Consider the following 57,671-nt stretch of genomic DNA (forward strand, 5'->3'; position numbering starts at 1 on the left):
ACAAAGATAGGGACATCAAGAATGAGATACAAGCAATTTTTAAGGATCATAAGGGCAATTATGGTTACCGCAGGGTTCATCTAGAACTGCGCAATCGTGGTTATAGCATCAATCATAAGAAAGTGCAGCGTTTGATGCAGGTGTTAGGTCTGTCTGCACGCATCCGTAAGCGCAAGAAATACAAGTCCTACAAGGGGGAGGTGGGCAAGAAGGCTCCAAATCTGATTAACAAGCAATTTGAGGGGTCTAAACCCTTTGAGAAGTGTTATACCGATGTGACCGAGTTTGCTTTGCCAAATTGCTCTGAGAAACTCTATCTGTCGCCTGTTCTGGATGGTTATAACAGCGAAATTATCGGCTTTACCTTGTCCCATTCTCCCAACCTGATGCAGGTTAAATCCATGCTTGAAAAGGCTTTTCCTAAGGAAGCTTATCCCAATACTATTCTCCATAGCGACCAAGGTTGGCAATACCAACATGAGGTCTACCATCGTTTTCTTGACAGTAAAGGGATCTGTCCCTCCATGTCTCGCAAAGGAACTAGCACGGATAACGGTATGATGGAATCTTTCTTTGGTATCTTGAAAACAGAGATGTTTTACGGATTTGAGGAGAGTTTCAAATCACTGGATCACTTGGAACAAGCCATCACGGATTATATTTTTTACTACAACAACAAGCGTATTAAAGCAAAGCTAAAAGGACTCAGCCCTGTTCAGTACAGAACCAAATCCTTTCACTAATATTTTTTGTCCAACTTTTTGGGGTCAGTACACTTTACGTCTAGGTATTTTCTTTTCCTCTATTCTACGTGCCTCGATCCCAGAAAAGAGCCAAAAGGATCACAGCGCCCAGCACTGATGGAAAGATAGCTGTGTCCGCTAACATCGGTCCCCAGTGGCCAAAAAGCAATTGCCCAAGCCATGAACCAAACCAGCCCAAGAGGATTTTTCCGATACAGCCCATACGCTCCCCACGGCTAGTGATAGCCCCAGCGATGAGGCCGATAACAAAGCCAACAAACATACTACCAATCATATAGGATCCTTCTTTCTATGTTTCTAAGAATACTTTTCAAGAAGCAGGTGGGAGCTGTCAGATTAAAAGTATCCGTCAAAACGACTTCAAATCTTAGATTGCCCAGTCTCCATTGCGGAAGATTGGCACACGGCTGCCGTCTTCACGGATACCGTCAATATCCATCTGGTTAGAGCCAATCATAAAGTCCACATGGACATCCGAGCGGTTGAGACCTGCTGCTTCTAGCTCTTCTTCAGATAAATTCTCTCCGCTGACTACACTAGTCGCATAGGCTGCACCAATAGCCAAGTGGTTAGAAGCATTTTCATCAAAAAGAGTGTTAAAGAAAGTAATGCCTGACTGAGAAATCGGGCTTGGATCGGGTACAAGAGCTACTTCACCCAAGGCACGCGCACCAGCGTTTTCAAAGACAAGATCCTTCATAACTTGGTCGCCCTTTTCAGCAGTAATATCCACAATCTGGCCATCCTTGAAGGTCACCTTGATGCCCTCGATAATGTTGCCATTGTAGCTGAGAGGCTTGGTGCTGGTCACATAGCCATCAGCTCGACGGAAGTCTGGTGCTGAGAAGACCTCTTCTGTCGGCATGTTGGCGATGAAATACTCACCCTGAGCATTAAGACTGCCAGCAGACTCCCAGTGATGGTTCTTAGGCATGCCCAGTATCAAGTCTGTGCCTGGTGCTGTGTAGTGTAAGGCAGTGAATTGCTCCTCATTCAAGATCTTAGCTTTTGAACCAAGCTTTTCTTCATGGGCCTTCCAAGCTGCAACTGGATCATCCTCATAGACACGGCAGGTTTTAAAAATCTGATCCCAGAGCAAATCTACCGCTTCCTCATCGCTGGCTGCATTTGGGAAGACCTTCTTAGCCCACTCTGTACCGGCTGCTGCAGCGACTGTCCAGCTGACTTTATTGGATTGGGTTGCAATCCGCATCGGCTTCATGGCTATCCCCATAGCTTTAGCAGAAGCTGATAATTTCTCAGCGTCCACGCCGTTCAAAGCCCCCGGATCAGATGAACGCACGCCCAAGCGGCTGGCTTTCTTTTCAAGGAGATAGTTCATCTCAGCCACCTTATAGTCAGGGACATTGTCCAGACGGTCCATCGGCGCATGGAGGAACTTCTCCCGCGTACTCAAATCATCTGCCCACTGGACAATGACTTCGTGAGCCCCCAAAGCATAGGCCTCCTTGACAATCAAGTGTGCCAGCTCACGCTGCTCCACATCAATATTGAGCGCCACTGTGTGACCCGGCTGCACATTGATACCATTGGCAACCAATAGTTTAGCATATTTTTCTAAGTTTTCTTTAAAATTTGGCAGAACCATTCTGCTTCTCCTTTTCTTTTGTTATTTCTCTTTAAACAAGGACAGCAAGCTAACCGCTGCCACCGTACCGCAAATCAAGGCGGTCAGTTTCAAAATCGTATCTGGATCTAGGTCCAGCTGGTAATCAAAAATCTTTTGCGCTGGCTTATCCTGAGCGGAAATGGTCAATTTCATAAAAACCTCTTTCTATATTTTAGAAAAACTCATCAAACAGACTCAACTGGTTATCCTCAGGCATATTACCTAGAATGCCCATGTCGTCCATTTTTTCGACGAGGGTGCTAGAGAGGCCGCCGCGTTTGCGGAGCTCTGTCTTGGAGAGGAATTCGCCTTCTTCCCGCGCTCTAACCACTTGGCGGGCAACGTTGTCACCCAGACCGTCCATGGTAGAGAAAGGTGGGATAAGGGTGTCTCCTTCGATGAGAAACTCAGTTGCATGGCTCTTATAAAGATCCAGCTTCCCGAACTTGAAGCCCCGCTCCAGCATTTCATTGACGATTTCCAGAGTCGTATAAAGGTCGATTTCCACATTGGAGGCCTCGTTATTCTTGCGCTTGTCAGCGATTTCACTCATCCGGCGCTTGACGGCATCAAGTCCGCCACTCATGGTCTTGATGTCAAAGGCCTTGGCTCGGATAGAGAAGTAAGCACAGTAGTAATAAAGCGGATGATGCACCTTGAAGTAGGCCACCCGCAGGGCCATCATAACGTAGGCTGCCGCATGGGCCTTGGGGAACATGTACTTGATCTTTCCGCAGGACTCAATGTACCACTCTGGCACATTGTTTTCCTTCATAGCTGCGATGTAACCATTGCGCTCTTCTTCAGAAATCTTCAGCCAGAGGCCCTTCCGCACGCGCTCCATGATCGTAAAGGCCATCTTAGGATCCAAGCCCTTGTGCATGAGGTAAACCATGATGTCGTCCCGACAACCGATAACGGTGGACAGGTCGGCAATTCCTTGCTTAATCAAGTCCTGAGCATTGCCCAGCCAAACGTCCGTACCATGAGAGAGGCCAGACAACTGTAAGAGCTCGGCAAAAGTTGTCGGATGGGTCTCATCAACCATGCCCCGTACAAAATTGGTTCCAAACTCCGGAATTCCTAGCATACCAGTCGGCGTGCCGATTTGCTCCTGAGTCACACCCAAAATGTCTGTTCCAGAAAAGAGGGCCATGACACCAGCATCATCCATAGGAATGTCATTTGGATCAATGCCAGATAAGTCCTGAAGCTTCCGAATCATGGTCGGATCATCGTGTCCCAGAACGTCTAGCTTGAGGACATTTTCATCGATATCATGGAAGTTAAAGTGGGTGGTCTGCCACTCGGCTGTCACATCGTCAGCTGGATATTGGACCGGTGTAAAGTCATAAACATCCATATAGTTAGGGATAACAACGATTCCACCCGGGTGTTGTCCAGTCGTCCGCTTGACTCCAGCAGCTCCCTGCGCCAGACGCTCAACTTCTGCGTCTCGGTAGAACTTCCCGTAGTCGCGCTCGTAGCCCTTGACAAATCCATAGGCCGTCTTAGCCGCAACGGTACCAACGGTACCAGCCCGAAAGGCATACTCCGCACCAAAGATATCCCGCACGTCCAAGTGGGCGCTCGGCTGATCCTCTCCAGAAAAGTTCAAGTCAATATCGGGTACCTTGTCCCCGTCAAATCCAAGGAAGGTCTCAAATGGAATATCCTGACCGTTCTTGCTCAGCTTGTGGCCGCACTCTGGACAGTCCTTATCCGGCATATCAAAGCCTGAACCATAGGAGCCATCCGTGATGAACTCGCTGTATTGGCATTTGTCACAGACATAGTGGGGAGACAAAGGATTAACCTCGGTAATTCCAATCATGGTCGCGACAAAGCTGGATCCGACAGACCCCCGTGAGCCTACCAGATAGCCCCGTTCATTGGAGCGTTGGACCAGCATCTGCGATGCCAGATAAATCACGGCAAAACCATTCCCCAAGATGGAGGTCAGCTCTTTTTCGATCCGCAAGTCTACGATATCTGGTAGCGGATTGCCATAAATCTCAAAGGCTTTTTGATAGGTCAGCTCGGCAACTGTCTCCTCAGCCTTGTCAATGAAAGGCGTATAGAGGTCGCCCTTGACCACCTCTACCGGCTCAAAGGTCTCCGCCAGCTGATTTGGATTGGTGATGACCAACTTCTTAGCCAAGTCCTCCCCCAAGAAGGCAAATTCGTCCAGCATTTCATTGGTGGTTCGGAAGTGAGCCTTAGGAAGCGGAGCCGGCTGAGCATTTTCACCGTGGCCAATAGTCCGGTTAATCATGGCTCCCTGACCCAGACTCCGGACGATAATCTCGCGATAGATTTCTTCTTCCGGCTCAATATAGTGGACGTTCCCCGTCGCAAGGACAGGCTTGCCCAAGCGATCTCCGACCTCAATCAGATTGCGAATAATGGTCTGCAGTTCTTCCTGGTCCTTGATCTGCTCCTTGGCAATCAGCGGCTCATAGATAGCTGGCGGCATGACCTCGATAAAGTCATAATACTTGGCTACTTCGACAGCCGCATCCACCCCCTGAGAAACAACAGCATCATAGACTTCGCCTTCTGAGCAGGCTGAGCCCAGAATCAGGCCTTCACGATGGGCATCCAGAACAGTCCGTGGAATCCGCGGAACACCTTCGAAATACTTGGTATTGGACAGACTAACTAACTTGAAAATATTCTTGAGACCCGTCTGATTTTTCACATAAATAGTCGCATGCTTGACCCGAGCTTTCTTATAGGAATTCTCATCGACCAGATCCGTATTGAGATCCTTGAGATTGGTCACACCATGCTTTTCAGCCACATCCTTGATAAAGATAAAGAGGAGACGGCCCGTCGCTTCCGCGTCATAGTTGGCCATGTGGTGGTGCTCCAGAGCAATCTGGAAACGCTTGGTCAAAGGCCCCAGACCATGGCGCTTGTACTCTGGATAGAGGTTGCGGGCAAATTCTAATGTGTCAATGACCGGCTGAGTAATTTTCGGCAAATTATGACGCTCATAGTTGACATTCATAAAACCCACGTCAAAGGTGGCATTATGGGCAACGAGGACACTGTCCTGGCAAAATTCCTGAAATTCTTTCAGCACCTGCTCTAGCGGTTTGGCATTGCGGACATGCTCATCTGTAATCCCGGTCAGATCCGTCGTAAAGGCCGACAGAGGATGACCCGGATTGATAAACTCATCAAACTCAGCGATGATATTGCCCTTGTGCATCTTACTGGCTGCGACCTGAATCAAGTCATTGTAAACAGCTGAAAGTCCCGTCGTCTCCACGTCAAAGACTACATAGGTCGCATCGCTCAGCGCCATGTCCACTTCATTGTAGACGATGGGCACTCGGTCTTCTACAATATTGGCCTCCATACCGTAAATCAGCTGAATACCAGCTTTCTTGGCAGCCTTGTAGCCATGGGGAAAGCTCTGCACATTGCCATGGTCAGTAATGGCGACAGCCTTGTGGCCCCACTTGGCTGCCGTTGCAACGATTTCCTCGACCTCAGGAAGGGCGTCCATAGTAGACATATTGGTATGGGCGTGAAACTCGACTCGTTTCTGCCCCTCAGGCATCAAGTCCTTGCGCTCATAGTGGGTAACGGCCTGCACATCCTGCACATTCATGGTCAGGTCGCGGGTGAAGTTGTTCATCTCCACATTTCCCCGCACGCGCAGCCAAGCACCTTTCTTAATCATGTCAAACTTCTTGGCTTCTTCTTCGTTTTTCATCCATTTCTGCAAAGAGAAGCTGGAAGTATAGTCTGTCATCTTGAAATTGAGCAAGACCCGGCCGGTCCGAGTGACCTTCTGCTCTAGATCAAAGACCATTCCCTCGAAGACCAGACGGTTTTCCTCAGTCTGAACTTCGATCATAGGGGTAATCTCTGCCTTATCTAGATTTGGCTTTGCTGCAGCCTTGCGAGCTTGAAAATCGTAGGCTGGCTTTTCCTCTGGCGGTGGTACCATCTGCTGTAAGGATTCCATAGCCTTGAGCGCCTCTTCATTAGCCGCCTGAACAATCTTGGCATTCTCCGCTTGGAAATTCTCGGCTTGCTGCTGGGTCAGCTCATCGCTATGCTGGACCTGACAGGTCAGATGAGGAAAGCCGTACTTGACCAGCTGCTGGCTGAGGTTAGGCAGGTGGTTCTTACGAAAATGTTCTGTATCAATGGTCGAAGCCCCCTCAATCAGCAGCTTGTCCCCATCCAAATGAACCTGTAAATCCTGATAAAGACTCTTAAAACTATGACTGGCACAAGGTCCCTCCTCAAAGGCCAGCTGGTAATAAGCCTGCAAGAGCTCATCCGATACCTGAGGAGCCTGACAGTGAATTTCAAAAACGGCTTGATTGCCCGTCTTAGAAAACTCTTGAGCTAGGCGCTTCTGCAATTCCCGAAAAATCTCAATGGGCAGAATATTCGCAAAAGAAAAATGAAACTCCCAGACCCGACTGACCTTGTGGACCAGAACCTTCTCAATTTCTGCATTCAAAAAGGCCTCTGAATTTCTCATTTCCAGTGGCATATCCAGCTGATTCATTAAAATTTCAAACTTGTTTGACATGACATTTCCTCGTACAGTAGTGACCCTATTTTACCATAAATCAGCACTTTTTTCGACAGAAAAAGAGTCAGACAAACTTGCCTGCTCTTTGTTCATATTACAAGAAAGCCAAGAGTTTTACCTCAGCACCGCTTCTGCCAGCGCTTTTTGGATAGCAATGACACTTTTATCACTCCGGAAGGTCAGAGTTTCAGCTGGCTCCTCAGCGCTAGAAACCCAGATTTTCAGCTCAGCGTCTAGATCAAAGTGACCAGCCGTTTCCACTGAAAAGCGAGAAATGGAGCAATACGGATAAGACTTATAAGCCGTTTTCTTGCCTGTCACTCCCTGCTTATCCACCAAAATCAAGCGTCCGTCTGTAAAAACAATCAAATCACGAATGAGGCTAAAAGCCAGTTCCACATTTTCTGTTGGCGTCAGAATATTCTCCAATTCTCTTTCAACTTTGTCAATATCTTTCTGAGAAGCATTGCCTAATAAACCACTGAATAATCCCATCATTCGGTCCTCCAATCCGTTTTCCCTTACTATAGCATTTTCAAGGCCAATAAGCAAAAGAAAACTGCCAGACAAAACTGGCAGTTGATTTTATTTTGTCAAAATAGACAGAGTTTCCAGCAGATTATCAGCGTGGACTTCAATGGTATCGCCCGTAGCCTTAATCTTGACTTCGACAATGCTTTCTGCAGCTTTCTTACCAACTGTGACGCGGATTGGTAGTCCAATCAAATCGCTGTCACTGAACTTGACACCAGCGCGCTCATTGCGATCATCCACCAAGACTTCATAACCAGCATTTAGCAAGTTAGCCTCGATTTGATCAGTAAGTGCCAATGCTCCCTCATCCTTGACATTGACTGGAATCAGGTGCACATCAAATGGTGCCAGCTCTTTAGGGAAGTTGATGCCCCAAGCATAGCGGAATTCACCCTTAGGCGTTTTATTGACAAAGAGGCGGGCATGCTGCTCCATAACAGCAGACAGCAAGCGGCTGACACCGATACCGTAGCAGCCCATAATCATCGGCACTGCGCGACCGTTTTCATCCAAGACATTGGCATTCATGCTGTCAGAATAGCGAGTTCCCAGCTTGAAGATGTGCCCAATCTCAATCCCACGGGCAAACTTGAGGATACCTTGGCCGTCCGGCGACACTTCTCCTTCACGAACTTCGCGGATATCCACATACTCTGGGCTAAAGTCACGGCCTGGATTAACACCAGTCAGGTGGTAACCATCTTCATTGGCTCCTGCCACAGCATTAGAAAGGGCTTGGACTCTACGGTCTGCGATAATAGTCACATCTTCTGGCAGATTGACTGGACCTAACGAGCCAAATCCTGCGCCCAAGAGCTGACGGACTTGATCTTCACTCGCCACATCAAAGAAATCTGCACCCAGATGATTTTTTAATTTGACTTCATTGAGCTGGTCATTGCCGACAAGGAGGGCTACGACAGGCTTTTCATCAGCCATGTAAACCAAGGTCTTGATTGTTTCTTCTGTATCAACTTGTAGGAAAGCTGCTACCTCATCAATGGTCTTGCAGTCAGGAGTTGCCACACGCGCCAACTCTGCTTCAGCTACTACCTTTTGGCTTGGTTTATAAGCATTCGTCGCCATTTCAAGGTTAGCTGCATAGCTAGATTCGCTAGAGTAGGCAATGGTGTCCTCACCAGAAACCATCCATTTAAGCAATTCTGCCTTGATTTCTTCTTGCACTTCTGCCGGAATCTCCTCAAATGAGGCAACTGACTTGTCCAAAACAACCCAACGGTCAAGGTCTGTACGAGCAGGCGTGATTGCCATAAATTCCTGACTGTCCTTACCACCCATAGCGCCACCGTCACCAATAATGGCTTTGAAATCTAGCTCACTGCGAGTGAAGATTTTCTCATAAGCAGATTTGTATTCATCATAAGTTACATCCAAACTATCATAGTTGGCATGGAAACTATAACCGTCTTTCATGATAAACTCACGAGTACGAAGAAGTCCATTACGTGGACGCTTTTCATCACGGTACTTAGGTTGGATTTGATAAAGGTTGAGTGGCAATTGCTTGTAAGACTTAACAGAATCACGGACAATGGAAGTGAAAGTCTCTTCGTGTGTCGGACCCAGGATGAAGTCTGATTTTTCGCGATTTTTCAGCTTGTAGAGGTCTTCACCGTAGGTTTCATAACGACCAGATTCACGCCAGAGGTCTGCACTGAGCAGGGCAGGCGCTAGCATTTCAACCGCACCAATCTTATCAAACTCTTCCCGCATGATTTTTTTAGCTTTTTCAATGACACGGTTAGCCAGTGGCAGATAAGAGTAAACTCCCGCAGAAACTTGGCGAACATAGCCAGCCCGCAACATAAGGGCATGGCTGATAACCTGAGCATCGCTTGGCATTTCGCGCAGCGTTGGGATTAGCATTTTACTTTGTTTCATAAAAACAAAACTCCTTCATAGAATATTTTTCAATCTTTTAAAATGTTAGAAGAACAATTTCATAATATCATTCCAAGTCACAGCAATCATGAGGACAACCATGACAGCTACCCCTGCAAGGGTAACATAGCTTTCTGTTTCCCGTTTCAAGGGTTTGCGACGGATAGCCTCAAGGATATTGAGGACAATTTTTCCACCGTCCAAGGCTGGAATCGGAATTAGATTAAAGATCCCGATATTAAGGGACAGCATGGCTAAGAGACTCAGAATAGCCGGCAGACCTTGCTGAGCCGCCTGACTGCTGACATTATAAATAGCAACTGGGCCACCTAATTTATTTAAATTAAAATTAAAAATCAAATCTTTCAAAGCCGTCAAAATCCGACCTGTAGTCGTCCAAGTAGCGGTAAAGCCTCCGATCACCTTGTCCCAAAAACCAGTCTTGATAGCAGGCGATACGCCCAATAGATAGCGTTCCCCCTCTTTTTTGGGTTCAATGTCCACTTTCTGGATTTTGCCACCACTCTTATAAGTGATGGTCAGTTTTGGTGCATCTGCCTTATCTTTCGTCGCTTCTGACACTGCATCGGTCAGGTCACCCCAGTTTGCAATCTCATAATTGTTGACTTTCAGGATCTGGTCATCGCTTTTCACCCCTGCCTTGGCAACGGCGCCACCTTCCAGCACTTGAAAATGATTGCTATTTTCATCTTGGACACCGCCTTGGAGAAAGGCCAAGAACATGAAAACTAGAATACTCAAAATGAAATTGTTCATGGGGCCTGCAAAATTGGTGATGAGGCGTCCCCAAATAGTCGCATTTTGATACTGAACATCCAGCGGAGCAATCCGAACTTCCGTTCCGTCTTCCTCCACAATGGTCGCATCGTGGTCAACAAAATAAGTCTTGGTCTCATCCAAGACCAGCCCTGTAATCTCCAGCTTTTCTTCAAAATCAAAGCCGGTCACATTCACGGGCAGAGCTGTCTGATCGATTTTCTTGCCGGACAGATTAATTCGCACGACTTTTCCGTCTTCATTCAGAGTTAGACTTGCTGGCGTACCTGTTTTTATTTCTGTCGAATCCTCGCCCCAGCCAGCCATGCGGACATAGCCACCTAACGGCAGAATCCGAATCGTGTAGGCTGTTCCGTCCTTGCCAATATGAGCAAAGATTTTCGGCCCCATCCCAATAGCAAACTCTCGAACTAGAATTCCTGATTTTTTGGCAAAGTAGAAATGTCCAAATTCATGAACCACCACAATAATGCCAAAAATAATGATAAAGGTTATAATCTGCATTCTGTAATTTATTTTATCCTTCCTATGTTTATCAGAGTTATTCCGTTTACTTTTAACCTATCATCGGAAAATGTGAAACGGATAGACCGTAAGCGGTAGTGGCGTAAAGCAACGTGCACTTAGAATCAACTGAACGATTATAACACAGCAGTTCAACACCGCTCCAAGAGCAAGCAACAGGCAGACACCATGAAAGCAAAGAAGGAGCAGAAAGCAGCTAAGCTTTTGAGCTGAGCCAAACTTCCTGCCCCCGCTTAGCCGAAAGCTCTCGCACCTTAAGATCTATCAGCCTTGCGTATTGGTGCTATTTGCACTAGCATCTGTTTCCCAAATTCTCTTGCTCGCTATTTTAGAACAAGCCAAAGAAGTGCATGATTGGAAAGACAAAGAGCAAACTGTCAAAGCGGTCCAAAACACCACCGTGCCCAGGAATAAACTTGCCTGAATCTTTCACGCCAAAATGACGCTTGATGGCACTTTCTACCAAATCCCCAAATTGACCAGCGATACTGAAAATAACGGTCAACAGCAGGATGGTCAAAAAGCTATGAGGGGTAGCAACCTGCGGGCGAACAATCATAAAAATCGCAGAAACCACCACTGCTGAAGCGATACCGCCCAAACTGCCTTCGACTGTTTTATTTGGCGACACCTTTGGCAGCAATTTCCGGCGACCGTAGCGGGTACCGACCAAATAAGCTCCACTGTCTGTCGCCCAAACGATAAAGAGGGCCAGTAAAACCTTATCCACATTCACCAAACGGGCATCGATCAAAGCATTAAAACCTAGCCCGACATAAAAGCTAGAAGCAATCGGATAAGCCGCATCTTCAAAGCTATAGGAAGAACCCAAAACAGTTGCTCCCAACAAGACAAAGACAATCAAGCCATAAGCTACGACATTACCATCCACGGGTAAAAATTTCAGGTAGTTCTCAAGTGGCAGGGTTAAAACAAAGGCTGCCAACATGGCCAGTCCCCCCTCCAGCGTCGCTGTCGGAAGTCCCTTCATCTGAAGCAGCTCATGCACTGCCAGCATGGCCAAAAGCCCAACACCAATCTGGAAGGCAACTCCTCCCATCATCACCAGAGGAATAAAAATTGCTAAGGCAATTCCTCCAAAAATAAGACGTTTTTGTAAATCCTTACTCATCTTTTCTTACTCCCTTACACACCACCAAATCGTCGATTGCGGCGATTATACTCTACAATCGCATCCTTCAGGGCATTTTCATCAAAATCCGGCCAAAGGATATCTGTAAAATAAAGCTCACTGTAAGCTGTCTGCCAAGGAAGGAAATTACTGAGGCGCAGCTCACCACTCGTACGAATCACCAAGTCGGGATCCCGCAAACTTGCTGGCAGACTGCTGGTATAGAGATAATCTCCAATCATTTCCTCTGTAATATCCGCCGGTTGGACTTTAGCGTCCAAAACATCTTGGGCAAGCTTCTGAACCGCTTGATTGATTTCAGCTCGGCCGCCGTAGTTTAGGGCGAAATTCAAAATCAACCCCGTATTCAAGCGAGTCAGCTCCTCAGCCTTCTCCAAGGCCTCAAAGGTTGCTTTAGGAAGTCGCTTCGTGTCGCCAATCATTTGAATTTTTACATTGTTTCTGTGCAATTCTGGCACATAGCGGTCATAAAACTCAACCGGCAAATTCATAATGAAGGACACTTCTTTTTCTGGTCGCGCCCAGTTTTCCGTTGAAAAAGCGTAGACAGTCAAAACCTGCACGCCCATCTCCTTTGCTGCAATCGTTACCTCTTGCAAGGCTTCCATGCCTGCCTTGTGTCCAAAAATACGTGGCTGCATGCGCTTTTTGGCCCAACGACCATTGCCGTCCATGATAATCCCTATATGCTTGGGAACAGTTAAATCTTCATCTGACTTTTCTTTTTTCTTAAAACTAAACATATTTTTTATCCTATTTAAAGTTTTATCATTTCATTATATCATAAATCCTCTAAATGTGGGCAGGAGAGCTGATTTTTCGTCTGTCAGATCTGATAATGAAAAGATAGCAGTGCCCACGAACAAGTTTCAATAGTATTTTGCAAGTATAATGTTGTAAAATATAAGCTTACAAATGCCTATAAAAGAAAAAACAGCCATATGGCTGTTCTATGATCAGTATTATTCTTCAATTGCAGAGTCTTCCTCAGAAACAGCAACATCGCCCTCTACTCCTGCGGCAGCTGGAATACCTTCTGTCAGTGGCAGAACAGTCTTGATAGCTGTCAATTCAAATGTCAGGTAAACACCGTCTACATCCAAGACAACTGTCTTACGCTCTGAATCGACTTCGTCAATAGTCCCATAAAGACCACCAATTGTAATGACTTCATAGCCTTTTTGCAGTTTATTAAGGCTTTCCATACGTTTTTCAGCTTGCTTTTTCTGTGTCCGTACTTGGAAATACATCATTCCCACCATCACCACAACCATAACAATCAACATTGTTGGATTCATTTCTCTTCTCCTTTGGAATTCATATCGTAACTACTATAGCAGATTTTGGCCATTTTGACAAGGTAGGAAAATGATTTCCAAAAAAATCAGGATGACTTGCACCCTGATTTTATGTCTTTTTATTTAAGATTTTTAACAACTTCTGCTACATGCTCAACCGTAAAGCCGTATTCTTCCAGAACCTTGCCTGCTGGAGCAGATGCACCGAACTGGTCAATTCCGATAACTGCACCGTCCAGACCAACATACTTGTACCAAGGCTGGCTAGCTGCCATCTCGATCGCTACGCGGCGACGAACTGCATTTGGCAAAATTTCTTCCTTGTAGGCTGCATCTTGAGCGTCAAACAACTCTGTTGACGGCACGCTGACCACACGGATTTTAGCGCCTTCTGCTGCAAGTGCTTTAGCAGCTGCGACAGCCAAATTAACCTCAGAACCAGAAGCCAACAAGATAGTATCGAAATCTGCTCCTGTTTCGTAGACCACATAAGCTCCTTTAGCTACCTTGTCAAAGTCTGTGCCTTCTTCAACTGTCAGATTCTGACGAGTCAAGACCAAAGCAGTCGGAGTGGACTGGCTCTTAAGGGCCAGATACCAAGCTGCCTGAGTTTCACGCGCATCTGCTGGGCGAAGGACAGTCAGGTTTGGAATAGCACGCAGACCAGCCAAATGCTCAATCGGCTCGTGAGTCGGTCCATCTTCACCAACTGCAATTGAGTCGTGAGTGAAGACATACGTCACTGGCAAACCTTGCAGGGCAGACAAACGGACAGCTGCCTTAACATAGTCTGAGAAGACGAAGAAGGTACCACCGTAAACGCGAAGACCACCATGAAGTGCCATACCGTTGAGAATTGTTCCCATAGCAAACTCGCGCACACCAAATTGGATGTTGCGGTTAAGACGGTGAGCGTCGTCCTGCAGGCCATCTTCCTCGATATAGGTCATATTGGAATGAGCCAGGTCAGCAGAACCGCCGAGGAAAGTTGGAAGGACCTTAGCTGCTGCATTGAGGGCATCCTGACTAGAATTACGGGTCGCTTGAGAGAAGCCATTTTCAAGCACTGGGAAATCTTCTGGTTTGATTTCTACTGGATCCTGACCAGCAATGATAGCTGCTACTTCTTCAGCTAATTCTGGATGGGCTTGCTTGTAGTCCTCTACTAGCTGCTTCCATACATCATAAGCTGCTGCACCGCGCTCCGCTACATTTGTACGGTAGTCTGCATAGACTTCCTCAGGAATCTCAAATGGTGCATAGTCCCAACCCAAGGCTTGACGAGTAGCTGCCGCTTCTTCTGCTCCCAGAGGTGCACCGTGAACAGCATTCGTACCTTGCTTGTTTGGCGCGCCATGACCGATAATAGTCTTGACTTCAATCAAAGATGGTTTACCAGAAGCTTTAGCTGTATTGATAGCTGCATCAATCGCTGCAAGGTCTGTTCCGTCTTCCACCAAAGCAGTGTGCCAGCCGTAAGCGTCATAGCGAGCACGGACATTTTCTGTAAAGGAGTCCTTAGTCTCTCCATCCAAGTTGATATCATTTGAATCATAGAGAACAACCAGCTTATCCAGCTTTTGCAAACCAGCATAGGAAGCCGCTTCAGATGAAACCCCTTCCATCAAGTCGCCGTCGCCACAGATGACATAGGTATAATGGTCAAAAATCGGATAGCCATCACGGTTGTACTTAGCAGCTAAGAAACGCTCTGCCTGAGCAAATCCAGTAGCTGTGGAAATCCCTTGTCCCAACGGACCAGTCGTCGCATCGACACCAGCTGTGTGGCCAAACTCTGGGTGACCTGGTGTCTTAGAACCCCATTGGCGGAAGTTCTTGATTTCTTCTATGCTAACATCCTTAAAACCAGAAAGATGAAGTAATGCGTAGAGCAACATAGAGCCGTGTCCTGCAGACAGAACGAAGCGGTCGCGGTTAATCCAGTTTGGCTCTTCTGGATTGATACGCAGTTGCTTAGTAAACAAGTCATAAGCCATCGGCGCAGCACCCATGACTACACCAGGGTGACCTGACTTAGACTTTTCAATTGCGTCAATCCCTAAAAAGCGAATGGCATTAACTGATAATTGTGACATTGAGTTCTCCTTTCGAAAATAAGAGCGCTTACTCAGCAAGCGCAATCACCTTCTTTTTCTATTCTACACCTACTATTATAGTATAATTTTGTCTTTCTAGCAATAACGGAAGCGCTTTTCTCCCCAAACCATCAGTCTTCCAGCTTTTTGCCAGTCATGTCCTGATAATCCTTGACCATGATGGTCCAGAAATCTTCAATTTTATCCGTCAGAGCAAAGAGATCGCTGCGTCCGACGACATAAAAATCTTTTCTCATTTTCTTACTCATTTTCAATCCGCAGGAAAACACAAAACTAATAACAATATTATACCTATTAGAATTGACCCTGATTCAGAGACAAGGTAAATAAAAGAGTCTGGGACAAAAAGATTTCAATTTTTAAAAATCTTAATTATTAAGCCCTTCAAATCTATAATTAAATGCGAAAAGCGAACAAAGCAGAATTCTGATTACCAGAAAACTAGTTTTGTTCGCTTTTTATATTTGAGGTCGGACTTTTATCCCAGACTCTCTTCTAGCATTCAAATATTCTGCCTAATTCTTTATTGTAATCCCATACTTTTCATGGTTTTCTTCATACCATTCAATTAAAGCAAGCGCTGTTTGATAAGTGATATTCTTAATCTTGCTAGTGCCTTTAGCTAAAGTCAAGATGCTCATTTTGCTGACATTTGCATCGGTAGCAACACGGTAACTGGTCAAAGTACCATTGATTAGCAACTGAACGACTGCTTCTACCTTTTTATAATCAGACATTGATGTAATATCCAATCTTTTCATCCTTAAATCCTTTCCTAAAATTAATCTCTTCTAAACCATTATACACCTTTTCTACTATATTTATATATATAAATGCTTATTTTGCATAAAAAAGTAGAAAAATCCAGCTGAAAATCAACTGGATTTTATTTCAGAAAATTTTTAAGCTTTTTCAGTACCATCTGTTGCTGATTTTTCACGAATAACCAGAACACCATCTTCCAAATCGGCAGTCAAGTGCTTAGCATCTAGATTATCCAAGTGGAAGTCGGTCACCTTGTCACGAATTTGCTGCTCGATGACACGACGGAGCGGACGAACACCCATGACTTGGTCATAACCAGCATCGCGCAGGAATTCCTTAGCTGCATCAGATACAGCCAAATCAATTTCTTTCTTGCTGAGAGTTTGATTGACTTCAATTAGCATGAGATTAACAATTTCCATCAAATCTTCTTTCTTGAGATGAGAGAACTCAATAACCGCATTGAAACGATTGAGGAACTCTGGACGGAAGTAAGGTTTGAGTCGATCCATCAAATCAGGCTTTTCTGCATCCTCTTCCAAGCCTGCTTCATAACCAAAGCCAGCATTGGAAGTCGCAATGATGACCGTGTTCTTGAAGTTGACTGTATTCCCTTGACCATCTGTCAAACGACCGTCATCCAGAACTTGAAGGAGGAGGGTAATCACCTGTGGATCCGCCTTTTCAATCTCATCCAAGAGGATGATAGAGTAAGGATTGCGGCGCACACGCTCGGTCAAGGTATTGCTGTTATCATCATAGCCGACATAGCCTGCAGTGGTACCAATCAGCTTGGAAACGGCAGTCCGGTCGGAGTATTCTGACATATCCAGACGGATAATGGCTTCCTTGGTACCGAACATATCCAGAGCCAGTTGCTTAGCCAGCTCAGTCTTGCCGACACCTGTTGGACCAACAAAGAGGAAGCTTCCGATTGGACGGTTGCCTTCATCAAAGCCCGCACGGTTTCGGCGGATAGCCCTAGCCACAGCTGCTACAGCCTTGTCTTGACCAATAACCTTGGCTTTGAGACGGTCATTCATGCCCTTGAGGCGCTCAATGTCGCTGGCACCCATCTGAGATACCGGCACTCCCGTCATCCGCTCAACAGACTCTGCTACATCGTTGACCGTAGCAGTCACCTTCATATCCTCGGTGTGGTTTTGAATTTTCTTTTCCAGCTCTTCAATGCGGGTCTTGGCATTCAGAGCCGCTTCATAATCTTCTTTCTCAACAGCCGCTTCCTGCTTGTCTTTTTGCTCTGCGATTTCCCGCTCAACCGTGTGCACATCGGTCACTGGATGCTGGGCTGCTAAGTGGGCAGCAGTCACATCGACCAGGTCAATCGCCTTGTCTGGCAGACTCCGTTGTGGAATATACTGAACAGAATAATCTACAGCCGCTTTCAGCACTTCATCCGGCAGGATGACATTGTGGTGCTTTTCGTATAAGTCCCGAATGCCTCGAAGGATCTGATAGGTATCTTCGGCAGACGGTGCATTGACCTTGACTTCATTGAACCGGCGAGCCAGAGCTGCATTTTTGAGAATGGTATTACGGTACTCGTCCTGAGTAGTAGCCCCGATGACAGTCAGTTCACCACGCGAAAGAGCTGGTTTGAGAATATCCGCCAGTCCCTTAGAGCCACTGTCTCCTCCAGTGCTGCCTGCACCCAGAATTTGATGGATTTCGTCAAAGAAGAGAATAATGTTGCCGGCTTCCTTGACTTCATTGACTAAGTTTTGGATATTTTCTTCAAAGCTACCACGATATTGAGTACCAGCTTCCAGACCAGAAATATCAACAGATATAATTTCCTTGTTCTTGATGGCCGCTGGCACATCACCATTGACGATAGCCTGAGCCAATCCTTCTACGACAGCTGTCTTACCAACTCCGGCATCTCCTACCAATACAGGATTATTCTTAGTCCGGCGGGAAAGGATTTCAGCAGTTTCTTGGATTTCCTTATTGCGTCCAATGACTGGATCTAACTTACCATCACGAGCTTCCTGAGTCAGATTGCGACCTAGCTTAGCCAGGATACCATCCTGCTTAGGTCCTTGAGCAGCAGTCTGGCTAGTCTGCTCACCTGCTCCTTGACTGGGGAGCTTGCCAGTAGCACGGTACTGAGCAAACTCTTCTGGCGTTACCTCTCGACCATTGATTAAATAACGACGATTTTCACTGTTGTAGCCACCCATGCGCCCCATGAGTTGATTGAAAAGGTCGTCCATATTGTTAAAATTGTTGTAGTTGTTGTTCATAGCATTGCCTCACTTTTCTTCGTTTTTCGCTTTACATAATTTTTGTTTTTACCAAAATTTCAGATAAGAAATCTCTTCCTTATCCACTATAAATATTCATTTGGGAGATCTTCTCCAATCTATTATTTTACATAACTTATTCGATTTCCAAAAATCAAGGCTGTTCTAGTCTTTTATTTTATGGATGAATTCTATCTGCTCCAGAAGAATATGATTTTACATAATTTTGCCTCCTGTAAAAAATAAATGCCTTCTAGCTACATGTTCATCTGTTCATCTCCTGAGTAAATCTTTCGTAAACTTTTTTGTTTACATTTGTAATTATATCTATTTTCTGATTGCTTGTCAATAGGTTTGAATAAAAATTTTACATAATTTTTAGTAGTTCAAACAAAAAGATTCCACCAAACTAATTTAGAAACATTCCTTTACTTGATAATACTGATTAATAAAAATAAAGACCCCCAAAAACTAAAGTTAGGGGATCTTCAACATCTAAAGTTTACAAGATTCTACTAGACAATCGTCTACTGCTCTTATTCTACCGTTACAGATTTAGCGAGATTGCGTGGTTTATCTACATCCAAACCGCGGTGCAGAGTTGCAAAATAAGCAATCAGCTGGGTCGGTACTACCATCGAAATTGGCGACAAATAAGGGTGAACTTGACTCAAGACAATGTCATCTTCGTCCTTAGCCACATTTTCCTCAGCAATCGTCAAAACCTTGGCTCCACGCGCTACAACTTCAGAAACATTACCGCGAGTATGACTAGACAGGACTTCATCTGAGAGTAGGGCCAGCACTGGAGTCCCCTCTTCAATCAGGGAAATAGTACCATGCTTAAGCTCGCCTGCCGCAAAGCCTTCACACTGGATATAGGAAATTTCCTTGAGCTTGAGGCTGGCTTCCATCGCCACATAATAGTCCTGACCACGGCCGATGTAAAAGGCACTGCGAGTATCTACTAACAAATCACGCACCTTGCTGTCAATCAGCTCTTTCTCAGAAAGAATGGCCTCAATAGACTGGGCTACGATAGACAGCTCATGAACCAAATCAAAATTCTTGGCTTTTTCGTTGCCGTTGGCATCACCGACTGCCTTGGCCAAGAAAGCTAGGGCAGCGATTTGCGCGGTGTAGGCTTTGGTTGAAGCTACGGCGATTTCTGGTCCAGCATGGAGAAGCAAGGTGTGCTTCGCTTCCCGAGACAGGGTTGAACCTGGCACATTGGTCACTGTCAGGCTAGGAATGCCCAATTCATTGGCCTTGACTAAGACCTGACGACTGTCAGCAGTCTCACCAGATTGACTGATGAAGATGAAGAGTGGCTTCTTGCTGAGGAGTGGCATAGCATAGCCCCATTCAGAAGAAATACCTAATTCTACTGGCGTATCCGTCAGCTCTTCCAGCATTCGTTTAGAAGCGTAACCAGCATGATAAGAAGTTCCAGCAGCAATGATATAAATGCGATCAGCTTCTTGGACTGTCTTGATGATAGCAGGATCAATCAACATCTTATTATTTTCATCCGCATAGGTGCTAATCAGCTTACGCATCACGGTCGGCTGCTCATCAATTTCCTTTAGCATGTAGTAAGGATAAGTGCCTTTGCCGATATCAGACAGATCCAGCTCAGCTGTATAGCTGCCCCGTTCAAGAACATTACCTTCGTAGTCTTGCACTTCTACACTATTTGCACTCACGATAACCAGCTCTTTATCATGGATTTCCATATATTCGCTTGTCTCGCGAATCATGGCCATGGCATCTGAGCAGACCATGTTGTAGCCTTCGCCCAAGCCAATCAAAAGCGGAGATTTGTTTTTGGCAACGTAGATCGTAGAAGGATCTTGGGCATCGACCAAGGCAAAAGCGTAGGAACCTTCGATAATGTGAAGGGCCTTGCGGAAAGCGTCAAGAACAGAGAGTCCGTCTTCTTCCGCGAATTTCCCAATCAAATGGACTGTAATTTCTGTATCTGTCTGCCCTTTAAAATCATGGTCAGCAAGATAGTCATTTTTGATATCCAGATAATTTTCAATCACGCCGTTGTGAACCATCACAAAGCGACCCGTCTGAGAGGTGTGGGGATGGGCATTATTCTCACTTGGTTTCCCGTGGGTTGCCCAGCGCGTATGCCCAATACCTGTTGAACCTGCCACATCGATGCCAATCTTCGCACGAAGATCAGCAATCCGGCCAACGGACTTCACCAAGCTGGATTTTTTCCCTGTTGTAACAAAAATTCCAGCTGAGTCATAACCTCGGTACTCTAATTTTTCAAGCCCTTGCATCAAAATATCTGTTGCATTGCGGTTCCCCACAACTCCGACGATTCCACACATAGTTTTACTTCTAGCCTTTTGCTGGCAAAAAGCTAGCTCCTCCTTGATTCAAAATTGGTATAGTCTTTTTTATCTTTTCATTCACAGACAGACACAGTATACACACCTATTCAGATTTTGTCAACAAAAAATTGGTATAGTTTCTTTTGAAAATCCTGTGAACCTTAGCAGGACAAGGATTTTGAAACTACACCAATACTATCTTGACCTTACAAATTGACGACAGGTCGCTTTTGGTTTGACAACTGATTTCTAAAACACCGTTTTCCGTTTACAAATAAAAGGACACTAGGAAATACCGCTTCCCGACTTTCAAGAGTTCTTAAACTGCAAAAAACTGCCCTACCAGATAGGTCACGGCCATGGTCAAAAGACCAATGGCTAGATTGCGAATCATGGCATTTTTAATCGGAGCTTTACCTAGTTTAGCGCTGGTATAGCCCGTTCCCAAGAGAGCCAAAGCTACGATTAGCACCGTCGCCCAAATACGGATGTTAGCAGGAAGCAGGATAATCGTAACCATGGGAAAGAGCGCACCTACCGCAAAGGCTAAAAAGCTTGAGACGGCTGCATGCCAGGGATTGGTAAACTCCTCTACCTCGATGCCGTACTTTTCCTCCACCAAGGCCTTGAGCGGATCCTGCAAAAAGGCACGATTGGTCATGAGCTGAGCAGAAGTCTCGCACTCGCCATTTTGGACATAGGCGGCATAGAGAGACTGCCTAGCGATCTCTGGATTTTTCTCTAAAAGCTCCCGCTCTCTGACTACTGCAGCTTCCTCGGTATCCTTTTGAGTAGAAACAGAAACATACTCTCCACCAGCCATAGAAAAGGCACCCGCAAAGACTGCCGCTAAACCAGATAGAAAGATAATCCAGACATCGTCCGTCGCACTAGCCACCCCAATAACCACACCTGCTATGGAAATAATGCCGTCATTAGCTCCTAAAACCCCGGCCCGCAATATATTCAACCGACCACTAAAGTTCTTGTCAATTTTATGTTCTTCCATTCTAAAACTTCTCCCTTTTGATTATTTATAATCATTATAAATAAAACTTCTACCTATTACAAGGAAAAACAGAAAAATGAGAAAAGTTCTACTATTTAAGAGAAAGAATAGATTAATAAAAATATTTCTCAAAGATAAATCTTAAACTTCATTAATATAATGCAAGTATCATCTCCACAAGCCACCTAAGATCTGTTTTTCTAACAAATCTAAGTCTTCTTCCCTTATTTCGCCATTGTCCCCAATGATATATAATTGAGCAAAGTAAGCTATTAAAGGACCTGTAAAGATCCGAATCATTTGTTCAATTGAGATTTCTGGATTGACACGTGCATCGATCCCTAATTGAGTACGAAGCTCTATAATTTTATCCTGAAGAAGATTCCAAATAAGTGTCTGTTCTTGCTTCAATTTATTATTTGATAACATCTCCTGCAAAATTATTTTCAACAAGGCTTGATTTGTTTTGAGGTAAGCCATTCGATCATGGACTAAATAGTGAATTTTCTCCTCGGTTGTCTGTAAAATCAACAGCTGGTCTAAAAAACTTCCAAACAGACTAGGAAGGACAGGATGCAAAATAGCTGTTAAAAGGTCTTCCTTAGTTTTAAAATACTTGAACAGAGTCGCCTGACTGAGTCCAGCATACTCCGCAATTTGCAGAGTGGAAGTTCCATTGTAGCCCTTTGTTGATATGAGATCAACTGCTGCTTGCATGATTTTCTTTTTTCCCTTGGGGTAGGCAGCTCCCTCTAAGTAATCCTCAAAAGAGTCAAAAATATTTTCAGTCATTTCGTTCCCTCACGTCTTCCTCTTTTGTTCTTATCTATCACTTATTATACTTTACGATAACGACGCAATCCAACGATATTGAGAATTGTTAAAATGATCAGGAAAATCATTAAAACACCAAGATTTAACAAAATATCACCAAGATTGTGTCCGTAAAGAATAATCTGGCTTATTGCATCACCAGAATAGGTTAATGGCAAAAATTTCCCCACAGTTGGAGCCCATTCTCCCATGGATGACAATGGAATAATCCCTGAGAAAAAGAGTTGAGGCATAATCACGAGAGGAATAAATTGCATCATTTGGAATTCTGATTTTGCTAGAGTAGACAAGAGAATTCCGAATGACAGTGCTACAAGAGCCAGTACTACATTAACTATTATAACATTTAAAATACTTCCTACAACTTCTACATCTAGTAACCAAATTGCCGCTAAGACTACAACTGTCGTTTGAAAAATCGCAATAATACCGTAAGACAACATATAGCCATATACGATTTCAGATCGTTTCACTGGTGTTGCTAACAAACGTTCTAGTGTTCCACTGGTACGTTCTTTCAAAAGCGCCATACCTGAAATCAAAAATACAAAGAAGAAAACTACAAAACCTATCAAAACCGGAATCATACTGGTAAAGAAGCTTGTATTTTCATCTCCATACTGGTAAGATTCCTTGATTTCTGGTGTTTTTGCGTCCGAGTCCAATTGTGGAAGAGCTTGTTTGACACGAGATAGTAACTGATTGGTGCCTTCACTAGCGATACTTGTTCGTAACACCTGTCGTATCATAGATGTTTTGGAGGCATCTGTGTTTGCGTAGTCTACCTGATATTCACCGTCTTTATAAGAAATCACAGCATCGACTTTTTCATTCGCTAGTGCTTCTTTGGCTTGATCTAAATCTTGATAAGTCTCAACGTCCACATGATCGAGCTCATCCATTTTCGTTACCAAACCAGTTGGTAGATCTTGTGTCGCTAACTTGACATTCACGGTTATACTAGCTGAAAACATGAGGTTCATCAACCACATGATAAAAACAGGTGCTATAAACATCAGAGCTAGAGTTCGTTTGTCACGAAGTAATTCTTTGATAACTTTTTTAGCAATAGCAATGGTTCTCATCTTACTCTCCTTCTGCTTTTAAAAACACTTCTTCAATACTTGAAACGTTATAACTTGCTTTGAGATTCTTTGGTGTATCAAAAGCAATGATTTCTCCTCCTAAGAGTAAGCCTACCTTATCCGTCAACTCCGCTTCACCCATGACGTGAGTTGTCACCAAGATTCCTACTCCTTTGTCTCTTAGAGTGATTAACTCTTTCCAAATTTTCTTACGCAGAGAAGGATCAATCCCAACTGTTGGCTCATCTAAAATCAAGAGCTGAGGATTCCCCAGAAGTGCGATGGCCAGAGATAAACGTCGTTTCATTCCTCCAGAATAACCGGATACAGTTTTATTCAAATGCTCTGTCAAATCCACAACTTGAGCCACGTGGGCAATTTCAACTGTCAGATCTCTTTTGGATAGCCCTTTTAGCTGACCGAAAAATTCCAAATTTTCTTGGCCTGACAAAGCCTCATATAAGGCATCTGACTGAGCCATATAACCAATATCTCCTAAAATATGACGATTAGGCATGGTATGATCCAGAACCAAAGCTTCGCCTCCATCAGCTTTTTCCATTCCCAACATAGTCTTAATCATGGTTGATTTACCAGCACCAGACGGACCAATTAAGCCTATAATTTCTCCTGGCTGCAATTCAAAACTGACATGATTCAAAACCATTTGACGACCAAAAGACTTATCCAAATTTTGTAAATGTAGCAATTTTTCCATATGCTTCCTCCTAGGTGAATACATACTCACTTTTTAAATCACAAGAGCTATTTTAGTGAGTGTTTACTCACTTGTCAAGCAAAAAGGTTGAAATTCTTTAAAAAAATAAAAACACCAGATGGTATTATCTGATGCTTATTAAAAATATTTCTGATTTTAGGATTGCTTCTGAATCTCTTCTCGATACTCCGATATCGTCTTTCCTGTCCACTTTTTAAAGGCTCGTGAGAAGGAAGATACTTCCGAATAACCAAGCAAATAGGCTACATCATCCGTTGTCATGTCAGGATTTTTGAAATAACCAAAGGCTAGGATTTTTTGAACATTTTGCAATTCTTGATTAAATTTGGTTCCTTCTGCAGTCAGGTTCCGTTGCAAGGTACGACTGCTAATACCTAATGATGCTGCTATATCTTCGATGGTAAAGGAACCACTTGGAATAGCCTGGTAAAGTTTCTGCTGGACGATACCTGTGAAACTTTCACTGGTCATTGCTTCTGCTAAGCGTTCCTTGAGTTGAGGTTCTAGGTAGTCTAACATGACATTATTGGCCATGAGGAAAGGCTTCTCTAAGTCAGCTTTTTTAAAGACCAGTTCATTCCCTTCCATTACTTCCACTTGGCATCCAAAAATACTAGCGCCGGCTTCTTCATAAGTATAAGGAGTCCCGACATGCACTGGGACAATCGCTTCGCCTGTTCCCGTCCGAATCAAATCAACCTGCCCCACCTGATTGAACGCATTTCGCTTTTAGTTATCATCACTTTTGGTGAGATTATTATGGGACTAGCTGATTTCTTTACCCTTGAACATTTCTCCATTCATTCTATCCTTTACTTTATCATCATGATCAACCTCTTTATGAACTATTTCGGTCAGTTTGACCATGCTATTGATGAGGAAGGGGAGAATAAAGGAATCTTCTTGATTTACAGCCACTATCCGATTTTCATTGGTTTGATTATGGTCACTGTTTCTATGAGTTTCTTGGTCAATCCTGAAGCTCACCACCTCTTTGCGACTAGCTTCTTCTATGCTGGTATCGGGCTCTTCCAAGCTGCGGTCTTGTCAAATGGTCGCTTCAACAAGAGTTACCTCAAGTATGACAAAATCTATTATGGCTTACAAGCTACATTCTTCCTTATCGGACTGCTTCTTTCCCTTCTGTTCTCAGACAATCCAACCATCGTCATTGCTATCGCAACTCTAATGACCTTGGCGATGGAAATTCATTTTACTCATTTTTATATGACACAGACCAAGAAATTCTCAACACCTAATTGGGAATTGTTCTAACAAAAGACCTTGAGAAAATTTTCTCAAGGTCTTTTGTATTTAATAGCAATAGCATTTGTTGTCTAATGCAGACTTGATTGAAATCTCCTGCAAATGCAATAAACAAACTAATTATTTCACTACAATATTAACTAGTTTATTCGGCACGCTAATGACTTTCACGACTTCTTTATCGGCGATTTCAGATTTGATTTTCTCATCTGCCAGAGCGATTTCCTGCAGTTCCTCACGGCTCAGGTCCTTAGCTACGACTAGCTTAGCACGGACTTTACCCTTGATTTGAACGACGATTTCGACCTCTGCTTCAACCAGCTTGCTTTCGTCATAAGTTGGCCAAGCTACGTAGGAAATGCTCTCGCCAGTTTGAGCTACTGCCTGCCAGAGTTCTTCAGCCAAGTGCGGTGCAAAAGGCGCAAGCAATTGAATGAAACCTTTGGCGTATTCGACATAGAGTTTTTCTTCCTTGTTAGCTGCATTGACAAAGATCATGAGCTGGGCAATGGCTGTATTGAACTTGAGCTCCTCAATCTGCTCTGTGACAGCCTTGACTGTTTCGTGGTAAACCTTGTCCAAGGCTCCGCTATTTTCAGAGACAAGCTCTTTCGAGTTAATGAGACGATAGACCCGATCTAGGAACTTGCGGCTACCTTCCAGACCTTCTTCTGACCAAGCGATGGATGCATCCAGCGGCCCCATAAACATTTCATAGACACGAAGTGTATCGGCACCGTATTGTTCCACCACATCGTCTGGGTTGACCACATTCTTCAGAGATTTAGACATCTTAGCAGGCGCTTGCTCTAGTTCTTCCCCAGTTTCGATGTTAAAGAAGGAGCCATCGCGTTTTTCTACCTTGTCCGTCGCTACTAGAGCACCGCGGCTATCACGATAGCTAGTCCCCAGAATCATGCCTTGGTTAAAGAGCTTTTGGAAGGGCTCTTTGGTCGGCACCACTCCGATATCATAGAGGAATTTATGCCAGAAGCGAGCGTAGAGGAGGTGGAGCACGGCGTGCTCTGCGCCACCAATGTAAATATCAACTGGCAGCCAAGCCTTGAGCAGCTCTTCGTCTGCTAATTTCTCATTGTTGTGTGGGTCAATGTAACGTAGGTAATACCAGCTGGAACCAGCCCATTGAGGCATGGTGTTGGTTTCGCGGCGTCCTTTGACACCATCTGCCCGAGTCACTTCCAGCCAGTCAGTCAGATTGGCCAGAGGGCTTTCACCGGTACCAGAAGGACGGATATCCTTGGTTACAGGCAGGACAAGTGGAAGTTCATTTTCAGGGACAGCCGTTGAAGTACCATCTTCCCAATGAATGATTGGAATCGGCTCACCCCAGTAGCGCTGACGGCTAAAGAGCCAGTCGCGCAAGCGATAGGTGACTTTTTCATTTCCGACGCCTTCCGCTTCTAGCCAAGCAACCATCTTGTCAATCGCGGCAGCCTTGTCCAAGCCATCTAGGAAGCCAGAGTTAATATGCGGACCATCTTCTGTGTAAGCAGCTTCAGCAACATTGCCACCCTCTAGAACTGGAATAATCTCTAAATCAAACTGCTTAGCAAACTCCCAGTCGCGCTCGTCATGCGCAGGAACAGCCATGATAGCCCCTGTTCCGTAGCTTGCAAGCACATAGTCGGCAATCCAGATTGGGATTTCCTTGCCATTGACAGGATTGATGGCATAAGCTCCTGTCCAGACACCGGTCTTCTCCTTAGCCAAATCAGTCCGAGCCAGGTCGGATTTGAGGCTGGCTGCATGTTTGTAGTCTGCTACTGCTTGGGCTTGTTCTTCACTTGTAATGGCATCAACGAGAGCATGCTCTGGAGCCAAAACAGCATAGGTCGCACCAAAAAGGGTGTCCGGACGAGTCGTAAAGACTGTGAAGTCCTTGTCTGTGTCCTTAATCTTGAAGGTTACATTGGCACCGGTTGACTTGCCAATCCAGTTGTGCTGCATATCCTTGATAGACTCTGGCCAGTCCAGCTCCTCCAAGTCATTGAGTAAACGTTCTGCATAGGCTGTGATTTTCAGCATCCACTGACGCATAGGCTTGCGGACAACTGGATAGCCACCGCGCTCAGATGTGCCGTCTGGCAGAACTTCCTCATTAGCGATAGCCGTTCCCAGCTCTTCAACCCAGTTTACTGGCACTTCAGCTTCATAAGCTAGGCCTTTTTCGTAAAGCTTGGTAAAAATCCACTGGGTCCACTTGTAGTAGTTTGGATCAGTGGTATTAACTTCCCGATCCCAGTCGTAAGAAAAACCAAGCGCATTGATTTGACGCTTAAAGTTAGCGATGTTTTCTGCTGTAAAGTCAGCTGGATCATTACCTGTATCCATAGCGTATTGCTCAGCTGGCAGACCAAAGGCATCCCAACCCATCGGATGAAGGACATTATAGCCCTGAGCCCGTTTGTAACGGCTGAGGATATCTGTCGCTGTGTAGCCCTCCGGATGCCCTACATGGAGCCCCGCTCCTGATGGGTAAGGAAACATGTCCAGCGCATAAAAGTTAGGCTTGTCCTTGTCCGTACCTGTCTTGAATGTGTGATGCTCAGCCCAGTATTTCTGCCACTTAGGCTCGATTTCTTTGTGATTGTAAGTTGCCATAATCATTTACTCTCCAACGATCTTTTCCGTGTTCTAGCCACGTTTCTATCTATTATACCATTTTCAAGGGATTTTGAAAGGCGCCGAAGAAAGGGAATTGATAAAATCTTTGATAATTTACCTTGACTTATCCTCAAAAACCGATAGAATAAATTTAAAATCAAGTTAAAAAGGAAGAGGTATGAAGATGAGAAAGACGTTGTTTCAGATTATTGAGCCCCATCAACAGGAAAGTTTTATTGAAGAAGCCTATGATATTTTTATGATCTTTGTCATCCTCAGCAGCTTAATCCCACTGACTAGCAAAAGTCACTCAGGAATCTTCATGTGGATTGATCTTGTGTCAACGATTATTTTTATTATTGACTACATACTTCGGCTTGTAACAGCGGATTATAAATTGCAGAAAGGAAAAATTTCTTTTCTACTTTATCCTTTTACTTTTCTGGCCTTAGCGGATTTACTCTGTATTCTGCCGTCCCTCTTTTTATTAAATAACAGCCTGCGACTTTTTAAGATTTTGCGGATGCTTCGTACTTTGCGTATTTTTAAATTTTTCCGTTATTCTAAGAACATCCAGATCATGACCAACGTCTTAAAAAAACAAAAAGACAATCTGATTATTGTAGGAATTTTAGCGCTTAGCTATATCTTTATTTCTGCCCTTGTCATTTTTAATGTAGAGCACAGCACCTTCCCTAACTTTTTTGACGCCCTCTACTGGGCAACCATCTCCTTAACGACTGTTGGCTATGGTGATATTTACGCGATTTCAACGACTGGAAAAATCATTACCATGATTTCCTCCTTTTTAGGAATCGCCATTGTAGCCCTGCCCGCTGGTATCATTACGGCTGGCTATATGAAAGAAATCAAAGAACTATAAAAACCTGTTCGGGAAGGCTGTTTAAGCCGTTCCCGAGCAGGTTTTTTAATGAATTATCAGGTTGATTCTTAAAGAATTTTACCAAATCACCACGCGCTCTTCCGGGCTGCGCCACATGCCATCTCCTTCTTGGACATCAAAGGTTGTAAAGAAGTCATCAAAGTTGGGCAGCTGGACATTGGTCCGAAGCTTGGCTGGGGCATGGACATCCACACTAGCCAGCATCTGCATGAACTCCGGCCGTGCTTTCATCCGCCAGATGCGGGCAAAGTTAGTAAAGAATTCCTCAGCAGAGAAATCCGCTTCCTTCTTAGCTGCTTCTAAAGCTGCGGCAATACCACCTAAGTCGGCAATGTTTTCAGATACGGTCAGCTTACCATTGACTTTGGCTCCGTAAGAATCCTGACCTTCGAACTGGTCGATAACCTTTTGCGTCCGTTCTGTGAAAGCCTCATAGTCTTCTGGTTTCCACCAGTCCTTCAGACTTCCGTGTTCGTCAAATGAAGCTCCGTTTGAATCAAAGGCATGAGAAATTTCATGGGCAATCACCGCACCGATTCCACCGTAGTTAGCTGATGAGGATTGATGCAAATCATAAAATGGTGCTTGGAGAATGGCTGCTGGAAAAACAATCTGATTTTGCTGTGGGTCATAATAGGCGTTGACCAGATGGGCCGGCATGTGCCACTCACTGCGGTCCACTTCCTGATTCCATTTGCTCCATGTATGCGCAATGGAAATTTTTGCTAAGTTTCGAGCATTCTCCACCAAGCTCAATTTTTCATCAATTACTTTTTTCGCATAAGTTTCTGGCAATTTTTCTGGATAGCCGATATGTGGCGTGATGACATTGAGCTTAACGATAGCCTTATCGCGTGTCTCCTTAGCCAGCCAATCTGCTGTCGTCAAACGCGACTTATAAACCTCAATCATGGCGGCCACTTTATGCTCTACATCTGCTTTTGCTTCAGGGGAGAATTTCTGACCAGCATACCAAAGTCCAAGAGCTTGATTATATGGTCCTTGAGCTAGTGTCAAAGCTGCTTTCTCTTTTGGTCGTGGCTCCGGCACCCCTGAGATGGTCCGAGCATAGCTACCAGACAGGACACGGAGTTCCTCAGTCAGATAGGATGTCCAAGCACCAGCCGCCGATAATTTCAACCCCGCATGGATAGCAGGCCAGTTCTTTTCAGAATAGTATTCTGCTGCAAATTCTTTCCAGAAGCGCTCCTGAGGTACAATGACCTTATCTGGCAACTGACCTAGAATCTGTGTAAAGATAGCGTTCAAAGGCAGTTCTGGCGTCAACTGAACAAAATCAGCCCAGTCATAAGGATGATAAAGTTTGGCATATTCTGACATTTCTTCATTTGATAGGACATACTTGGCTAGCTTGGCATCTAATTCCAAATACTTATCCAAAATATCCTTCGTTTCCTCTGCTGAAAAGCCAAATTTAGGTAGAAGTTCTTCCTGCATCTTGCGCCAGGCGGCCAGAAGTTCAGGCCCTTTTTCATTTCCTTCTTCATAGTAGGTCGTATCTGGCAGAATGATGCCAGGCGCATCTGCCCAGAGAACATTCATTTGAGCATTCATAAAGTCTGGAGCAACATCAAATCGTAAAAAATTCGGTTTGCCAGCCAGCATATACTCCGCACTCTTGCCTGCAAATTCCGCAAAAGAGCTTAGCGCTTTATACTCTTCCACAAGTGGCATAGCAGGTGCTACACCAGCCTTCTCACGCGCCTCAAAATCGGCTACCAGACGGTGATACTTGACAAAGTTCTGCAAAATAGGATCATCCGGAAGTTCCTGACCTTTAAGCCATTTGTCTGTCGTTGCCAGCATCAGCTTTTCAATATCCTGATCCAAATCCATAAACCCGCCAGTCATTGGCTTATCATCGGGAATAACTGCTGTCTCAGCCCATGTCTCGTTAACATAGTCATAAAAATCATCTTGTAAACGTGTCATTATGTTCTCGCTTTCATGCTTTTAATATAACCTTATCAAAATTAGGATATATTTTCAAATCTTTCGTGAATTAAATTAAAATTTCTATAAATTAACTTGACTTAAGAATATTTTTAAGTTATATTAATCTTATGGAGGTGAAAGAAATGATTCGAATTGAAAATCTGAGTGTCAGCTATCAAGACACTCTGGCACTCCAATCTCTATCTTTAAATATAAAAGGTCCGACCATCACTGGTATTTTGGGACCAAATGGGGCAGGTAAGTCTACCCTGATCAAGGCCATGCTGGGCATTATTGACCATGAGGGCCAGACCTATCTTAACGAAGAACCCCTAAATCAGCAGCTAGCCCGTATTGCCTATGTCGAGCAAAAAGCACAAATCGATTACAATTTCCCTATCAAAGTCAAGGAATGCGTTTCTTTAGGACTTTATCCGACAATCAAACTCTTCCAACGACTTAAAAAGAGCGATTGGCAAAAAGTCACTCAGGCTCTCAAAGTCGTCGGTCTGGAAGAATTTGCTGAGCGCCAGATCAGCCAGCTGTCAGGCGGGCAGTTTCAGCGGGTCTTGATTGCGAGATGCCTAGTCCAGAAAGCCGACTATATCTTTCTGGATGAACCCTTTGTCGGCATTGACACCGTCAGTGAAGAGATTATTATGTCCACCCTGCGGAAACTGAAAGACCAGGGCAAGACCATCTTGATTATCCACCATGACCTAAGCAAGGTGACGACCTATTTCGACCAGATTCTCTTGCTTAATAGAGAGCTCGTAGCCTTTGGTCCAACGGAAACCACCTTTAATCAGACTAACATGGAAAAAGCTTATGGTTCTCAACTGTTTATGAAGGGAGGCCAATAAGATGATTCAAGAATTTATCCACGGCTTGCAGGACTTCCACTTCCTGCAAAATGCCCTTATCACAGCCATTGTTATCGGGATTGTCGCTGGCGCCGTCGGCTGCTTTATCATTCTGCGGGGTATGTCCCTGATGGGAGATGCCATTTCCCACGCGGTGCTGCCCGGCGTAGCCCTATCCTATATTTTAGGGATTAACTTCTTTATCGGTGCTATCACTTTTGGTCTGCTCGCTTCGGTCATCATTACCTATATCAAGGGCAATTCTATCATCAAGAGCGATACGGCTATCGGCATTACCTTCTCCTCCTTCCTAGCGCTGGGGGTCATTCTGATTGGCGTCGCCAATAGCTCGACCGACCTTTTCCACATTCTTTTCGGGAATATCTTGGCGGTTCAAGATATAGATATGTGGATTAGTATTGGTGTTGGAATTTTGGTACTCTTGGTCATAGCTATCTTTTTCAGACAATTGCTGCTGACTTCTTTTGATCCAATTCTGGCTCAATCGATGGGTATGCCGGTCAACTTCTACCACTATCTGCTGATGATTCTCTTGACTTTGGTGGCTGTGACGGCCATGCAGAGCGTGGGGACCATTCTGATTGTGGCTCTCTTGATTACACCAGCGGCCACTGCCTATCTCTATGCCAAGAGCCTCAAGACCATGATTATACTATCCTCCTGTCTGGGAGCGCTGGCTTCTGTCCTGGGCCTCTTTATCGGCTATACTTTCAATGTCGCAGCAGGATCCAGTATTGTCCTGACCTCTGCTCTCATCTTTGTTATTTCCTTCTTTATTGCGCCCAAGCAGCGCTATTTGAAGATTAAAAATAAAACACAATAAATTCTAAGGAGTTTTTTATGAAAAAATTGACTTTTCTCGCTTTGATTTTCCTAACGGCCATCGGCCTCTTTGCCTGCTCCGGTCAGAAGAATTCGTCCAGTGACTCTTCCAAGCTCAAGGTCGTCGCAACTAATTCGATCATTGCGGATATTACTAAAAATATCGCCGGCGATAAGATTGACCTGCACAGCATTGTACCAGTCGGCAAAGACCCGCACGAATACGAACCCCTGCCTGAAGATGTCAAAAAGACTTCTCAAGCTGACCTTATCTTTTACAATGGTATCAACCTAGAAACCGGTGGCAATGCTTGGTTTACCAAGTTGGTCAAAAATGCCAACAAAGAAGAAAACAAGGACTACTATGCAGTCAGTGATGGCGTTGAAGTGATTTACCTTGAAGGCCAAAGTGAAAAGGGCAAAGAAGACCCCCATGCTTGGCTCAACTTGGAAAATGGCATCATCTATGCACAAAACATTGCCAAGCGCTTGATTGAAAAAGACCCTGACAACAAGGACACGTACGAGAAAAACCTCAAAGCTTATGTAGAAAAACTGACCGCTTTGGACAAGGAAGCCAAAGAAAAATTCAACAATATCCCAGAAGAAAAGAAAATGATTGTGACCAGCGAAGGCTGCTTCAAGTACTTCTCTAAGGCCTACAATGTGCCATCTGCCTACATCTGGGAAATCAACACTGAAGAAGAAGGTACCCCAGACCAAATTAAAACCTTGGTTGAAAAACTGCGTAAGACTAAAGTCCCATCTCTCTTTGTGGAATCAAGTGTTGACGAGCGTCCGATGAAGACCGTTTCTAAAGATACCAACATCCCAATCTATGCTAAAATCTTTACTGACTCTGTTGCGGAAGAAGGAGAAGAAGGCGACAGCTACTACAGCATGATGAAGTACAATCTGGATAAAATTTCCGAAGGATTGGCAAAATAATACATGAGAGGTTAGGAAGACAAGATCCTAACCTCTTTATTTATAGAGACTGAGCTTCAAATGGAGACGCTCTCAAATTTCCGGTCAAATTATTCGAAAAAAATCGTCATTCGCAGTACAATGAAGCTATTAAACACGAATGGAGACTTCTTATGACAACTTTTCTCGGAAATCCTGTTACCTTCACTGGCCAACAACTGCAGGTCGGCGACACGGCCCGCGATTTTAGCCTGACAGCAACCGACCTTTCAAAGAAAACCCTAGCTGACTTTGCTGGTAAAAAGAAAGTCCTGAGCATCATCCCATCTATCGATACTGGCGTCTGCTCGACTCAAACTCGCCGTTTCAACCAAGAACTCTCTGACTTGGACAATACCGTTGTCATCACGGTTTCAGTGGATCTGCCTTTTGCCCAAAGCAAGTGGTGTGCTGCGGAAGGCATTGAGAATGCTGTCATGCTGTCTGACTACTTCGATCATTCTTTCGGCCGCGACTACGCTGTCCTCATCAATGAATGGCACCTCTTAGCCCGTGCCGTTCTAGTTCTGGACGAAAACAACACTGTAACCTACGCAGAGTATATAGACAACATTAATACCGAGCCAGACTTTGAAGCAGCTATCGCTGCAGTTAAAAGCTTAGGATAATCGAAAAGCGCGAAAAATTTCGTGCTTTTTGTTGTAAAAATCCTTTTTTCAATCTTAACTGTTGTTAGCATAAAAAAGATTGAAGCAATCCCTCTCCAAACTTTATTTTCTAACAGTATTTTTTGCTTCTACTTCTCTATGCTCCAGAGCCGAAGCCCCTTGTAAAAAACTGAACTAGCTTGAAAAAAGAGAACAGTGTCACTTCTGCTCTCGAATTCTATTTTTCACTTAACTAACAGCAACACTTCCTTGCCCTGTCAGCTCCCGAACTGTATTCTTTTCACAATTTTTGTTATACTAGTTATAGAAAGGCTAGGAGGACTGAAAATGACCCCAAATAAAGAAGATTATCTCAAATGTATCTATGAGATTGGCACCTATGCTAAAAAAATTACCAATAAAGAGGTCGCTCAGCTTATGCATGTTTCTCCTCCAGCCGTTACCGAAATGATCAAGAAAATGCTGGCCGAAAATTTGCTGGTAAAGGACAAACAGGCTGGCTATCTGCTGACCGATTTAGGACTCCGACTGGTCTCCGAACTTTACCGCAAGCATCGCCTGATTGAGGTGTTCCTCGTCAACCATCTGGGGTACACAACAGATGAAATCCATGAGGAAGCCGAAGTCCTAGAACATACTGTTTCAGATCGTTTTGTTGAACGTTTGGATGCCATGCTGAATTTTCCAGAAACCTGTCCTCACGGCGGTACGATTCCAGCCAAGGGAGAGCTCTTGGTAGAAAAAAACAATCTCACCTTAGAAGCGGCCTCCGAGCCTGGAGACTATCTCGTCACTCGGGTCCACGATGAATTTGATCTTCTCATTTATCTAGAAAAGCATGGTCTTCAGCTAGGCAAGACCATTACCCTTCTTCAGTATGACTCCTTTGCCCAGCTTTATGTCCTCAAAGTTGATGGGCAAGAGATTCAGGTCAACTCCATGATTGCCAAGCAGATTTATATTGAAAAACTTTAAAACGAAAGGCCCGATTCGCAACACAAATCGGGCTTTTTCAATTTTAGTAGCCTTTTTTAGATTAAGCTTTTCGAACTTAGCTAAATCAGCATGAAAGCCGAGCAAAGACCAGCAAAAATATTGGCCAAAGCGTGTGTGCCCCAGCTGGATAAAATGGAACCATCCGATTTCTTCTCATTGACAAAGCCCAGGTAAGCTGCGATTCCCCCTGTAAACAAAATAATGAGCATAGATGTCAGCCAAGTTGTCTGAGAAGCGAACATGAGGCCATGAAGCAAACCAAATAGAGCTGCTTGCAAAGTATTGGCCACTCTGAATGGAAGGCGACTGGCTAATCTTTTCAAAAGAAAACCTCTAAACAAAATCTCTTCTGGCAAAGCTGTCTGAAAAATACTGTAAATCAAAATACTTGGCAGGGCTTTAAAACCAAGCCCGGAAAATCTTGACATCGCCGTTTCAAGATTTCTTATCGTGTATAAAACAAAAATAGAAAAGACCAGAAAAAAGATTGAGCCCAGCAGAATCCAAAGCCAGGTCTTCTGGCTGCCAGTTTCTTTTAGCGGTTTTAGGCCTATCCATTCTAAAAATGGATTTTTTCTTCTAGCCGTCACCAACCACCAAATAAAAGGAAGCAAAGTAAACAAAAGGATTTGAATTACAGCGCTAATCAACGCTTGAACTTCATTTTCCATAGCATTTTTTCTTTAAACTTATATATTTTTGTAAACTTCCAAAGAGTCTCTCTTTCTCCTCCTGCTGAATTTCCTAGCCCAGCTGTCCCGGCCGCTTTTCCTTCTTCTTGGGTGGGAATTTGCGGTCAAATATTTCCAACTCCGCCTCATCTACTTCATAACCCTCCGGATCCCGATAGAGCCAAGGTCCATTTTCCCGAGTCACGCTGCCATCCCTTTGCAAGTCCAGCACCATAACAAAATCCAAAATCTCCTCCTTGTCCTGACCGTCCAGATAAATACCATAATCACTGGCTGTCACAAAACCGTATTTAGGATAGTAGGCAGGATTGCCGAAGAGAACGATATGAGAAAAACCTTCCTCCCTCGCCTGACGGATAGCTGCCTGAGCTAATTTTTCTCCAAACCCTTGCTTTTGAAAAGCTGGTAGGATAGCAAAAGGACCAAAGGTAGCAATTTCCTTGACCTGTCCGGTCTGCTCATGGCGAAGCTGGGCTTTGCTAAACATAATCTGGCCAGCAAGCTGACCATCTACCAAAATAACTTTGGATAGGTTTTCTAAATAGTTTGGATGCTGACGAAATTGGTGCAAAATCAGATGTTCCGCACAACCCGGCCGATAGACATTCCAAAAGGCCTCTCTGACTAGATTTTCAACTTCATGGTATTCTGAAGGGGCTTCCTGGCGAACTTCAATCATCATCGCTTCTCCTTTGTATTTTTAATGTATTTCATTTGTTCTAAGCAGAAAATTCTCATCTCTCTGCCATATATCTTTCTGCTTCTTGAGCGCTTAGCTTTCTTATCTGACTTTCAGGAAATTCCTGATAAGAAGGCATGATAAAACTAGGCTGACGGCTGGCACAGCTTTTATCGGGATTCTTCTTCAGATAAGCCTCTAGATCCGTCAGATTGGCAAAAATCTTGTAAGACACCCGTCCCTTGTCTGACTGGATTTGATAAATGCCGCAGGGCGCCTGCATGGTCACATCCGCTGTCCGCAAATAATACTTAGCAATTTCTAGAGATTTGAAAGGGAAATTCCAGCGTTGCAGACCATTTTTTGTATGCTCAATGCAGATACAACGACCGCAATGTCCACAGATATATTGCTTATGCTCTCTCAGACAGTCCAAGGGATGAAGTAACGGCGTCACGCGGTTCTGGTCAATATAGCACTCTATACACATATTCAAGTCTCCTTCTACTTAGTCAATTCTAATATAGCAAGTTTTTGAAGAAAAAGAAAGAAAAGATTGCCTTCCTCTTGCCAGACTTTTCACTTTTTGCTAAAATGATGTCAAAAAATTAAGAAGGACAAATTATGCCACAAAATCTATTTAAAGAATTGGCCCAGCTGGAGCAAGTAGAAGCTCTGGCTCTCGGCGGCTCACGGGCCGGCCAACATTTTGACCAAGACTCAGACTATGATGTCTATGTCTACCTGAGCGCTCCTCTCGCGCCAGCCATCCGCCAAGAAATCCTCAGCAAGTACTGCTCCTATATGGAAATTGGCAATCAATTTTGGGAACTGGAGGACGACTGCGTCCTCAATAATGGTATTGAGATTGAGCTGATTTACCGCTCGCTAGACGACTTTGACCAAGACCTGCAGACCGTCGTTTTAGAGCACCAAGCTCAGAATTCTTATACTACCTGTATGTGGTACAATCTGCTCCACAGCAAGATTCTCTACGATCGAGACGGGCGCTACGCTACGCTCCAGAGCAAGTACAGCCTGCCCTATCCAGCTGAGCTGAAAAAGAATATTATCAGCAAGCAGCTCCTGCTCCTTGACCAAGCGATGCCAGCTTTTTCAAGACAGATCAAAAAGGCCCTCAAGCGCCAAGACCTGCTCAGTATCAATCATCGTAGCAGCGAGTTTTTCGCCTCTTACTTTGATGCCCTCTTTGCCCTCAATGAGCAGCTCCATCCAGGCGAAAAACGCATGCTCCAGTATGCCAAAGAAAATTGCTCCCGCCTGCCTCGGGATTTTGAAGCCAATATCCAAGACTACTTCCAAAATCTCTACCAGCCAGACCAGCAGCAGGAAGCAGTCCTAGCCTTGGATAGCCTCCTAGACAATCTTAAGCAATTGATTGAAGCATCCATCTAGAATTTCAACGGATAAAAAGCTCATGAAGCCAGTTTTTCAACTGATTCATGAGCTTTTTGCATATCATTCTATAATCTGGCACCTAAGAGGGCAAATCCAATTCAAACAGTCCATACTCATGCTTGTCTCCCTGTAATTCTGCTGCATAGTGACGAGTAACTGTCTTTTGATGAATCAGGGCGCCGATAGCCGAGGCTTGTCGTTTCTGTGCTTCTTTAAAAATCGGATAGGCCAAGGCAGAGCCCAATCCCAAGAATTGCTCACCTACCCCTAGATACATAATCATATAGCGTTTTGCAAAGCGCTTGGTCCAAAAAAGCTTGGCCAGATTAAGAGGAGTCAGTTTTTGATAAACCAGAGAACCATAGTCCGGCATGGCAATCAGAAAACCAGCTAGCTTGCCCTCCTTATAGGCCAGCTTAACCATAGAAAAATCAAGAATATACTGGTATTTCTGAAAAATCTGACTGAACTGCTGACTGGAAATAGAGCGATAAATAGGGAAATCTTGATAAAGACGATTGAGAAGTTCGAAAACCTGCAGCGAGGTTTCTTCCCAGTCCTTCTTTTTGGGAGAACAAATGGTGAAACCCGCTTCTTCAAAAGACTCAAAGCGATGAGCTAGCTTGTCCTGATGAGTCTGATTGCTTACCTTGGGATAAAAATTGGACAGATAGCTCTCCTTGAGCTCAAAACCAGCAGCCTGCCATAGCTCAGGATAATAGTCTGGATTATGAGGTTCTCCAGTAAAAGGGAGCTCCTCTGTTCCAGTCAGCTGCATTCGATAGCCCAGCCAAAAGCTTGCCTGTACCGGACCAATTATCTTAATCGCTCCGAGACTGCGAGCAAAACCTGCTAAATGCTCGATAAAAGCAGATGCAATCTTCTGATTATTGATGGACTCGAAAAATCCCAAGTAAGCAGCCTCATCATCTGGATAGAAGGTCAGGAGGCCTCGAATACAAGACCGACTGTCCACATAGCCAATAAAAGCATAGGTTTCTAAGTCAGAGCTCAGCGGGTGCCTGCCCTCAATCAAAGCCAGCTCCTCCTCTTCCGACTGCATAAGGTGGTCTGGCTGGTAAATCTGCTTGGGCAGGGCTAGAAAATCATCCTGCTCTGCTGTATTGGGTTTGACCGGTTTAATTTCCAGCATGGTCTTCCTCCTTAATCAGGCTAATTTTGCCAGTCAGGCCATCCATCTCAATCCAGTCGCCATTCCGCAGCTGGCTGCAGGCACCTCTGACATTGACAATGGAAGGAATCCCTAACTCGCGGGAAATAATGGCCGTGTGCGAGAGCAAGGATCCCTGCTCTGCAATGACCCCCTTGGCTTGGGTCAGAAGATAGACCCAGCCCGGATCGGTCATCTTGGTCACGATAATCCGATCCTGAGCAGACTCAATTTCCTGCACATCTTCCACGACCAAAACCTGAGCCTTAACGCAGCCAGGTGAGCAGCCAATCCCTTGTAAGGCTTGATTGCCCGCATTATGACTGCTGGTGCGGTTTTGCGGTTTCAGGTATTTCTCAAAGACCTGTCCAGCAAAAACATAACGACTAAAGGTTGGCAGCTCCTTATCAGCCTCCAACTTCTCTCGACGCTCGGCTATCAAGCCACTAACATCTCTGGGCGTTCTGGTCAGCTCAAACAGCTCTTCCTTTGTCAGGTAAAAAACATCGTCAGGCGTAGCCAGCAACCCTTGCTCGGCTAATTGCTGACCAAGTGTGCGAAAAATCTGCCGCATCATGCCATAGATTCGTGTGCGGTTTAAGCGGGAGCTTTCCCGATATTTAACACCCGTCATGGCTCGCTTGCGAAGAAAATTCGTCCACCAGCCTGATTTTTGCTCCTCTTCTTCAAGTTTATGAGGAGCCAACTTCTTCTCCTCTTGCTGGCACATTTGCAGCAGGAGCTTGAGCAGACGCTCTGGATACGTTCGGAAAGTGGGAGTTTCTAGCTTCAACTCTTCTGGAGCCCGATCACCAAATTCATGGATAAAATGGACTATTTCTTTGACCAAAGGATGCTGACGACTTAGAAAGACTTCTGGACTTTCACTTACCATAGCCTGTCTAATCTCTGCATTTTCTTCTGCTTTCAGCTGAGCTGTTAAAGCCTGCAGAGCCAAAGCCGGCCGCATGCTTTCAATCTGCTCAATTCCTGCAATCTCAGCCTGAACAGCCCCACCGCGACGCAACTTCTTCAGGAGTCCAGTATAGACAAAAGCATACAAATCATTGACTAGGGTAATATCCCAGTGAGCCAAAATATCCTCTTTTAGCTTGCTGACCAAGGCAATCAAGGTTTTAGCATCTGCATTTGGGGAATAGGTCGCTTCGTATTCTCGCTGAATCTGGGCAAACTGCTCTTCCAATTGTCTCATTTGCTTGGGAGCTGTCCAAAACTCTCGGATAATACGAAGCATGATTTGCAAGCGTTTGAAAGCAGACAGGTGCACCGGCATCTGAGGCACTTCTGTCTCTCGTACCCCCAGCATATCCTGCCAGATAGGGATGATTTTCTTAGAAAAAGGCAGAAGCTGCAGCAGCTGATACCAGCTCTGAATCTGGTAATAGACTCGGCTATTGACCGGCTGCAGCATATTTTGAAAGGTGGCTTCATAGGCAGCCAACTCAGGGGCATCCTTGCCAACCAAGCGTTGGGCCAGACTGCGGAAAATGCTGGCATAAGCCTCCTGAATAAAGCTAATGGTCAGAGGACTGGAAACTCCCGGATAGCTCTCGACAATATTGCTGTTATCCAGAATAATCTGCTGTCCCTCTGGCAAGGTAGTAATAGGTCGAGCCTGCAAGAGATAGAGCTGGCCATTTGCGAAGGTGAACTCCATATCCATATAAGGTCCGAAAAGCTGACTTACCTGACTAGCCAAGGCTTGTAACTTCTCAAGTTGTTCCTGTGATACATCTGGTGAATCCTCCGTCTGCTCTGTATAAAAGAGCTGGTCCTTGGGATGAAGCGTCACCATTGTTGTAGGAATCTTATCCTCGACAACCTTGTTGCCCAAGCCCCGACCGATGACAATGATGTGCTCGTTCAGAATGCCCTTAGGATTAGCTGTGAAGTAAATCCCTGACAAGTCTCCCTCCTGCATGACCTGGATAATACAAATCATCTGTGCCTGCTTCAAAGATAGTCCCTGCTCAAATAGATAACTAAGAGCTGACTCCTGATAAAGAGAGAGCAAGGTCGCTTGAATAGCTTCTTTAAGTCCATCTGGCTTTACATTGAGCTGGCTCTCAAACTGACCGGCAAAGGATGAGGCCTTCCCATCCTCAATGGTAGCAGATGAGCGGACTGCAAAGCGACAGTCTGTCTGGAAAAATTCCTTATGAACCCAACTTTCTGCCGCTGTCAAATCTTCTTGACTAAACTGCTCTCTGCCCCAGTCCTGCAGTTGCTGACTGAGTTGGGACAAGTCCAACTCTCCAGACCGATAGGCTGCTTCCATCCGCTCCAAGTCAGCAGAGCTGGCAGATGTTTGAAAAAAGTCAAAAGCAAACACTGCAAAGTCAGGAATCGGCAAACCAGCAGCCTGCATTTTCAGTAAATGATAGGCCTTGCCTCCGACCTGGTCAAGCCCTGTCTGCTCGATTCTTTTCATCAAAGTACCCCCATCAAGAGATAAACAGCAACGGACAGAACCATGGTCGTCTCTGTGATATAAGTATAACGCTCTACCCGCTCCCGGATATTAAAGCGAGTCGGATCCTTGATAAACTGCTCAAACTGGACGGTCATCCAGATGACATTCAGCACCAAGACTACCACTCCGACATGGGAAATATTCCAGAGGAGAACGAAATTTGTCAAGATATCCAGCAGAGTCACCACCTCGATAAAGCGAGTGGCTTTTTTGTAGCCAAAAAGCATAGAATAGGTCACATACTCTGTCTCGTCTTTTGGTGCCCGAATCTTGCGGCAGACTTCCCAGATCAGACTTGGAAAATACATAGTAAAAGCCAGTAAGACGGTCGGTAGGGACAAGAGAGGCAGATTGTACTTGTAGCAGACAAAAGAGATGGTATAGAGATTCAAAATCATCATGACCGGATTATGGGTCACCAGAGCCAATGGCAAGGAATTTTGAATTTTGTCTCGCTTAAAGAACCAGAAAGACATGAGGGTCCCGTAGATATAGAGAAAGAGGAACCAGCCGATATTGTTCATAAAGAGGACATTAAGGAGTACAGAGACAGCTACGATAAAGCTGAGGGCAATAGCCAAGTCCTTCTTTTTCACTCGGCCAGATGGCAGAGCCCGATGAGGAAAGAGGCGTCTATCAGTCTCATAGTCCTTGAAATCATCCGCAATCCGCAGAATCATCAGAAAGACAAAAATCGTAAAAATTCCGATCAATTCCTGATGGTCAAAGTGAAAGGTGGTCACTCCGTCATTGAGCAAGAGCACAAAGTAAATCTCAAAAAACATGATGGCAGCCACCATAAAGCGCGGCAGCAAAGGAAACATTTCCTTATAATAAACAGCTAATCGTTTAAACATAGCTTCTCTCCAATCTTTTCACCCATTTGAATCTGGGTTTCTATTCCGAGGTCTGAGTAAGTCAGGATGTCCTGATCCAAGCGAATCGTGCCTGCCGGATAGAGGACAAGGATGGTTGAGCCGCCCAGACCAAAGCAGCCCTTCTCCTGTCCCCTGATCAAACGGTCCCGACTGTGATTGTATATTTTTCCGACTAGCAGAGCCCCTACTTCCATCTGCAGGACAGGTCCTAGGTCGGTATCTAAAAGACAGTATTCTCTTTTATTTTCCTTGTAAATTAAGCGCCGCTTCTGGGCTACCTGTCTGACCGTATGCAGGTGGCCTTTGATTTTTCGTCTTCGGGTAATTCTGCCGGATTCAGCCGCCAGATAGCGGTGCAGGTCTTCCACTCCCAGTCGATAAACCAGCGCTGTTCCGCCACTAAACAGCTGAGCTAACTCTTCATCCAGCAGTAAGTCAGCTAGCCTGTATGTCTGCCCCTTAATTGTCAGCTGTAAGTCCTGACTGATGGTAAAAGCCTCTAGCTTGGCATCCGCCACAGCCAGTACTTGACTATCAGGACAGACCGGACGCAGACCAGGCTTGATTTTCCGATGGAAAAAAGCCGCGAAGCTAGAATAGGGGCCATCTTCATAGTCAGCCAGATTCAGCTGATATTTTTCCACAAAAGCTGCTATTTTCTTGCGAGAACAAGGAGTGTAGTCTTTCAAAGTCAGAAGATAAGACAGGCTAGGTCGGGTCAAGATAGGCAATAAGAAGCGACCCCAAGCAGTACCATAAAGCTTGTCTAACAGCCCCGCCTTGTATTCTATCGCTTCCAGTATCTGGCCAGTCCTTCTCTGATAGACCTTAACCATGGGGGAGAACCCCCAGACCAATCAGACTTGCAACAGCTAAAATCGCAAAGACTAGATAGGCTAGCTTATTCGGCTTGGGAATACGGCAGCTGTAGACAAATAGGAAGGTCAGCAAAAGAGACAAGCCCAGCCACACCCAAGCAAAGAGAGCAGGCGCCAGCCATTGACATACCAGATAGGTCAATGGGAAAAATAGGGCGCTGTAAGTCACGGGCAAGCCGATAAAATAAGAACCAGAGCCTTCATCATGCTTGGCCAAACGGTTAAAATGTGCCAAGCGAGTAACTGCAGCCAAGACATAGAGGACAGCCAAGATGATATTGGCCACTCCCAAGGGCAGCTGAGTCATGAGCAGCACAGCCGGAAGAGCCGCAAAGCTAATCATGTCGCAGAGGGAATCAATCTCAATGCCGAAGCGCTTCTGACTTTCAGTCCGCTTCATCCGCCGCGCCACCACGCCATCAAAAAGGTCGCAGATACCGCTAACGATAAAAGCCATCATGGCTAGCCGCAGCTGGGACTGAATGATGGCATAGACTGCCAACAGTGCAAAAGCAGCGCCCATATAGGTCAGGATAACAGATTTGTCGTATTCACCGATAAACAAAGGTTCATTCTTCTTCATGAATTATTATTTCTCCTCTTCTTCCATCTAAAGTAACCAGCATGCCAGTTTCTAGCAACTGAGTTGCATTCTTAGCGCAGACCAGAGCTGGAATCCTGCATTCCCGAGCGACAATGGAGGCATGGCAGAGAACTCCACCATACTCTGTTACAAGACCACCTAGAATACCGAAAACATAGCTCCAGCCCGTATCTGTATAGCGGGTGACAAGGATTTCTCCCGGCTCAATCGTCTCAATATCCGCTAAATCCAAGAGAACTCGAACCCGAGCGGTCACCTGACCGCTGCTGGCTGGCATTCCCGTCAGCAGAGCCTGACTCTCATGGGCCACTTCTTCTAGGCTCATCTCTTTATCAGTCAAATCCCCCACTGGCTCAAAATTCCGATAGGCCTGGCAATAATGCTGATTATCTGCTGCTTCTTCTTGGAGCTGGTCAGCAGTCTTTTCCCCCTCCATAAAGGAAATCAGACTTTCTTTCTTAATGTAAAAAACATCTTGTTCATTTTTCAGAAAGCCTCGCTTTTCATAGGCTCGGCCGAGTTTGAGGCTAATCTGACGAATGAGGTGGTAATAGCGCGTGGAAATATCCTTGAACTCCTCCCGCCACCAGAGCAAGTTCCGCAGGTCTTCGCTGATTTTTTCTATCTTTTTCTGCTTTGCTCGAGATAGATGGGCAAGATCCAGCTCAGACTCTGAGCCAGGACTGAGCGAAGCTTTGGCTGCTTGGTAGTAAGATGAATCAGCAACCAACTGCTGGACCGCTGTCATAACTTGATGAGCATCTTCTTCATAACTAGCTACTCGCAAGTCCAGCTCGCGAGCTGAGTGATAGCCAAAATCCTTTTGGAAATCCTGAATCTTGATAAAATCTGCTCGCTCAGGATATTGTGCAGCCAGTTCCTGCAATTCTTCCACCGATAGCTTCAACCAATCATCTGTCAGTTTCTCGTCTGTCAAAATAAGATCCGCAACTTCCAGCATTCTAGCTAAAGGCTTGGTATGCGAAACATTTCCTAATTTAGCTATCAGTTGGAAAAATTCATCAACCGTCAGCCATTTGAGGAGACTGGTCTTTTTCATGGACAGCTGGACCGTATTGATGTAGGCCTGCCAGAAATAAGTTCCCTCACTGTCTAAATAAGCCTGAGTTAGCACTAACTGCCAAAGACTCTCGACTTGATGCAGCGGGGGTTGGTCGTTCAGTTCTCCTATTTCTTGATTTAGACGGTTAAATTGCTGGCGCAGATTTTGCAGCTTGTCTGGCGCCTGATGCAGAAAAGTCTTAGTTACTTTTTGTGTTTTCAAAGCGACCCGCAGGAAATTTAAGAGCAAGGCTGGACTTAATTTGCTGGTAAAACCTTGACCTTGGTAGTCTTTATTAACTCCCAGCTCATCATCAAAGTCTCGCTCAGTATAACCTGGAATCTGCTCCATACCTTGCTTGACCACGCCTAAGTTCCAGAAAGGCCGAGCATAATGGAGACGCATCAGCGGCGGCATCACACCTTCAGGCTCTAGGCCAATTGCCAGCAAAAAGCTGGAGAGTGCCTCTTGCCAAGAATAGCGATAAAGGCTCCACATCAGGTTGGGACAGGGCTGGGCCGCCACCCCTCCATCCCGAAAATTCGCCGTCGTCCAGCGACCACTGTCGATTTTAGTTGGTACTGTCGTAATAGGCCGAGCCTGCAGCAGATAGACTTGCTCTTCTAGAGCACACCACTCAATATCCATCGGCCGACCAAAATACGCCACAATCTCCAAAACCTGCTCGTGCAGCTTCTGCAAGACTGCCAGAGGCATTCCTAGCTTTTCAAACTGGATCCAGTCTGGCTTGTACCAAGCAAGAGTCAACTGCTCAGGATTGACTTGGCCACTAACCAAGCTCTCAGCCGAGCCTTTTACATACTCCAAGAGCATGGTCTGGTCCTGATTAGTCGCCACATCTAGGGAAAAGCAGACACCGCTAAAGTCAGGCTCTATCTGCTCCTGAATCAGCACCGCCATGGCAAAATCCTGCTCAGCCAGACCCTGACGCTGCCAATAAGCCAAGGCTTCTGGATTAAAGAGAGAAAGCAGGCAAGAACGAATGCCCTGCTCCATTTCTGACAGCGTCCGGCAGTTGCCAATCGAGTCATACTGACCGGCAAATGACAAGGCCTGTCCGTCTTCTAAGAGGGCACTACTGCGAACGATATAAGCTTGATTTTGCTGGCAAAAGGCTGCTAACTCCTGTAGCCAAGCTGGATCCAAGGGATACTGCTGCAAACGCTCCGCAATTTCCTCCTTGCCCAGATGAATTAACTCTGCAAGCCCCTGTTCTGAGTATTTTGGCAGAGCTGCTCTTAGCCAAGCCATAACTTGGTCCGACGGTAAAATCAGAGCCTTAGGAACCGGAAGCCCCAGTTGACAGAGACTGATTAACTGATTGATTTTGCCGCCATAGATGGCCGACGGCTCTTTTTCCAGCCATAGTTCTTTCATCATAACTTCCATCTCACATACGGTTTTTTCTGAGCTTGGCCCAGTAGAGCAGGCGATTAACTCCCAGATGCGTGACCGCCCCCAAGATTAGTATGCCCATCATCTGCTGCCAAGACAGAGGAATATAGAAAAGTAGCAGGAGAATACAGCCGATTAAGGAATCAATCTGATCTAGCCAGATAAAGGGCCACTTCCAACCATTCTCTGCCGTCTTGCCCTCTCTGATCTCCAAACGACGCTTGATGAAGCTATTAGGCAGCTCAAACAAAACATAAGCCAGACCCAAGAGAGCTCCTAGCACCAGATTAAAAAGCAAGGTGTTTTCGTAGAAGGCATAAACTAAGTGCAGTTTCTCTAGAGTAGGAGTGCTCTTCAAGAGCACCCCCCATAAAACCTGAGCCAAAGAGTCCCAAACAATCATTCCTATGAAGCCTTTCCAGGTCTTGTTAGCTCCGAAAAGTCGCTTTCCATCTTTCAAAACCAAGCCGCCATCCATGGGCCGATAAGCCGACTGCAGCAGTGAAGACTTGCAAAAGATCATATTCAGAACCCCAGCTAGAATGACTGGCATCAGGGTGATATACAAGGCAAGAACAGTGCGCATATCTATTTCCTATTCTTTTTTATGAAAATTAACCTGAAAAAATTAAGAGACTTCTCAAGCTTTTCTAGTTTTATTATACCATAAGTCGTAAAAGCCCTTACATAACCAACCACATACAAGTGTCACATCTGATAACCCTTCCAAACATTCACGACTTTTCTTTTAGGTACTTCCTCATTGTTCCTCTAATGTATGTAACGAACTTCAGCCTCTGCTGTCGAAAGATCCCTACCTTCAAGAAAAGAAGTTTTATCATCCTAGACATCAAAAAAGAGAGAATCTGTGATCTCTCTCAATGTTAACATTTGTCACCCACTATAAGTGATAAAGAGCTATATGTCATCGATTCTTAGTATCTAGGATAATGGTCACCGGTCCATCATTCACCAGCTCCACCTGCATGTCTGCGCCAAAAATGCCCGTTCGGGTCGGAACTTCCTGCTGCAGGGCGAGATTGAAGGCATCATAAAAATTGCTAGCCATCTCTGGTGGTGCGGCCTTGATAAAGGCTGGCCGATTGCCCTTTCTCGTATCTGCGTGCAGGGTGAACTGGGAGATAGATAAAATCTCTCCACCAATATCTTGAATGGACAGGTTCATCTTTCCCTCAGCATCAGAAAAAATTCGCATATTGACAATCTTGCGGACAGCATAATCCATATCCTCCTGACTATCGTCAGGACCCACTCCGACTAAGAGCAGGAGTCCCTGTTCAATCCTGCTGTGCAGCTGTTGGTCAATGCTGACCTGCGCACGTTTCACGCGCTGAATGACGATTTTCATATCTTTTCCTTTATTTAACAACTAACATCTACTCTATTATTCCCATACCTTAGCCATTGGTCCGCTTAACAGAATACACTTCCGGTACACTCTTAATCTTGTCCACCACTGTCGTCAACGTGGACAGATTGGCAATGCCAAAGGAAACATGGATATTGGCAAATTTCATATCCTTGGTTGGCTGGGCATTAACTGTTGAGATATTTTTAGTGGTATTCGACAGAACCTGCAGCACATCGTTGAGGAGTCCAGAACGATTGAGACCATAAATATCAATATGGGCTGTGTATTCTTTGGTCGTGTTGTTGTCTTCCCACTCCACCTCAATCAAGCGCTGCTCGTAATTTTCCTGAGCTTTGAGATTCATACAATCTTCTCGGTGAATAGCTACACCACGGCCTTTGGTAATGTAACCAACAATGTCGTCACCAGGCACGGGGTTACAGCATTTGGCGATCCGAATCAGGAGACCGGATGCCCCTTGAATCACTACGCCACCTTCATGCTTGACCTTGAGGGTGTCTTTTTTGTTTTCGACCTTAACCTCACCGCCCTTGACCAATTCCTCGGCTTCTGCTCTGGCCTTGGCCCGTTCTTCCTCACGGCGCTCTTTTTCCGTCAGACGGTTGAAAATGCTGATAGCACCAATCTCACCGAAACCAATCGCTGCAAAAAGCGCTTCTTCAGTTTTATAGCTGGTCTTTTGCAGGACTTCCTCCATGTGCTTCTTGTCCATGTACTTATTGGCTACATAGCCCTGCTCCTGAAATTGAGCCTGCAAGAGCTCCCGCCCTTTGGAGATAGATAATTCCTTATCTTGATTTTTAAAGAATTGACGGATTTTATTTCTGGCTTTGCTGGTCTTGACAATATTGAGCCAGTCACGGCTAGGCCCAAAGGAGTTAGCATTGGTGACAATTTCCACCTGATCCCCTGTTTTCAGCTTGGTATTCAGAGGCACCATGCGACCGTTAACCTTGGCTCCTGTCGCCCTCTCCCCAACCTTGGTATGAATCTCATAAGCAAAGTCAATCGGACCAGAATCTTTGGGCAGACAGCGCACCTCGCCATTCGGCGTAAAGACATAAATCTCTTCTGTCAAATAGCTTTCCTTGACCGAATCGACAAATTCCTGAGCATCTCCCGACTGGTCTTGGAGTTCCATCAGTTCCTTGATCCAATTCATTCCGATGGCTGACTCTTTGCTGTTGACCTGACCTTTTATCCCTTTCTTATAAGCCCAATGGGCTGCGACCCCATACTCCGCCACTTCGTGCATTTCCTTGGTCCGAATCTGAAATTCAATTGGTCCTTTAGGTCCATAGACCGTCGTATGGATAGACTGATAGCCGTTAGCCTTACGGTTGGCAATATAATCCTTGAAACGCCCCGGCATTGGTTTCCAGAGCTCATGGATATAGCCCAACATGGCATAAACATCACTGTGAGTTTCCAAAATACAGCGAATGGCAATCAAATCATAGATCTCATCAAAACGCTTCTTCTTGTCCTGCATTTTGCGATAAATGGAATAAATATGCTTTGGACGGCCGTAAATCTTACCATGCAGATTGCGCTCACCTGCGTAGGTTTCGATCTTGTGGACAACTTCCTCCACCAGAGCTTCCCGCTCTCGCCGTTTTTCCTTCATCATGTGGGAAATTTTATAAAACTCCGTCGGATTAAGGTAACGAAAAGATAAATCTTCCAGTTCCCATTTGACACTGGAAATCCCCAAACGATGAGCCAGAGGAGCATAGATTTCCATGGTTTCCCGCGAAATTCGCTCTTGCTTGTCTGGCCGTAAATGATGAAGGGTCCGCATATTATGCAGACGGTCGGCTAGTTTGACCAAAATAACACGGATATCCTCAGACATGGCCATGAGCATTTTGCGATGATTTTCCGCCAACTGTTCCGCATGAGACTTATATTTCACCTTCCCCAGCTTGGTCACTCCGTCCACAATCACGCGCACATCATGTCCAAATTCCTGCTCCAAATCATCCAGCGTTGCCGAAGTGTCTTCAACCACATCGTGCAAAAAACCACAGGCAACCGAAACAGCATCCAGCTTAAGCTTAGCTAAAATGCCCGCCACCTGGATAGGATGCACAATGTAAGGTTCTTGCGACTGGCGAGTTTGCCCGCTATGGCGATCTATGGCATAGACCAATGCCTTTTGTACAAAAGCCACATCTTTTGCAGCTAAATATTTTCTTGTGAGGGAAACGACCTGATCCCCCGTTAAATTTATTTCTTTTGGCATGCGCATTCTCTCCGATTTCTTGCCTACTATTTTATCACTTTTACATCAATATGAAAACACAGAAAGTGCAGAGAATTTAAAAGGGCGCTAAAAGACGCAAACAACCCGCCTCTAAAGCGGCGGGTTGTGATGAAGGCGATGGTTTATTTCGGTCTGAACCATATCCTTCAAAAATTCAAAATAGGCATAGATGAGATAACCGATGGATACCACACCTAAAATAGCTACTAATACTTCAAATAAGGTAGACAAAGACATGATAAACCTCCTCTCCTTACCCAGTAAACATATGCATCCGGTCCCTTCAGGCGGCTGATTTGTTTCCGTTTTTTCCCTTTCTAGCCTGCCTTAGGATTCACTTATATTATACCATTTATCCGCCGAATAAAACAGGAAAAATTAAGAAATTTGCTCTATATAAAAAAGCAAACTAACATCATATCAGTCTACTTTTTCTCTTCTGGATTCAAACCATCGAAAGTGTTTCTGTTTTTGCTAATTGCTTCACTGATTGCTTTTTGACCCAAGCCGTTAATCGAGCTGTCCATTTGGTTGGATAGATTGAGCGCAGCTGTCTTGTTTGTCATGGCCAAGATACCAATCTCCTCATCATACTTCTCTACAATATCTTTTCGACTTGCTTTTATCGGTGGTGCGCAGAAGGCTTTAATAGCTTCTCTTTCCAATGATTTTTTGATTTGTCTTCGTGCTACTTCGGTAAAGGGGCTGCACAATGCATCTGAGACAACATCTGCTATACTCATTTATTTCCTCCTTCTTCCTCATCCAATTTCCTTCTCAGCTGGTAACTCTTTTCTAATTCGTCTTCCAGCTGCTTGCGATCTTTCCGATACTGATTTGTCAGTTTTTCATCTTTTTCTTCTATTTTTGCACATTGACGACGATATTCTCTATCCGTCTCACTCGCATAAGTATTTAACAGATTAATAAACTTACGACACTCTTCCTTATCCACGTAATCTTGTCGGCTAAAGTGATAAGTAGCCTCCTCAAACTCTTCATAAAGTCTAGTCAGATGACGCTTGTTATCTTCTAGTTTCCAATATGTTTCTTCTATTTCTTTCTTGGCAGCCTTATAATTATCCTCCAAGTCCCAGAGTTCTTCTTCTTGTTTTCTAATTTTAGCTTGAATTTCATCTATTTTGTCCATTGGCTAATATCTCCCGCCAAACTTTCGTCTGCTGCCACTGCCTGATTAATACCATTTCGGATACTACCCTCCAAGTCTGTAAATGCCGTCACAATAGCGGCCGATTTGTTTACCGCTTTATCAAAATGTCGCTGAGTCTTTCCTACAATGCTATCATAAGTTACTCCAGCCTCTGCATAGGCCTCCTGCACCTCATCATAGGTCAATTCTGTAACAAACCAAGGAATTTCCTTGCTTTTGTCATAGAGTTCTTCAGCATCTGTCACTGCTTTTTTCGCAACCGCCTCAATCTCGCTGTGCCCATTGCTGACAGCCTCTGTCAGAGCTGCCGCAACAGCCGTTGTCTGGACGCTATCCAAGAAAAACATCTCATGACTGTTAATACTGCCATCTGATAAAAACTGACCGGTCAATTGCTTGAGGAGACCGTCTTTTACTCCCTGCAATTTCTTCAAGGTCTTATAGTGCTTCTTTTCAAGTCCAGTCATCTTCTCTGGACTCTGCTTTTCCAAAATATCCTTGATATGATTAATTTGATTCTTATCACCTGTAATATCCGGGTCAAGGCTGTGTCCGCCAGAATTATCAAGTATATACTCTTTGCCTAGATAGACACCTCCAAGTCTATCGGACCATATGTTAAGAGGATCTTTTTCTGTTGTAATACGAATGACTTGACCTGTTAAGTCCGCATATTTGTTCAGAATCTTCTCGCGAGCAGAATCCAACGGAATCAGATAGTCTATGGCTCTATCCTTCATTCGAATCACTCCCTCTACATAAAGAGGGGCTGAGTTATATACCACTGTACGCGGAGCGTTAAATTCCAAAGCTACCCTCTGAGCAATATTACCTCCTAAAGAATGCCCTGTTAAGGTGATATTGTCCCCATATTTCTGTCGGATTCTTTCGTAAAATTTAAAAGCTTCATCATAATGATAGCCATAAGGCATTAAAATACTAGTAACATCTACCATGACATCTGCTACAAAATCCGCATTAGGATTGGTTCCCGTGTAAGCAATAATAACCTCTCCGCTATCCTTATCTAGGAAAGCTGTACCGCTTGTACCAGTCAAACCGTCACGAAAATCATCTAAATATTCAAGATTAGGAGGGAGAGGTTTGCTTCTATCTACTGCATTAAGAAGTTTTGTTCTATCATCATGCCTAATATCAGGTTGATTAACTCGCACATTCTCAAATTCATATGTAAGATTTGCCGCATCCAGAGTAGCAATACCACTGTTTGCTGTATCTTTTTTACTCATACTTTCCTCCTAATTCGATACTGTCTCCTTAAAATAATAGTTATCATTGAAATCAACAGTAATAGAATAATAATAAAAATCATCTAGTCTCAAAGAACCACCAAATCCTAAAACTGCTTCAGCTTGTTGTTGTTTATTAAAATATTGGTTAATCGTAGTATTTTTAGTTATATAATCTATATCAAAAGAGCCATTGTTTCCGTTAAAATGTTTGTTTTTTAATGATAATTTGCTCAAAAACTCTTTATCGATAGCTAGTTTTTGAAACAAGAAACTATCAAACTTCCATATTTTCCTAGCGGTCTCTTCATCAGAGAAAGTAAATTTGTTGTCTGCATATTGAACACTTACGACCACATTTTCACTTTTTGGCGCATCATCAGTTGCTGGAATTTTAGCAAGGGTACCCACTATTGTATGCGATGTTGCATCACCCTTCAGCTTAATTTCCGTGATGAAATCATTGATTCCATCACTCTTCTTTTTAAAATAGACCTGCTCAATCTCAAACCCTTCCGGAAATTGCTTAAATAAATCAAATAGATTCTCAGTCGGATAGACGCGACTGACCTCAGAAACCTTATTCTCAATCCATTCTCGGCTGTTCTTATTTTCTCCGCATCCTGCCAAGCCCATCATTATCAGTCCCCCTACAAGTAACATTGTGAGAAAAGTGCGTTTGTTCATGACCTTCTCCTTATTTATGATATTCAATAAAACAACTAACCTTAATTCCCTTATAGTATATCATAAAACCAGCACTGCCACGCTATCCTATATAACATCGAGATTTACCATAATAAAATAGGTACAGGGATCGTCTAGGTATTGGAGGTTAGGAGGGAGTTTTTTCTTAGTGTACTTTTCTACATATTGAAGCACATTATTGTCAGTTGCTCCCTGATTAACTCTCATATTTTCAAATTCATAAGTCAGATTAGAAGCATCCAAGGTTGGCACATTACTATTTGGCATCTATCTTCTCCATACTCGTAATTTTTCCTGCTATAAGTTCTGAATGAGAAATATTTTCTCCGTCAAAAACAATAGGATATCCGTATTCATAGCCAATAGTTGCAGAGCGATCTGCACTAATATAAAGATCTAGCGACTCGCTTGCTTGTAAATGGAAGTAGTCCTGAATGATTTTACTCTTTACATTTTTATAAGCAATGGAAGCATCACCAGTCTCCCAATTATAGTACATTTTTTTAAGTTCTAATCGAGACAAAACTGTTTTATTTAGTTTTAACTGTTGAAATAAAAAACCATCATAAAACAAATCATCTTTAGAAACTTCTGGATTCGAAAATTCCAGCCCTTTTTCAGTATATATAATACTGCTTTCTAAAAGCACTTTTTCTTCATAAGGATTACCCCGAGTTTCTATTCTTTTAAAATTACCAGTTATTTCTTGTGTTTCTGCATTTCCAATGAGCTCAATCTTCTGATAACGAGAATATTCCTTCGTCTCATCATAAGTGTCAATACTTCTTATCTCAAACCCTTCCGGAAATTGCTTAAATAAATCAAATAGATTCTCAGTCGGATAGACGCGACTGACCTCAGAAACCTTGTTTTCGATCCATTCTCGGCTGTTCTTGTTTTCTCCGCATCCTGCCAATCCCATCATCATCAGTCCTCCTATAAGCAACATTATGAGAAAAGTGCGTTTGTTCATGACCTTCTCCTTATTTATGATATTCAATAAAACAACTAACCTTAATTCCCTTATAGTATACCATAAAAGCAGCACTGCTACGCTATCCCATACAGTCCCAAGATTAGCTCCAATCAAACCGTCACGAAAATCAACTAAATATTCAAGATTAGGGAACCAGATTCTTAAAATCACTTCTTTCTGCAATAAACATTAAATTGTGTGTTAAGATTTATCAATTGATGAAAGCGCTTCGATGTAGTATAATGGAAATCCAACATTCATTTTTAAAAAGGAGTTATTATGTCAAAATCGTCCCTTCAAAAAGCAGTTGTGCTTTTGAGTACAGCGGCTCTTGCAGCGGCTGCAAATGCAGTTCAGGCTGATCAGGTCACCCCAGCAGTCACTGCTGATCCTGCTGTAGCAAGCAGCATGTCAGACAGCAGCGCAGCGGAACCAACGACTACAGCAAATCCTACTGAAGCTACTGTGACAACAGCGAGCACAGAGCCTAGCTCTGCTATTTCCCCAGAAAATACCAGTGGAAATACTGATGCTCTGATGGCCCTAGCTCGCAACGTAGCGGCTACTGAAGATACAAAGCCAGTAGAGGGACAGACTGTCGATGTTCGTATCCTAGCAACGACCGACCTCCATACCAATCTGGTCAACTACGACTACTATCAGGACAAGCCAGTAGAGAGCTTGGGACTGGCTAAAACAGCCGTGCTAATCGAGAAAGCCAAGAAAGAAAATCCAAACGTCCTATTAGTGGACAATGGCGACACCATCCAAGGAACGCCGCTAGGAACCTACAAAGCCATTGTGGATCCTGTGAAGAAGGGTGAGCAGCATCCTATGTACGCTGCCCTGCAGGCTCTGGGCTTTGAAGCTGGCACTCTGGGGAACCATGAGTTCAACTACGGCCTAGACTATCTGAACCGCGTGATTGAGACAGCAGGCATGCCTCTTGTCAATGCCAATGTGCTGGATCCAGCAACTGGTAAATTCATCTATCAACCTTACAAAATCATCGAAAAGACCTTTACGGATACGCAGGGCCGCTTGACGACTGTCAAAATAGGTGTGACTGGGATTGTTCCGCCGCAGATTCTCAACTGGGACAAGGCTAATCTTGAAGGAAAAGTCGTCGTTCGCGATTCTGTCGAGGCTATTCGAGACATCATCCCTGAGATGCGCAAAGCAGGTGCAGACATCACCTTGGTACTTTCTCACTCCGGTATCGGGGATGACAAGTATGAAAAAGGCGAGGAAAATGAAGGCTATCAAATCGCCAGCCTGCCAGGTGTAGATGCTGTTGTAACGGGCCACTCCCATGCAGAATTCCCAAGTGGTAATGGAACTGGCTTCTACGAAAAATACCCTGGTGTAGATGGTGTCAACGGTAAAATCAATGGTACTCCAGTAACCATGGCTGGAAAATACGGCGACCATCTGGGCGTTATTGACCTCAAAATGACCTATACCGACGGTAAATGGAAGGTCACTGACAGCAAGGGCTCCATCCGCAAGGTGGATACCAAGTCTAATGTAGCAGATCAGCGCGTCGTTAACATTGCCAAAGAATCTCATGAAGGAACAGTCAAGTACGTCCGCCAGCAAGTCGGTACCACAACTGCACCTATTACCAGCTACTTTGCTCTGGTCAAAGATGATCCATCCGTTCAGATTGTCAACAATGCCCAGCTTTGGTATGCTAAGAAAGAACTAGCGGGCACACCTGAAGCCAATCTTCCTCTCCTGTCTGCAGCAGCGCCTTTCAAGGCAGGAACTCGTGGGGATGCAACGGCCTACACAGACATTCCAGCTGGCCCTATTGCCATCAAGAACGTAGCCGACCTCTATCTCTACGACAATGTCACAGCTATCCTCAAGGTCAACGGTGCCCAGCTCAAAGAATGGTTGGAAATGTCAGCTGGCCAATTCAATACTATCGACCCAACAAGCGACCAACCACAAAATCTCATCAATACCAACTACCGAACTTATAACTTCGATATTATTGATGGTATCACCTATGAGTTTGACATCACCCAGCCGAACAAATACGACCGCGAAGGGAAACTGGCAAACCCAAATGCCAGCAGGGTCCGTAATCTGAAATACCAAGGCAAGGAGATTGACCCCAATCAGGAATTTATCGTCGTGACCAACAACTACCGGTCTAACGGTAACTTCCCTGGTGTTCGAGAAGCCAGCCTCAACCGTCTGCTCAATTTGGAAAACCGCCAAGCCATCATCAACTATATCTTGGCTGTCAAAAATATCAATCCACGTGCAGATCAGAACTGGCATTTTGCTGATACCATCAAGGGACTAGACCTGCGTTTCTTGACAGCTGATAAGGCCAAGAACTTGATTGGTACAGACGGAGACATCATCTATCTAGCGGCATCTGCCCAGGAAGGATTCGGCGAATACAAGTTCGTCTATGTCGCACCGAAGACTGAAGCAGTGCCAATCGAGCAGCCAAGCCGTCCGACTATCGCAGTCGAAGCAGCCAACCTGCAGCATAGCAGAGTAGTCTTCCCTGTCTTGACCGCAGCTGATCCAAGCACAAACAAGCAAGCTTCTCACAGACAAGCAGGAGCAGAAAGTCTCCCAGCAACCGGAGAAAAGACATCCTCGCTCGGAATCTTGGGACTTGTCATGACCGGACTTGCAGGAATCTTCGCCTTCAAAAAACGGGAAAGACAATAATAATTAAAAAATTAGCAGCCATTTTGGCTGCTGTTTTTGCTTTTTAAAGACTGTCATTGCTCAATTCCAATAAAACACTGACTGCGGTCAAGGCATAAAGCGGAGCGGTTTCAGCCCGCAGGATACGTGGACCCAGACCAGCGGAGACAGCCCCTGCTTGGCCAAAGGCTGCTATTTCATCTGGTGACAGACCACCCTCTGGTCCGAAGATAAAGAGAACTTTTGCGCCGGCTGCCAAGCCTTTCACAGCCTGCACTAAAGCAGCACCTTCGCCTTCCTTGGCTGCTTCCTCATAGGCCACGATGATGCGGTCAAAGTCTGCCAAGCCCGTTAGAAAATTTGCCTTTTTATCAAAGAGCCAAACCTCTGGAATCAGATTGCGCTTGCTCTGCTCTGCTGCTCCCTGAGCAATTTTCTCCAGCTTTTCAGTCTTTTTAGCCAGTTTTTTACCATCCCACTTGGCCACCGACCAGTCTGCTGGAAAGGCCCAGATAGCACTCGCCCCCAGCTCTGTTGCCTTCTGGGTGATAAAT

The 57,671-nt window shown here is 44.7% G+C and carries 50 protein-coding genes and 2 pseudogenes (1 of these 52 running past the window's edge); 10 read left to right on the forward strand and 42 right to left on the reverse strand.

Annotation, left to right across the window (positions count from 1 at the left end; translation table 11 throughout):
* A partial coding sequence (locus tag AC5FEC_RS05780) for an IS3 family transposase (protein ID WP_493661592.1) occupies positions 1-743 on the forward strand: 743 nt, incomplete at its 5' end.
* A 64-nt stretch (positions 744-807) separates the two neighbouring features.
* Here the strand turns inward: AC5FEC_RS05780 and AC5FEC_RS05785 are convergent.
* The 20 genes and pseudogenes from AC5FEC_RS05785 to AC5FEC_RS05880 form a co-directional block, all read right to left on the reverse strand.
* On the reverse strand, positions 808-1,038 hold the full coding sequence (locus tag AC5FEC_RS05785) for a GlsB/YeaQ/YmgE family stress response membrane protein (RefSeq protein ID WP_037618552.1): 231 nt from the start codon (positions 1,036-1,038) through the stop codon (positions 808-810).
* Between the two features lie 93 nt (positions 1,039-1,131).
* A complete protein-coding gene (locus AC5FEC_RS05790) occupies positions 1,132-2,373 on the reverse strand; it encodes an aminopeptidase (RefSeq protein ID WP_493661593.1) in 1,242 nt (413 codons plus the stop codon).
* A 21-nt stretch (positions 2,374-2,394) separates the two neighbouring features.
* Positions 2,395-2,547 carry a hypothetical protein gene (locus AC5FEC_RS05795; RefSeq protein WP_037618556.1) on the reverse strand — a complete coding sequence of 51 codons (153 nt, stop codon included), beginning with the start codon at positions 2,545-2,547 and terminating at the stop codon, positions 2,395-2,397.
* Positions 2,548-2,566: 19 nt separating this feature from the next.
* Positions 2,567-6,955, reverse strand: a complete 4,389-nt coding sequence (locus tag AC5FEC_RS05800; RefSeq protein ID WP_493661594.1) for a PolC-type DNA polymerase III — start codon at positions 6,953-6,955, stop codon at positions 2,567-2,569.
* Between the two features lie 117 nt (positions 6,956-7,072).
* Positions 7,073-7,456 carry a PH domain-containing protein gene (locus AC5FEC_RS05805; RefSeq protein ID WP_493661595.1) on the reverse strand — a complete coding sequence of 128 codons (384 nt, stop codon included), beginning with the start codon at positions 7,454-7,456 and terminating at the stop codon, positions 7,073-7,075.
* A gap of 87 nt (positions 7,457-7,543) precedes the next feature.
* Positions 7,544-9,394: a proline--tRNA ligase gene (locus AC5FEC_RS05810; RefSeq protein WP_493661596.1), complete on the reverse strand. Its 1,851-nt coding sequence runs from the start codon at positions 9,392-9,394 to the stop codon at positions 7,544-7,546.
* A gap of 45 nt (positions 9,395-9,439) precedes the next feature.
* Complete coding sequence (gene rseP, locus AC5FEC_RS05815) at positions 9,440-10,696, reverse strand: RIP metalloprotease RseP (RefSeq protein ID WP_493661597.1); 1,257 nt, start codon at positions 10,694-10,696, stop codon at positions 9,440-9,442.
* A gap of 349 nt (positions 10,697-11,045) precedes the next feature.
* On the reverse strand, positions 11,046-11,849 hold the full coding sequence (locus AC5FEC_RS05820) for a phosphatidate cytidylyltransferase (RefSeq protein ID WP_062200067.1): 804 nt from the start codon (positions 11,847-11,849) through the stop codon (positions 11,046-11,048).
* Between the two features lie 14 nt (positions 11,850-11,863).
* Positions 11,864-12,613: an undecaprenyl pyrophosphate synthase gene (uppS, locus tag AC5FEC_RS05825; protein ID WP_493661598.1), complete on the reverse strand. Its 750-nt coding sequence runs from the start codon at positions 12,611-12,613 to the stop codon at positions 11,864-11,866.
* Between the two features lie 219 nt (positions 12,614-12,832).
* Positions 12,833-13,168 (reverse strand): preprotein translocase subunit YajC, encoded by a 336-nt coding sequence (yajC, locus tag AC5FEC_RS05830; protein WP_037618567.1) that lies wholly within the window; start codon positions 13,166-13,168, stop codon positions 12,833-12,835.
* A 119-nt stretch (positions 13,169-13,287) separates the two neighbouring features.
* Positions 13,288-15,264 carry a transketolase gene (gene tkt / locus AC5FEC_RS05835; protein ID WP_493661599.1) on the reverse strand — a complete coding sequence of 659 codons (1,977 nt, stop codon included), beginning with the start codon at positions 15,262-15,264 and terminating at the stop codon, positions 13,288-13,290.
* Positions 15,265-15,395: 131 nt separating this feature from the next.
* Positions 15,396-15,521 carry a hypothetical protein gene (locus tag AC5FEC_RS05840; protein ID WP_493661600.1) on the reverse strand — a complete coding sequence of 42 codons (126 nt, stop codon included), beginning with the start codon at positions 15,519-15,521 and terminating at the stop codon, positions 15,396-15,398.
* Between the two features lie 279 nt (positions 15,522-15,800).
* Complete coding sequence (locus tag AC5FEC_RS05845; RefSeq protein WP_037618571.1) at positions 15,801-16,046, reverse strand: hypothetical protein; 246 nt, start codon at positions 16,044-16,046, stop codon at positions 15,801-15,803.
* A gap of 141 nt (positions 16,047-16,187) precedes the next feature.
* Positions 16,188-18,317: an AAA family ATPase gene (locus tag AC5FEC_RS05850; protein WP_037618574.1), complete on the reverse strand. Its 2,130-nt coding sequence runs from the start codon at positions 18,315-18,317 to the stop codon at positions 16,188-16,190.
* Positions 18,318-18,853: 536 nt separating this feature from the next.
* The gene (gene glmS, locus AC5FEC_RS05855; RefSeq protein ID WP_493661601.1) at positions 18,854-20,665 is read right to left on the reverse strand and encodes a glutamine--fructose-6-phosphate transaminase (isomerizing); all 1,812 of its coding nucleotides are present in this window, start codon (positions 20,663-20,665) and stop codon (positions 18,854-18,856) included.
* Positions 20,666-20,987: 322 nt separating this feature from the next.
* Positions 20,988-21,677 carry a VIT1/CCC1 transporter family protein gene (locus tag AC5FEC_RS05860; RefSeq protein WP_493661602.1) on the reverse strand — a complete coding sequence of 230 codons (690 nt, stop codon included), beginning with the start codon at positions 21,675-21,677 and terminating at the stop codon, positions 20,988-20,990.
* 168 nt (positions 21,678-21,845) lie between these two features.
* Positions 21,846-22,469, reverse strand: coding sequence for a TetR/AcrR family transcriptional regulator (locus AC5FEC_RS05865; protein ID WP_002929075.1), 624 nt, complete (start codon positions 22,467-22,469; stop codon positions 21,846-21,848).
* A 44-nt stretch (positions 22,470-22,513) separates the two neighbouring features.
* Positions 22,514-23,596: an ABC transporter permease gene (locus tag AC5FEC_RS05870; RefSeq protein ID WP_493661603.1), complete on the reverse strand. Its 1,083-nt coding sequence runs from the start codon at positions 23,594-23,596 to the stop codon at positions 22,514-22,516.
* 1 nt (position 23,597) lies between these two features.
* Complete coding sequence (locus tag AC5FEC_RS05875; RefSeq protein WP_493661604.1) at positions 23,598-24,314, reverse strand: ABC transporter ATP-binding protein; 717 nt, start codon at positions 24,312-24,314, stop codon at positions 23,598-23,600.
* A 156-nt stretch (positions 24,315-24,470) separates the two neighbouring features.
* Positions 24,471-25,034, reverse strand: a pseudogene (locus AC5FEC_RS05880) (helix-turn-helix domain-containing protein); the annotation flags it as partial.
* Between AC5FEC_RS05880 and AC5FEC_RS05885 the strand changes: the two are divergent.
* A pseudogene (locus tag AC5FEC_RS05885) lies at positions 25,026-25,610 on the forward strand (low temperature requirement protein A); the annotation flags it as partial. The pseudogenes AC5FEC_RS05880 and AC5FEC_RS05885 sit on opposite strands and share 9 nt — an antisense overlap.
* Before the next feature lie 111 nt (positions 25,611-25,721).
* Here AC5FEC_RS05885 and leuS read toward each other — a convergent pair.
* Positions 25,722-28,223, reverse strand: a complete 2,502-nt coding sequence (gene leuS, locus AC5FEC_RS05890; RefSeq protein ID WP_493661638.1) for a leucine--tRNA ligase — start codon at positions 28,221-28,223, stop codon at positions 25,722-25,724.
* Between the two features lie 187 nt (positions 28,224-28,410).
* Between leuS and AC5FEC_RS05895 the strand changes: the two genes are divergently transcribed.
* Positions 28,411-29,109 (forward strand): ion transporter, encoded by a 699-nt coding sequence (locus AC5FEC_RS05895; RefSeq protein ID WP_493661605.1) that lies wholly within the window; start codon positions 28,411-28,413, stop codon positions 29,107-29,109.
* Positions 29,110-29,187: 78 nt separating this feature from the next.
* On the opposite strand, the gene AC5FEC_RS05900 is transcribed toward AC5FEC_RS05895, so the two are convergent.
* Positions 29,188-31,083 carry a M13 family metallopeptidase gene (locus tag AC5FEC_RS05900; RefSeq protein WP_493661606.1) on the reverse strand — a complete coding sequence of 632 codons (1,896 nt, stop codon included), beginning with the start codon at positions 31,081-31,083 and terminating at the stop codon, positions 29,188-29,190.
* Positions 31,084-31,229: 146 nt separating this feature from the next.
* Here AC5FEC_RS05900 and AC5FEC_RS05905 point away from each other — a divergent pair, with 146 nt between their 5' ends.
* The 5 genes from AC5FEC_RS05905 to AC5FEC_RS05925 all read left to right on the forward strand — a co-directional run bounded on the left by AC5FEC_RS05905 (position 31,230) and on the right by AC5FEC_RS05925 (position 35,362).
* Positions 31,230-31,949: a metal ABC transporter ATP-binding protein gene (locus tag AC5FEC_RS05905; protein WP_037616190.1), complete on the forward strand. Its 720-nt coding sequence runs from the start codon at positions 31,230-31,232 to the stop codon at positions 31,947-31,949.
* A gap of 1 nt (position 31,950) precedes the next feature.
* Complete coding sequence (locus AC5FEC_RS05910) at positions 31,951-32,793, forward strand: metal ABC transporter permease subunit (protein ID WP_493661607.1); 843 nt, start codon at positions 31,951-31,953, stop codon at positions 32,791-32,793.
* 17 nt (positions 32,794-32,810) lie between these two features.
* The gene (gene ssaB / locus AC5FEC_RS05915; protein WP_493661608.1) at positions 32,811-33,740 is read left to right on the forward strand and encodes a metal ABC transporter substrate-binding lipoprotein/adhesin SsaB; all 930 of its coding nucleotides are present in this window, start codon (positions 32,811-32,813) and stop codon (positions 33,738-33,740) included.
* A 152-nt stretch (positions 33,741-33,892) separates the two neighbouring features.
* On the forward strand, positions 33,893-34,387 hold the full coding sequence (gene tpx, locus AC5FEC_RS05920; RefSeq protein WP_493661609.1) for a thiol peroxidase: 495 nt from the start codon (positions 33,893-33,895) through the stop codon (positions 34,385-34,387).
* 327 nt (positions 34,388-34,714) lie between these two features.
* Positions 34,715-35,362 carry a metal-dependent transcriptional regulator gene (locus tag AC5FEC_RS05925; protein WP_493661610.1) on the forward strand — a complete coding sequence of 216 codons (648 nt, stop codon included), beginning with the start codon at positions 34,715-34,717 and terminating at the stop codon, positions 35,360-35,362.
* An 80-nt stretch (positions 35,363-35,442) separates the two neighbouring features.
* Here the strand turns inward: AC5FEC_RS05925 and AC5FEC_RS05930 are convergent, their stop codons facing one another.
* The 3 genes from AC5FEC_RS05930 to AC5FEC_RS05940 form a co-directional block, all read right to left on the reverse strand.
* Positions 35,443-36,054 (reverse strand): CPBP family intramembrane glutamic endopeptidase, encoded by a 612-nt coding sequence (locus tag AC5FEC_RS05930; RefSeq protein ID WP_493661611.1) that lies wholly within the window; start codon positions 36,052-36,054, stop codon positions 35,443-35,445.
* 73 nt (positions 36,055-36,127) lie between these two features.
* On the reverse strand, positions 36,128-36,757 hold the full coding sequence (locus AC5FEC_RS05935) for a GNAT family N-acetyltransferase (RefSeq protein WP_493661612.1): 630 nt from the start codon (positions 36,755-36,757) through the stop codon (positions 36,128-36,130).
* Positions 36,758-36,809: 52 nt separating this feature from the next.
* Positions 36,810-37,244, reverse strand: a complete 435-nt coding sequence (locus tag AC5FEC_RS05940) for a hypothetical protein (protein ID WP_493661613.1) — start codon at positions 37,242-37,244, stop codon at positions 36,810-36,812.
* A gap of 134 nt (positions 37,245-37,378) precedes the next feature.
* Between AC5FEC_RS05940 and AC5FEC_RS05945 the strand changes: the two genes are divergently transcribed.
* On the forward strand, positions 37,379-38,170 hold the full coding sequence (locus tag AC5FEC_RS05945; RefSeq protein ID WP_493661614.1) for a nucleotidyltransferase domain-containing protein: 792 nt from the start codon (positions 37,379-37,381) through the stop codon (positions 38,168-38,170).
* Between the two features lie 82 nt (positions 38,171-38,252).
* On the opposite strand, the gene AC5FEC_RS05950 is transcribed toward AC5FEC_RS05945, so the two are convergent.
* The 16 genes from AC5FEC_RS05950 to AC5FEC_RS06025 form a co-directional block, all read right to left on the reverse strand.
* A complete protein-coding gene (locus AC5FEC_RS05950; protein WP_493661615.1) occupies positions 38,253-39,326 on the reverse strand; it encodes a hypothetical protein in 1,074 nt (357 codons plus the stop codon).
* On the reverse strand, positions 39,313-41,796 hold the full coding sequence (locus tag AC5FEC_RS05955) for a phosphoenolpyruvate synthase (RefSeq protein WP_493661616.1): 2,484 nt from the start codon (positions 41,794-41,796) through the stop codon (positions 39,313-39,315). The genes AC5FEC_RS05950 and AC5FEC_RS05955 overlap by 14 nt, the downstream gene beginning before the upstream one ends.
* Complete coding sequence (locus tag AC5FEC_RS05960) at positions 41,796-42,695, reverse strand: UbiA family prenyltransferase (RefSeq protein WP_493661617.1); 900 nt, start codon at positions 42,693-42,695, stop codon at positions 41,796-41,798. Before AC5FEC_RS05960 ends, AC5FEC_RS05955 begins: the two co-directional genes overlap by 1 nt.
* Positions 42,680-43,552, reverse strand: coding sequence for a phosphatidylserine decarboxylase (locus tag AC5FEC_RS05965; RefSeq protein ID WP_493661618.1), 873 nt, complete (start codon positions 43,550-43,552; stop codon positions 42,680-42,682). The genes AC5FEC_RS05960 and AC5FEC_RS05965 overlap by 16 nt, the downstream gene beginning before the upstream one ends.
* The gene (locus AC5FEC_RS05970; protein WP_493661619.1) at positions 43,545-44,177 is read right to left on the reverse strand and encodes a CDP-alcohol phosphatidyltransferase family protein; all 633 of its coding nucleotides are present in this window, start codon (positions 44,175-44,177) and stop codon (positions 43,545-43,547) included. The genes AC5FEC_RS05965 and AC5FEC_RS05970 overlap by 8 nt, the downstream gene beginning before the upstream one ends.
* Positions 44,164-46,659 (reverse strand): PEP/pyruvate-binding domain-containing protein, encoded by a 2,496-nt coding sequence (locus tag AC5FEC_RS05975; protein WP_493661639.1) that lies wholly within the window; start codon positions 46,657-46,659, stop codon positions 44,164-44,166. Before AC5FEC_RS05975 ends, AC5FEC_RS05970 begins: the two co-directional genes overlap by 14 nt.
* Before the next feature lie 13 nt (positions 46,660-46,672).
* The gene (locus tag AC5FEC_RS05980) at positions 46,673-47,263 is read right to left on the reverse strand and encodes a CDP-archaeol synthase (protein WP_493661620.1); all 591 of its coding nucleotides are present in this window, start codon (positions 47,261-47,263) and stop codon (positions 46,673-46,675) included.
* A 339-nt stretch (positions 47,264-47,602) separates the two neighbouring features.
* Positions 47,603-48,046, reverse strand: coding sequence for a D-aminoacyl-tRNA deacylase (dtd, locus tag AC5FEC_RS05985; RefSeq protein WP_037617324.1), 444 nt, complete (start codon positions 48,044-48,046; stop codon positions 47,603-47,605).
* Positions 48,047-48,095: 49 nt separating this feature from the next.
* A complete protein-coding gene (locus AC5FEC_RS05990; RefSeq protein WP_234549704.1) occupies positions 48,096-50,315 on the reverse strand; it encodes a RelA/SpoT family protein in 2,220 nt (739 codons plus the stop codon).
* A gap of 111 nt (positions 50,316-50,426) precedes the next feature.
* Positions 50,427-50,573 carry a hypothetical protein gene (locus tag AC5FEC_RS05995; protein ID WP_167332870.1) on the reverse strand — a complete coding sequence of 49 codons (147 nt, stop codon included), beginning with the start codon at positions 50,571-50,573 and terminating at the stop codon, positions 50,427-50,429.
* A gap of 188 nt (positions 50,574-50,761) precedes the next feature.
* Positions 50,762-51,079, reverse strand: coding sequence for a hypothetical protein (locus tag AC5FEC_RS06000; protein WP_493661621.1), 318 nt, complete (start codon positions 51,077-51,079; stop codon positions 50,762-50,764).
* On the reverse strand, positions 51,076-51,486 hold the full coding sequence (locus AC5FEC_RS06005) for a hypothetical protein (protein ID WP_493661622.1): 411 nt from the start codon (positions 51,484-51,486) through the stop codon (positions 51,076-51,078). The genes AC5FEC_RS06000 and AC5FEC_RS06005 overlap by 4 nt, the downstream gene beginning before the upstream one ends.
* On the reverse strand, positions 51,474-52,757 hold the full coding sequence (locus tag AC5FEC_RS06010) for a Tle-like phospholipase domain-containing protein (protein WP_493661623.1): 1,284 nt from the start codon (positions 52,755-52,757) through the stop codon (positions 51,474-51,476). Before AC5FEC_RS06010 ends, AC5FEC_RS06005 begins: the two co-directional genes overlap by 13 nt.
* A gap of 9 nt (positions 52,758-52,766) precedes the next feature.
* Positions 52,767-53,444 carry a hypothetical protein gene (locus tag AC5FEC_RS06015; RefSeq protein WP_493661624.1) on the reverse strand — a complete coding sequence of 226 codons (678 nt, stop codon included), beginning with the start codon at positions 53,442-53,444 and terminating at the stop codon, positions 52,767-52,769.
* Between the two features lie 87 nt (positions 53,445-53,531).
* Positions 53,532-53,732 (reverse strand): hypothetical protein, encoded by a 201-nt coding sequence (locus AC5FEC_RS06020; RefSeq protein WP_493661641.1) that lies wholly within the window; start codon positions 53,730-53,732, stop codon positions 53,532-53,534.
* Entirely contained in the window at positions 53,722-54,438 is a 717-nt protein-coding gene (locus tag AC5FEC_RS06025; RefSeq protein WP_493661625.1) for a hypothetical protein, read from the reverse strand. The genes AC5FEC_RS06020 and AC5FEC_RS06025 overlap by 11 nt, the downstream gene beginning before the upstream one ends.
* A gap of 282 nt (positions 54,439-54,720) precedes the next feature.
* Here AC5FEC_RS06025 and AC5FEC_RS06030 point away from each other — a divergent pair, with 282 nt between their 5' ends.
* A complete protein-coding gene (locus tag AC5FEC_RS06030; RefSeq protein WP_493661626.1) occupies positions 54,721-57,138 on the forward strand; it encodes a bifunctional 2',3'-cyclic-nucleotide 2'-phosphodiesterase/3'-nucleotidase in 2,418 nt (805 codons plus the stop codon).
* A 43-nt stretch (positions 57,139-57,181) separates the two neighbouring features.
* Here AC5FEC_RS06030 and AC5FEC_RS06035 read toward each other — a convergent pair whose 3' ends face one another.
* On the reverse strand, positions 57,182-57,671 hold the 3' portion of the coding sequence (locus AC5FEC_RS06035; protein WP_493661627.1) for a 16S rRNA (uracil(1498)-N(3))-methyltransferase. It continues 263 nt past the right edge of the window; the window shows 490 of its 753 coding nt (coding positions 264-753); the start codon falls outside the window, past its right edge; the stop codon is at positions 57,182-57,184.

The sequence above is a fragment of the Streptococcus sp. STC1396 genome (assembly GCF_058933875.1).

What these genes read in the sequence shown, in the direction of transcription:
- AC5FEC_RS05965 (WP_493661618.1), bottom strand. Translation starts at nt 43,552, where the DNA reads ATGGTTAAGGTCTATCAGAGAAGGACTGGCCAGATACTGGAAGCGATA.
- AC5FEC_RS05850 (WP_037618574.1), bottom strand. Translation starts at nt 18,317, where the DNA reads ATGAACAACAACTACAACAATTTTAACAATATGGACGACCTTTTCAAT.
- AC5FEC_RS05955 (WP_493661616.1), bottom strand. Translation starts at nt 41,796, where the DNA reads ATGAAAAGAATCGAGCAGACAGGGCTTGACCAGGTCGGAGGCAAGGCC.
- yajC (WP_037618567.1), bottom strand. Translation starts at nt 13,168, where the DNA reads ATGAATCCAACAATGTTGATTGTTATGGTTGTGGTGATGGTGGGAATG.
- AC5FEC_RS06015 (WP_493661624.1), bottom strand. Translation starts at nt 53,444, where the DNA reads ATGAACAAACGCACTTTTCTCACAATGTTACTTGTAGGGGGACTGATA.
- AC5FEC_RS05980 (WP_493661620.1), bottom strand. Translation starts at nt 47,263, where the DNA reads ATGCGCACTGTTCTTGCCTTGTATATCACCCTGATGCCAGTCATTCTA.
- AC5FEC_RS05930 (WP_493661611.1), bottom strand. Translation starts at nt 36,054, where the DNA reads ATGGAAAATGAAGTTCAAGCGTTGATTAGCGCTGTAATTCAAATCCTT.
- glmS (WP_493661601.1), bottom strand. Translation starts at nt 20,665, where the DNA reads ATGTGTGGAATCGTCGGAGTTGTGGGGAACCGCAATGCAACAGATATT.
- AC5FEC_RS06000 (WP_493661621.1), bottom strand. Translation starts at nt 51,079, where the DNA reads ATGAGTATAGCAGATGTTGTCTCAGATGCATTGTGCAGCCCCTTTACC.
- dtd (WP_037617324.1), bottom strand. Translation starts at nt 48,046, where the DNA reads ATGAAAATCGTCATTCAGCGCGTGAAACGTGCGCAGGTCAGCATTGAC.
- AC5FEC_RS05790 (WP_493661593.1), bottom strand. Translation starts at nt 2,373, where the DNA reads ATGGTTCTGCCAAATTTTAAAGAAAACTTAGAAAAATATGCTAAACTA.
- AC5FEC_RS05875 (WP_493661604.1), bottom strand. Translation starts at nt 24,314, where the DNA reads ATGGAAAAATTGCTACATTTACAAAATTTGGATAAGTCTTTTGGTCGT.
- AC5FEC_RS05945 (WP_493661614.1), top strand. Translation starts at nt 37,379, where the DNA reads ATGCCACAAAATCTATTTAAAGAATTGGCCCAGCTGGAGCAAGTAGAA.
- AC5FEC_RS05935 (WP_493661612.1), bottom strand. Translation starts at nt 36,757, where the DNA reads ATGATGATTGAAGTTCGCCAGGAAGCCCCTTCAGAATACCATGAAGTT.
- uppS (WP_493661598.1), bottom strand. Translation starts at nt 12,613, where the DNA reads ATGTTTAGTTTTAAGAAAAAAGAAAAGTCAGATGAAGATTTAACTGTT.
- AC5FEC_RS05950 (WP_493661615.1), bottom strand. Translation starts at nt 39,326, where the DNA reads ATGCTGGAAATTAAACCGGTCAAACCCAATACAGCAGAGCAGGATGAT.
- AC5FEC_RS06025 (WP_493661625.1), bottom strand. Translation starts at nt 54,438, where the DNA reads ATGAACAAACGCACTTTTCTCATAATGTTGCTTATAGGAGGACTGATG.
- AC5FEC_RS05870 (WP_493661603.1), bottom strand. Translation starts at nt 23,596, where the DNA reads ATGAGAACCATTGCTATTGCTAAAAAAGTTATCAAAGAATTACTTCGT.
- AC5FEC_RS05840 (WP_493661600.1), bottom strand. Translation starts at nt 15,521, where the DNA reads ATGAGAAAAGATTTTTATGTCGTCGGACGCAGCGATCTCTTTGCTCTG.
- AC5FEC_RS05975 (WP_493661639.1), bottom strand. Translation starts at nt 46,659, where the DNA reads ATGAAAGAACTATGGCTGGAAAAAGAGCCGTCGGCCATCTATGGCGGC.
- AC5FEC_RS05895 (WP_493661605.1), top strand. Translation starts at nt 28,411, where the DNA reads ATGAGAAAGACGTTGTTTCAGATTATTGAGCCCCATCAACAGGAAAGT.
- AC5FEC_RS05800 (WP_493661594.1), bottom strand. Translation starts at nt 6,955, where the DNA reads ATGTCAAACAAGTTTGAAATTTTAATGAATCAGCTGGATATGCCACTG.
- AC5FEC_RS05860 (WP_493661602.1), bottom strand. Translation starts at nt 21,677, where the DNA reads ATGGAAGAACATAAAATTGACAAGAACTTTAGTGGTCGGTTGAATATA.
- AC5FEC_RS05925 (WP_493661610.1), top strand. Translation starts at nt 34,715, where the DNA reads ATGACCCCAAATAAAGAAGATTATCTCAAATGTATCTATGAGATTGGC.
- AC5FEC_RS05960 (WP_493661617.1), bottom strand. Translation starts at nt 42,695, where the DNA reads ATGTTTAAACGATTAGCTGTTTATTATAAGGAAATGTTTCCTTTGCTG.
- AC5FEC_RS05990 (WP_234549704.1), bottom strand. Translation starts at nt 50,315, where the DNA reads ATGCCAAAAGAAATAAATTTAACGGGGGATCAGGTCGTTTCCCTCACA.
- AC5FEC_RS05865 (WP_002929075.1), bottom strand. Translation starts at nt 22,469, where the DNA reads ATGACTGAAAATATTTTTGACTCTTTTGAGGATTACTTAGAGGGAGCT.
- AC5FEC_RS06010 (WP_493661623.1), bottom strand. Translation starts at nt 52,757, where the DNA reads ATGAGTAAAAAAGATACAGCAAACAGTGGTATTGCTACTCTGGATGCG.
- AC5FEC_RS06005 (WP_493661622.1), bottom strand. Translation starts at nt 51,486, where the DNA reads ATGGACAAAATAGATGAAATTCAAGCTAAAATTAGAAAACAAGAAGAA.
- AC5FEC_RS06030 (WP_493661626.1), top strand. Translation starts at nt 54,721, where the DNA reads ATGTCAAAATCGTCCCTTCAAAAAGCAGTTGTGCTTTTGAGTACAGCG.
- AC5FEC_RS05805 (WP_493661595.1), bottom strand. Translation starts at nt 7,456, where the DNA reads ATGATGGGATTATTCAGTGGTTTATTAGGCAATGCTTCTCAGAAAGAT.
- AC5FEC_RS05970 (WP_493661619.1), bottom strand. Translation starts at nt 44,177, where the DNA reads ATGAAGAAGAATGAACCTTTGTTTATCGGTGAATACGACAAATCTGTT.
- AC5FEC_RS05940 (WP_493661613.1), bottom strand. Translation starts at nt 37,244, where the DNA reads ATGTGTATAGAGTGCTATATTGACCAGAACCGCGTGACGCCGTTACTT.
- tpx (WP_493661609.1), top strand. Translation starts at nt 33,893, where the DNA reads ATGACAACTTTTCTCGGAAATCCTGTTACCTTCACTGGCCAACAACTG.
- AC5FEC_RS05910 (WP_493661607.1), top strand. Translation starts at nt 31,951, where the DNA reads ATGATTCAAGAATTTATCCACGGCTTGCAGGACTTCCACTTCCTGCAA.
- AC5FEC_RS05905 (WP_037616190.1), top strand. Translation starts at nt 31,230, where the DNA reads ATGATTCGAATTGAAAATCTGAGTGTCAGCTATCAAGACACTCTGGCA.
- ssaB (WP_493661608.1), top strand. Translation starts at nt 32,811, where the DNA reads ATGAAAAAATTGACTTTTCTCGCTTTGATTTTCCTAACGGCCATCGGC.
- AC5FEC_RS05845 (WP_037618571.1), bottom strand. Translation starts at nt 16,046, where the DNA reads ATGAAAAGATTGGATATTACATCAATGTCTGATTATAAAAAGGTAGAA.
- AC5FEC_RS05810 (WP_493661596.1), bottom strand. Translation starts at nt 9,394, where the DNA reads ATGAAACAAAGTAAAATGCTAATCCCAACGCTGCGCGAAATGCCAAGC.
- AC5FEC_RS05820 (WP_062200067.1), bottom strand. Translation starts at nt 11,849, where the DNA reads ATGAGTAAGGATTTACAAAAACGTCTTATTTTTGGAGGAATTGCCTTA.
- AC5FEC_RS05785 (WP_037618552.1), bottom strand. Translation starts at nt 1,038, where the DNA reads ATGATTGGTAGTATGTTTGTTGGCTTTGTTATCGGCCTCATCGCTGGG.
- rseP (WP_493661597.1), bottom strand. Translation starts at nt 10,696, where the DNA reads ATGCAGATTATAACCTTTATCATTATTTTTGGCATTATTGTGGTGGTT.
- tkt (WP_493661599.1), bottom strand. Translation starts at nt 15,264, where the DNA reads ATGTCACAATTATCAGTTAATGCCATTCGCTTTTTAGGGATTGACGCA.
- AC5FEC_RS06020 (WP_493661641.1), bottom strand. Translation starts at nt 53,732, where the DNA reads ATGCCAAATAGTAATGTGCCAACCTTGGATGCTTCTAATCTGACTTAT.
- AC5FEC_RS05995 (WP_167332870.1), bottom strand. Translation starts at nt 50,573, where the DNA reads ATGTCTTTGTCTACCTTATTTGAAGTATTAGTAGCTATTTTAGGTGTG.
- AC5FEC_RS05900 (WP_493661606.1), bottom strand. Translation starts at nt 31,083, where the DNA reads ATGACACGTTTACAAGATGATTTTTATGACTATGTTAACGAGACATGG.
- leuS (WP_493661638.1), bottom strand. Translation starts at nt 28,223, where the DNA reads ATGGCAACTTACAATCACAAAGAAATCGAGCCTAAGTGGCAGAAATAC.
- AC5FEC_RS05795 (WP_037618556.1), bottom strand. Translation starts at nt 2,547, where the DNA reads ATGAAATTGACCATTTCCGCTCAGGATAAGCCAGCGCAAAAGATTTTT.